General features: G+C 59.1%; 54 protein-coding genes and 2 tRNA genes (1 of these 56 only partly in view). 46 read left to right on the top strand and 10 right to left on the bottom strand.

The genetic code is table 11. From position 1 onward, the window contains the following. The 3 genes in view from AO068_RS17090 to AO068_RS17080 are tightly spaced (each overlapping or abutting the next) and all read right to left on the bottom strand, a layout consistent with a single transcriptional unit that may run on beyond the window. A protein-coding gene (locus tag AO068_RS17090; RefSeq protein ID WP_058408946.1) for a dihydrodipicolinate synthase family protein crosses the window boundary here: on the bottom strand, window positions 1-770 show its 5' portion. 28 nt of this gene lie to the left of the window's left edge; the window shows 770 of its 798 coding nt (coding positions 1-770); it begins with the start codon at window positions 768-770; the stop codon falls past the left edge of the window. Next, window positions 760-1,278 (bottom strand): DUF6190 family protein, encoded by a 519-nt coding sequence (locus tag AO068_RS17085; RefSeq protein ID WP_058401660.1) that lies wholly within the window; start codon window positions 1,276-1,278, stop codon window positions 760-762. The genes AO068_RS17090 and AO068_RS17085 overlap by 11 nt, the downstream gene beginning before the upstream one ends. Next, window positions 1,271-2,467, bottom strand: coding sequence for an aminotransferase class I/II-fold pyridoxal phosphate-dependent enzyme (locus AO068_RS17080; protein WP_058408945.1), 1,197 nt, complete (start codon window positions 2,465-2,467; stop codon window positions 1,271-1,273). Before AO068_RS17080 ends, AO068_RS17085 begins: the two co-directional genes overlap by 8 nt. Before the next feature lie 217 nt (window positions 2,468-2,684). Here AO068_RS17080 and AO068_RS17075 point away from each other — a divergent pair, with 217 nt between their 5' ends. Continuing rightward, window positions 2,685-3,365, top strand: coding sequence for an acyl-homoserine-lactone synthase (locus AO068_RS17075; protein ID WP_058408944.1), 681 nt, complete (start codon window positions 2,685-2,687; stop codon window positions 3,363-3,365). A gap of 1 nt (window position 3,366) precedes the next feature. Here the strand turns inward: AO068_RS17075 and AO068_RS17070 are convergent, their stop codons facing one another. Then, window positions 3,367-4,110, bottom strand: coding sequence for a helix-turn-helix transcriptional regulator (locus tag AO068_RS17070; RefSeq protein WP_057422269.1), 744 nt, complete (start codon window positions 4,108-4,110; stop codon window positions 3,367-3,369). 289 nt (window positions 4,111-4,399) lie between these two features. On the opposite strand from AO068_RS17070, the gene AO068_RS17065 reads away from it, so the two are divergent. Then, window positions 4,400-5,503 (top strand): transketolase-like TK C-terminal-containing protein, encoded by a 1,104-nt coding sequence (locus AO068_RS17065; RefSeq protein WP_058408943.1) that lies wholly within the window; start codon window positions 4,400-4,402, stop codon window positions 5,501-5,503. 2 nt (window positions 5,504-5,505) lie between these two features. Here the strand turns inward: AO068_RS17065 and AO068_RS17060 are convergent, their stop codons facing one another. Then, the gene (locus tag AO068_RS17060) at window positions 5,506-5,958 is read right to left on the bottom strand and encodes a MarR family winged helix-turn-helix transcriptional regulator (RefSeq protein ID WP_058401664.1); all 453 of its coding nucleotides are present in this window, start codon (window positions 5,956-5,958) and stop codon (window positions 5,506-5,508) included. A gap of 144 nt (window positions 5,959-6,102) precedes the next feature. Here AO068_RS17060 and aceE point away from each other — a divergent pair, with 144 nt between their 5' ends. Further along, the gene (aceE, locus tag AO068_RS17055) at window positions 6,103-8,772 is read left to right on the top strand and encodes a pyruvate dehydrogenase (acetyl-transferring), homodimeric type (protein ID WP_058408942.1); all 2,670 of its coding nucleotides are present in this window, start codon (window positions 6,103-6,105) and stop codon (window positions 8,770-8,772) included. A 107-nt stretch (window positions 8,773-8,879) separates the two neighbouring features. Here aceE and AO068_RS17050 read toward each other — a convergent pair whose 3' ends face one another. The 3 genes from AO068_RS17050 to AO068_RS17040 form a co-directional block, all read right to left on the bottom strand. Then, window positions 8,880-9,734: a pirin family protein gene (locus AO068_RS17050; protein WP_058408941.1), complete on the bottom strand. Its 855-nt coding sequence runs from the start codon at window positions 9,732-9,734 to the stop codon at window positions 8,880-8,882. A 201-nt stretch (window positions 9,735-9,935) separates the two neighbouring features. Continuing rightward, window positions 9,936-10,346, bottom strand: coding sequence for a PA2817 family protein (locus tag AO068_RS17045; protein ID WP_004657828.1), 411 nt, complete (start codon window positions 10,344-10,346; stop codon window positions 9,936-9,938). A gap of 76 nt (window positions 10,347-10,422) precedes the next feature. After that, window positions 10,423-12,870 (bottom strand): acyl-CoA dehydrogenase, encoded by a 2,448-nt coding sequence (locus AO068_RS17040; RefSeq protein WP_058408940.1) that lies wholly within the window; start codon window positions 12,868-12,870, stop codon window positions 10,423-10,425. 162 nt (window positions 12,871-13,032) lie between these two features. On the opposite strand from AO068_RS17040, the gene AO068_RS17035 reads away from it, so the two are divergent. From AO068_RS17035 to murB, 10 genes are all read left to right on the top strand, one after another. Next, entirely contained in the window at window positions 13,033-13,656 is a 624-nt protein-coding gene (locus AO068_RS17035) for a glutathione S-transferase (protein WP_004657835.1), read from the top strand. A 183-nt stretch (window positions 13,657-13,839) separates the two neighbouring features. Continuing rightward, window positions 13,840-14,772 (top strand): ABC transporter ATP-binding protein, encoded by a 933-nt coding sequence (locus AO068_RS17030; RefSeq protein ID WP_058408939.1) that lies wholly within the window; start codon window positions 13,840-13,842, stop codon window positions 14,770-14,772. Further along, the gene (locus AO068_RS17025; protein ID WP_058401669.1) at window positions 14,769-15,557 is read left to right on the top strand and encodes an ABC transporter permease; all 789 of its coding nucleotides are present in this window, start codon (window positions 14,769-14,771) and stop codon (window positions 15,555-15,557) included. Before AO068_RS17030 ends, AO068_RS17025 begins: the two co-directional genes overlap by 4 nt. Window positions 15,558-15,693: 136 nt before the next feature. Continuing rightward, window positions 15,694-17,910 carry a DNA internalization-related competence protein ComEC/Rec2 gene (locus tag AO068_RS17020; RefSeq protein WP_058408938.1) on the top strand — a complete coding sequence of 739 codons (2,217 nt, stop codon included), beginning with the start codon at window positions 15,694-15,696 and terminating at the stop codon, window positions 17,908-17,910. Between the two features lie 81 nt (window positions 17,911-17,991). Further along, window positions 17,992-18,669, top strand: a complete 678-nt coding sequence (locus tag AO068_RS17015) for a MotA/TolQ/ExbB proton channel family protein (protein WP_002552676.1) — start codon at window positions 17,992-17,994, stop codon at window positions 18,667-18,669. Next, entirely contained in the window at window positions 18,666-19,097 is a 432-nt protein-coding gene (locus AO068_RS17010) for an ExbD/TolR family protein (RefSeq protein ID WP_002552677.1), read from the top strand. The genes AO068_RS17015 and AO068_RS17010 overlap by 4 nt, the downstream gene beginning before the upstream one ends. After that, window positions 19,097-20,092, top strand: coding sequence for a tetraacyldisaccharide 4'-kinase (lpxK, locus tag AO068_RS17005; RefSeq protein ID WP_058408937.1), 996 nt, complete (start codon window positions 19,097-19,099; stop codon window positions 20,090-20,092). The genes AO068_RS17010 and lpxK overlap by 1 nt, the downstream gene beginning before the upstream one ends. Before the next feature lie 17 nt (window positions 20,093-20,109). Next, window positions 20,110-20,295 carry a Trm112 family protein gene (locus AO068_RS17000; protein ID WP_002552679.1) on the top strand — a complete coding sequence of 62 codons (186 nt, stop codon included), beginning with the start codon at window positions 20,110-20,112 and terminating at the stop codon, window positions 20,293-20,295. Then, the gene (gene kdsB / locus AO068_RS16995; protein WP_004657844.1) at window positions 20,292-21,056 is read left to right on the top strand and encodes a 3-deoxy-manno-octulosonate cytidylyltransferase; all 765 of its coding nucleotides are present in this window, start codon (window positions 20,292-20,294) and stop codon (window positions 21,054-21,056) included. The genes AO068_RS17000 and kdsB overlap by 4 nt, the downstream gene beginning before the upstream one ends. 34 nt (window positions 21,057-21,090) lie before the next feature. Next, window positions 21,091-22,110, top strand: a complete 1,020-nt coding sequence (gene murB / locus AO068_RS16990; RefSeq protein WP_058401673.1) for a UDP-N-acetylmuramate dehydrogenase — start codon at window positions 21,091-21,093, stop codon at window positions 22,108-22,110. A gap of 153 nt (window positions 22,111-22,263) precedes the next feature. Here the strand turns inward: murB and rne are convergent, their stop codons facing one another. Continuing rightward, on the bottom strand, window positions 22,264-25,593 hold the full coding sequence (gene rne, locus AO068_RS16985) for a ribonuclease E (RefSeq protein ID WP_058401674.1): 3,330 nt from the start codon (window positions 25,591-25,593) through the stop codon (window positions 22,264-22,266). Window positions 25,594-26,319: 726 nt separating this feature from the next. Here rne and rluC point away from each other — a divergent pair. The 3 genes from rluC to sppA are packed head-to-tail and all read left to right on the top strand — an operon-like array spanning window position 26,320 to window position 28,951. Further along, entirely contained in the window at window positions 26,320-27,276 is a 957-nt protein-coding gene (gene rluC / locus AO068_RS16980; RefSeq protein WP_002552683.1) for a 23S rRNA pseudouridine(955/2504/2580) synthase RluC, read from the top strand. After that, window positions 27,266-27,928 (top strand): HAD-IA family hydrolase, encoded by a 663-nt coding sequence (locus AO068_RS16975; RefSeq protein ID WP_057405089.1) that lies wholly within the window; start codon window positions 27,266-27,268, stop codon window positions 27,926-27,928. The genes rluC and AO068_RS16975 overlap by 11 nt, the downstream gene beginning before the upstream one ends. A gap of 24 nt (window positions 27,929-27,952) precedes the next feature. After that, on the top strand, window positions 27,953-28,951 hold the full coding sequence (gene sppA / locus AO068_RS16970) for a signal peptide peptidase SppA (RefSeq protein ID WP_002552685.1): 999 nt from the start codon (window positions 27,953-27,955) through the stop codon (window positions 28,949-28,951). A gap of 55 nt (window positions 28,952-29,006) precedes the next feature. Here the strand turns inward: sppA and AO068_RS16965 are convergent, their stop codons facing one another. Then, on the bottom strand, window positions 29,007-29,585 hold the full coding sequence (locus AO068_RS16965) for a Maf family protein (RefSeq protein ID WP_058401676.1): 579 nt from the start codon (window positions 29,583-29,585) through the stop codon (window positions 29,007-29,009). Window positions 29,586-29,691: 106 nt separating this feature from the next. Here AO068_RS16965 and AO068_RS16960 point away from each other — a divergent pair, with 106 nt between their 5' ends. From AO068_RS16960 to AO068_RS16815, 30 genes are all read left to right on the top strand, one after another. Continuing rightward, window positions 29,692-30,219, top strand: coding sequence for a YceD family protein (locus tag AO068_RS16960; RefSeq protein ID WP_002552687.1), 528 nt, complete (start codon window positions 29,692-29,694; stop codon window positions 30,217-30,219). Between the two features lie 13 nt (window positions 30,220-30,232). Then, window positions 30,233-30,415 carry a 50S ribosomal protein L32 gene (gene rpmF / locus AO068_RS16955; protein ID WP_002552688.1) on the top strand — a complete coding sequence of 61 codons (183 nt, stop codon included), beginning with the start codon at window positions 30,233-30,235 and terminating at the stop codon, window positions 30,413-30,415. A gap of 4 nt (window positions 30,416-30,419) precedes the next feature. Beyond that, window positions 30,420-31,442 carry a phosphate acyltransferase PlsX gene (plsX, locus tag AO068_RS16950; RefSeq protein ID WP_058408936.1) on the top strand — a complete coding sequence of 341 codons (1,023 nt, stop codon included), beginning with the start codon at window positions 30,420-30,422 and terminating at the stop codon, window positions 31,440-31,442. A 116-nt stretch (window positions 31,443-31,558) separates the two neighbouring features. After that, on the top strand, window positions 31,559-32,497 hold the full coding sequence (gene fabD, locus AO068_RS16945) for an ACP S-malonyltransferase (RefSeq protein ID WP_058401678.1): 939 nt from the start codon (window positions 31,559-31,561) through the stop codon (window positions 32,495-32,497). A gap of 15 nt (window positions 32,498-32,512) precedes the next feature. Further along, window positions 32,513-33,256, top strand: a complete 744-nt coding sequence (gene fabG, locus AO068_RS16940; RefSeq protein WP_003318510.1) for a 3-oxoacyl-ACP reductase FabG — start codon at window positions 32,513-32,515, stop codon at window positions 33,254-33,256. Between the two features lie 191 nt (window positions 33,257-33,447). Then, complete coding sequence (acpP, locus tag AO068_RS16935; RefSeq protein WP_002552692.1) at window positions 33,448-33,684, top strand: acyl carrier protein; 237 nt, start codon at window positions 33,448-33,450, stop codon at window positions 33,682-33,684. 128 nt (window positions 33,685-33,812) lie between these two features. After that, on the top strand, window positions 33,813-35,057 hold the full coding sequence (gene fabF / locus AO068_RS16930; protein WP_002552693.1) for a beta-ketoacyl-ACP synthase II: 1,245 nt from the start codon (window positions 33,813-33,815) through the stop codon (window positions 35,055-35,057). After that, window positions 35,057-35,872, top strand: coding sequence for an aminodeoxychorismate lyase (gene pabC, locus AO068_RS16925; protein WP_058401679.1), 816 nt, complete (start codon window positions 35,057-35,059; stop codon window positions 35,870-35,872). Before fabF ends, pabC begins: the two co-directional genes overlap by 1 nt. 3 nt (window positions 35,873-35,875) lie before the next feature. Then, on the top strand, window positions 35,876-37,000 hold the full coding sequence (mltG, locus tag AO068_RS16920; protein ID WP_058401680.1) for an endolytic transglycosylase MltG: 1,125 nt from the start codon (window positions 35,876-35,878) through the stop codon (window positions 36,998-37,000). A gap of 22 nt (window positions 37,001-37,022) precedes the next feature. After that, window positions 37,023-37,655, top strand: a complete 633-nt coding sequence (gene tmk / locus AO068_RS16915) for a dTMP kinase (RefSeq protein WP_058408935.1) — start codon at window positions 37,023-37,025, stop codon at window positions 37,653-37,655. Beyond that, entirely contained in the window at window positions 37,648-38,634 is a 987-nt protein-coding gene (locus AO068_RS16910) for a DNA polymerase III subunit delta' (RefSeq protein ID WP_058401682.1), read from the top strand. Before tmk ends, AO068_RS16910 begins: the two co-directional genes overlap by 8 nt. Window positions 38,635-38,668: 34 nt before the next feature. Further along, window positions 38,669-39,025 carry a PilZ domain-containing protein gene (locus AO068_RS16905; protein ID WP_002552698.1) on the top strand — a complete coding sequence of 119 codons (357 nt, stop codon included), beginning with the start codon at window positions 38,669-38,671 and terminating at the stop codon, window positions 39,023-39,025. A 14-nt stretch (window positions 39,026-39,039) separates the two neighbouring features. Further along, the gene (locus AO068_RS16900) at window positions 39,040-39,825 is read left to right on the top strand and encodes a TatD family hydrolase (protein ID WP_058408934.1); all 786 of its coding nucleotides are present in this window, start codon (window positions 39,040-39,042) and stop codon (window positions 39,823-39,825) included. A gap of 358 nt (window positions 39,826-40,183) precedes the next feature. Beyond that, on the top strand, window positions 40,184-40,837 hold the full coding sequence (locus AO068_RS16895) for a LysE family translocator (protein WP_058408933.1): 654 nt from the start codon (window positions 40,184-40,186) through the stop codon (window positions 40,835-40,837). Between the two features lie 155 nt (window positions 40,838-40,992). Beyond that, the gene (locus tag AO068_RS16890) at window positions 40,993-41,655 is read left to right on the top strand and encodes a TetR/AcrR family transcriptional regulator (protein ID WP_004657874.1); all 663 of its coding nucleotides are present in this window, start codon (window positions 40,993-40,995) and stop codon (window positions 41,653-41,655) included. Window positions 41,656-41,778: 123 nt separating this feature from the next. Next, window positions 41,779-42,381, top strand: coding sequence for a DUF4823 domain-containing protein (locus AO068_RS16885; RefSeq protein ID WP_002552702.1), 603 nt, complete (start codon window positions 41,779-41,781; stop codon window positions 42,379-42,381). Between the two features lie 20 nt (window positions 42,382-42,401). Continuing rightward, on the top strand, window positions 42,402-42,962 hold the full coding sequence (locus AO068_RS16880; RefSeq protein WP_004664331.1) for a DUF1285 domain-containing protein: 561 nt from the start codon (window positions 42,402-42,404) through the stop codon (window positions 42,960-42,962). A gap of 85 nt (window positions 42,963-43,047) precedes the next feature. Then, a complete protein-coding gene (locus tag AO068_RS16875; RefSeq protein ID WP_058408932.1) occupies window positions 43,048-44,058 on the top strand; it encodes an aspartate-semialdehyde dehydrogenase in 1,011 nt (336 codons plus the stop codon). 109 nt (window positions 44,059-44,167) lie between these two features. Continuing rightward, entirely contained in the window at window positions 44,168-47,002 is a 2,835-nt protein-coding gene (locus tag AO068_RS16870) for a FimV/HubP family polar landmark protein (protein ID WP_058408931.1), read from the top strand. A 158-nt stretch (window positions 47,003-47,160) separates the two neighbouring features. After that, a complete protein-coding gene (gene truA, locus AO068_RS16865) occupies window positions 47,161-47,985 on the top strand; it encodes a tRNA pseudouridine(38-40) synthase TruA (protein WP_011168144.1) in 825 nt (274 codons plus the stop codon). 61 nt (window positions 47,986-48,046) lie between these two features. Further along, window positions 48,047-48,667, top strand: coding sequence for a phosphoribosylanthranilate isomerase (locus AO068_RS16860; protein WP_058401685.1), 621 nt, complete (start codon window positions 48,047-48,049; stop codon window positions 48,665-48,667). Between the two features lie 252 nt (window positions 48,668-48,919). After that, window positions 48,920-49,840, top strand: coding sequence for an acetyl-CoA carboxylase, carboxyltransferase subunit beta (gene accD / locus AO068_RS16855; RefSeq protein WP_002552709.1), 921 nt, complete (start codon window positions 48,920-48,922; stop codon window positions 49,838-49,840). Then, window positions 49,837-51,141 carry a bifunctional tetrahydrofolate synthase/dihydrofolate synthase gene (gene folC, locus AO068_RS16850; protein ID WP_058401686.1) on the top strand — a complete coding sequence of 435 codons (1,305 nt, stop codon included), beginning with the start codon at window positions 49,837-49,839 and terminating at the stop codon, window positions 51,139-51,141. Before accD ends, folC begins: the two co-directional genes overlap by 4 nt. Further along, window positions 51,125-51,781, top strand: coding sequence for an SPOR domain-containing protein (locus AO068_RS16845; RefSeq protein WP_058408930.1), 657 nt, complete (start codon window positions 51,125-51,127; stop codon window positions 51,779-51,781). The genes folC and AO068_RS16845 overlap by 17 nt, the downstream gene beginning before the upstream one ends. 118 nt (window positions 51,782-51,899) lie before the next feature. After that, a complete protein-coding gene (locus AO068_RS16840; protein WP_002552712.1) occupies window positions 51,900-52,487 on the top strand; it encodes a CvpA family protein in 588 nt (195 codons plus the stop codon). Window positions 52,488-52,499: 12 nt separating this feature from the next. After that, a complete protein-coding gene (purF, locus tag AO068_RS16835; RefSeq protein ID WP_004657889.1) occupies window positions 52,500-54,008 on the top strand; it encodes an amidophosphoribosyltransferase in 1,509 nt (502 codons plus the stop codon). 21 nt (window positions 54,009-54,029) lie between these two features. Further along, window positions 54,030-55,241, top strand: a complete 1,212-nt coding sequence (locus tag AO068_RS16830) for an O-succinylhomoserine sulfhydrylase (RefSeq protein WP_005743867.1) — start codon at window positions 54,030-54,032, stop codon at window positions 55,239-55,241. Between the two features lie 50 nt (window positions 55,242-55,291). Further along, entirely contained in the window at window positions 55,292-56,056 is a 765-nt protein-coding gene (locus AO068_RS16825; RefSeq protein WP_161798104.1) for an SDR family oxidoreductase, read from the top strand. A 149-nt stretch (window positions 56,057-56,205) separates the two neighbouring features. Beyond that, window positions 56,206-56,281: transfer RNA gene (locus AO068_RS16820), tRNA-Val, on the top strand. Between the two features lie 66 nt (window positions 56,282-56,347). After that, window positions 56,348-56,424: transfer RNA gene (locus AO068_RS16815), tRNA-Asp, on the top strand. Window positions 56,425-56,664 lie beyond the last annotated feature (240 nt).

Genomic DNA, 56,664 nt, shown 5'->3' with positions numbered 1-56,664 from the left:
TCGCTGTCGATCACGCCGCGGGCTTTAAGCTCGCGCTTGACCTGGGCGTACCAGTCGGACGCACTCAGCAGATACCGTTCATTGAGCGTCGCGATTTCCTGACTGAGCGCTGGCTGTTGGCGGGCAGCCGCCTGCCGACAGAGCAGCGGTTCCAGGTTGGCGAGGGACACCACGTTGCCGTCGGACTCCAGTTCGCCAGCCAGCTGCATTTCCCAGCCGATAAAGTAGTCGACGCCTTGTTGCCGAATGGCATCCACCTGATCCTGCGAGCGAGGCATGGATGGCGAGTCCTTGAGGCCAATCACCCTGGGTAACTGCGCGATGGCCTCGAGGGTGGCGAAGGTCTTCTCGTTGCCTGACAGGGCGGCCTCGTTGTACATGAAGATATCCAGACGGGTCGCGTCATGAATGGTCTGGTAATGGTCGATGATCACCTGCTGACTGATACCGGGTGTAAACGGCGAGGTGAACATCACCGCTTGCGCGCCGGCATCCTGAGCCATCAGGGCAAAGTCCAGTACCTCCTGCGTCGAACTGCGCTCAATCCCGGCGATGACCAGCTTGTCGCCTGCGTGGCGTAGGGTCAGCTCCAGCATCTGTAGCCACTGCTGGCGCGACAGCCGCCAGCCTTCTCCGGAGGTCAGGCATGGAATGTAGCCGTCGACGTGGGCTGCGAGGCTGCTCAAAAGACGTTCAAGACTGGTTTCGCAGACCTGCGCCTGTTCGTTCAGAGGCGTTACCAGCGGCACCAGAATGGTTTTACCAGACATGTTCAAAGTCCTCGTTGCGGATCACCATGGCACTCGACTGGTCATAGAGACGTTGCAACATCTCCGGGAACGCAGGCTGTCTGACGGGGCTTTCGAACGGCTGCAGGAAAGGCTGCAGGACGTGCAGGCGCAGCAGCTCCGGATCGTGGGTATAAAACGGGATTTCCTGCTCCAGTACCTGCGCCGCCAGCAGTTTCTTTTCGACGGGCAGGCCTTTGAGCAGTGTGTCCGTCGCGGCGCGCTGGAGTATGTATTCGCTGCAGCCCTGGCGCTGGATGGCCATGTCAGTGTGCAGTACATCCATGAACGGGTAGTACACGTCCTGCAAGGCACGGCTTTTCTTCCAGATAATGGCGTCGCAAATGCCTATCTGGGCGAAATTCATCTGCACGCTGCTTTCGTAGAACCGGGAAAAGAAGCCCAGGGATTTGTCACGCACACCGGGATCGGCGTGGTGCATGCCCATGAACACTGTTGCGTCGATCATTGGCAGGTCGAAGTCAGACATGGAAGTTCTCCAGTGCCTTGGCGATGACCTGAACCGCAGCCGCGAATTCGTCCGGTTTGCGTGCCAGTGCCAGACGTATGTAACGCTGGCCTTTTTCGGGCTGGCTCCAGTAGAAATATTTGCCCGGCAGCACGTACACGTCCCATTGCAGCAGATAAGCCTGCAACTCATCGGCGTTAATGCCAGTGGGCAGAATCTCGAACCACGCCACGCTGGTGTCGATCATCGGTTCCACATACTGCAAAACCCTGCCCTCAAGACCCGCCCGGGCCATGCGGCGGTTGACGTCCAGCACCGAACGCACGGAGTTGAAGTCATCGTCGTTGCTGTCCTCGATGTAGCGGGTCACTACATTGAGGATGAACGGCGAGACGTTCAAAAGGACGCTGGTGACGATGCTGTAGATATCGGCGTTGATGTCCTGGCTGGCCATGAGGGTGGCGCATTTGGTGTCTTGCAGCGGCCAGGTCTTGCCAGTGTCTTCCATGACCAGGTATTGCGTGCCGATATCGTCGAGAATCGCGTAGGCGTCCACGCGTTCCCGACCGGCCGCCTTGAAGAACGACGCGAAACAGAAATCGAGTATCAGCAGTTTGTTGTAATCGCGGCAGTATCTGGCCACTTCGACGAACGTATCCGGTCCGTCGGCAAACAGGCTGGAACCGGTCGGGTTATTGGGATCGACCAGAAAGATCGCATCCAGCCCGATGGCCGCTTTCTGCAAGTTTGCGTACACCTCGGTCGATGAGGTGAACAGACTTTCATCGAGTGCCGACATGGGCACTTCCATGTGTTTCAAGAGATCGTGCAGGTTGTCGAAGCAAGGCTCGATCAGCCCGACACTCATGTTCTGTTTGCGCAGGTAGGTCGCGGTAATATGCATGGCGATGGACGCTGCGTAGACGAGATAGATTTCGTCGTGGCGTTTCAGCGCATGGTGCTGGCCATGGAAGGTGAAAAAGGCATGAATGAAGGCCTGCTCACTCTGGTATTGGGTCTGGTTCTGCGCCTGATACCACAGCTCAGGCAGGCTGGCGACGATCATGCGCTGAGTGTCGCTCTGATCCTGATGAGTGTGCGCATCGGCCAGGTTGAAACGGGTTTTGAGGGCAGAGATTTCGTGTTGGGTAATATCGTCCAGAACAGGAACCGCGTTCAAGGTGTCGATACCGGCATATAGACTGTTCATACCATTATCCCTATCGAGTCATTATTGTTTGGGGTGCAGCCGTCCTGGATATCCAGAACGCCGAAGCAGATTTCCTTATTTTTGGCTGAAATAACACTGTACCTAAGTGCAAATAACAGAATGTTATATTTCAAGGTATTGACCTGTTCTTAGGTACAGTAGATTTACCGTTTGAAATACGCGATGCTTCACGCTGGTTGTGCAAGGTGGAGTTTATATGTCGAGCGGGTTTGAGTTTCAGCTAGCCAGTTACACGACGATGCCCGTTACGTTGCTGGAAACGCTATATTCCATGCGCAAGAAGATTTTTTCAGATCGGCTTGAGTGGAAAGTTCGTGTGAGTCATGCATTTGAATTTGATGAATACGACAATGCCAATACCACTTACCTTGTCGGAAGCTGGAACGGGGTTCCGCTGGCCGGACTAAGGCTGATCAACACCTGTGATCCCTACATGCTGGAAGGCCCATTCCGCAGTTTTTTTGACTGCCCTGCGCCCAAAAATGCTGCCATGGCGGAGTCGAGCCGGTTCTTTGTCGACACGGCCCGGGCACGCTCGCTGGGTATTCTGCACGCACCACTGACCGAAATGCTGCTGTTCTCCATGCACAACCATGCTGCGTTGTCCGGTTTGCAATCGATCATCACGGTGGTCAGCAAGGCAATGGCGCGGATCGTGCGCAAGTCCGGATGGGAGCACCATGTGCTGTCGACCGGTGAAGCATCGCCAGGCGAGACAGTGCTGCTGCTGGAGATGCCGGTGACGGCCGACAACCATCAGCGGCTGCTCGGGAATATTGCCCTCAGACAGCCTGTTACGGATGACCTGCTGCGTTGGCCGATAGCGCTTGGCGTGTCAGACCCCGCACCGCCAGCCTGCATGCACAGCGCTGCCTGAGTCAGACCATGCCCATGTTGATGGCTTTGTAGACTGCCTGCTTGGCAGTGCGCACTTCGAGCTTGCTGGAGACGTTGGACATGTGAAACTTCACGGTGCGTTCCGAGATGGAAAATATTTCAGCGATTTCGCTGTACGACTTGCCCATGGCCACCCATTTCAACACACCTGTTTCGCGGGTGGACAACTTGCACTGGGTGGGCTGCGGAAAGAGTTCATGGGGCGCTCGGGTCTTGATCAAACGGTCATGGAAGCGGATGAGACTCATCTGGATATCGGCGGCCTTTTCGCGGATTCGCTGATCGAAATCATTCTGCTGCCGGGCATTGCAAAGACTCAGTGCGGCAAAAAGCCCGCTGGCATCGTGCAGGGTGAAAGTGGCCCCCGAGGACAGTTGATATTTGGCCGATCGTTTCAGGAAATCGTCGGTCTCGACGCCTTGAGCGGCATTGCGGGCCTCTCTCCAGAAGAATGGCGTAATGCTATGCCAGGCATGTTTGATGATGGGGTCAATGAGGTGATAGTTTGAGGCTACATAAGATTTCAGCCAGGAGTCGGGGTAATTGGACAAAATGACGGGTTTGACATTACGCGTCTTGGGCGTGGAAAAGTAGGCATAAGTGAAATCGCCAATGTGGTGCAGATCGTTTTCAAAGTCTTCGATCAGTTGACGGAGCGGGGCGGGGGCCCCGTTTATCTTCAACGGTGGGCAGTCAAGTTGGGCTTTCACGGTACGAACCTCCATGTAATACCTTGTTTATTGTTTTGTTCTCGGCCTGGCTGTACTCATTATCCTCATTTGTAATTTAAGTAGTACATGAAAACATGGACTACCTGTGTCTTTTGATTTTGAACACAGGTTTAGGCTGTAAAAAAGTGCTCTCGTCGAAGCATTCGCATGCGAGTGCACGCGTGTTCGGGCGTTGGGCCCTGCACTGTGATCACGCACACCAATTATGATTTTGTTGCGATTGCAATCATATTCTTCGTTCCATTATGGTGCAAGGACGCTTGTCCGACAGCAAGGAGTAGAGATGAACAGCGCAAATGGCCACCAGTTGGCGCCGCAAACCCGGGTCGCAGCGCTGGCTTGCATGGAAAAGATTCAAGCGGCTGCGGGGCTTGCACTGCGCGGCTGCTGTTCACCCCTGTTTGCGATGGCCGACATCGTCGAGCGTCTGACCCGAGACCCGTCTACCTCGCGGCGTATATCCGTGGTGCGAGCCAGCAAGCACATGGCCTGCGAACAGGAGGGCGTGCTCGCCAGCGCCTGGCCTTTGCGATTTGCTGCACAGGCCGGCAAGGTCGAATTGCCTCTGATCTACATGATCAGCAGCGAAACCTCGGCCGAACTGAGCGCGCTGGCATCGGAGTCATCCCAACGTGGAATTTTCTGCAACGACATCGAGACGTTGCCATCTCGCTGGCCCAAGGGCGCTCATCCGTGGCTGCCGTTGTGGCTCCTTTCAAACAGCAAGTGTCAGCCTTACGACCCTGCGGATGCTGCGGAGGCGCGGGCGATCACGCTGCACGCCTTGCACAGTCTGTATGTTGAAGGCCGGGCCGGTTTCTATTACATGGCGTTGCATGACGAATCCAATGATCAGGTCAGTGCGTTGAGCGAGACGCAGGCTGCGGCGGCTGTGCAAGGTATGTATCGGGTTGGCGATGCCGTTTCCGGCAATGACGGCCGTCGCGTACGCCTGCTGGGCGCGGGCCTGGCCCTGCGTTCGGTGCATCAGGCGGCAAGCCTGCTCAAGGAGCACTGGAATGTCGATTGCGAAATCTGGAGCTGCCCCAGCTATACCCGACTGGCGCGCGATGCCGGCTCTGGCCGACGCTGGAATCGTTTCCATCCCTTGAAGACCCCTCGGTCCTGGCACCTGCGTGATTGCCTCGGCGAAGGGCACGACGCCGTGGTGGCGGTCACCGGTTATCCGCAGGCCGTGGCCGAGCAACTGCGTGAACATGTCCCCGGACGGTTTGTTGCCTTGGGAGCCGATTCCGCTGCGCCGCAAGGTAAGCCTGCAATCAGCCCCGAGTGGATTGTCGTTCAGGCCCTGACCGCGCTTGCGGAGGGCGGGCAACTGAGTTACGAGCCGCTGAAACTCGCCCTGCAACGCTATCGGCTGGTCTGATGTCAGCTTGTACTGCCACTTTGTCGGGCTGCCAGTGCGGCACGCTCCAGCGCATCAGCAAACACGCGGCGCTGCGGGGCGTCGAATTGCGCCAGAAACAGCTCGTCAACCGCCGTTTCGTAGATCTGCCACATCTGTTTGCGCAGTGCCCGGCCCTTGTCGGTGATCGCTGCCACAGCGCCCCGGCCGTCGCTGTCGGACCTGTGGCGCTCCACCAGCCCTTCGCTTTCAAGGCGGTCGATGAGGCGGGTCAGGTTGTAGCGTTCGATGGCCATGACATCGGCCAGTTCATGCATGCGGCGCATGCCCTGAGGCCCGCTTTCCACACCCCAGAGCGCGTCATACCAAGCGTATGGGGGCAGCTCGGCCGCCGCCAGACGTCGTTCGATTTCGCGAATAAGACAGCGGTGCGCCCTGACGAATCTGAACCACGTATCCGGTTCGGCTGACGACATGAATCACCTTTGTCTGAAATTCTTGAGGGTTGCAATAGTAACCGAGCACGGGATAAATTCCGGCATGTGATTGCAATTGCAATCAGATTTTTCAAGGCAGACGCCTGTCCGGCGTCCACTGCCGCATCACAGTAGGAGACGACGATGGCACAGCAACCCCGGTTTCTTGACGAGGATCCGCAAGAAACCCGCGAATGGCTCGAATCGATTGAGTCGGTACTCAACAGTGAAGGGCGCCCGCGCGCGCACTACCTGATCGATCAGTTGCTGGACTTCGATGTCGCTCAACACGGCGATTTCTATGGTCGGGTCACGACGCCCTACGTCAACACTATTCCCAGCGACCGTCAGCAGCCTTATCCGGGTGACCTTCAGGTTGAAAAGCGTATCAACGCGTTCATCCGCTGGAACGCCCTGGCGATGGTACTGCGTGCCGGCAAGCATTCCGGTGTGGGCGGCCATATCGCCTCCTACGCGTCTGCCGCCGTGCTCTATGACGTGGGGTTTGATCACTTCTTCCGTGGCCGTACCGAGCAGTTCGCTGGCGATCTGGTTTACATTCAGGGCCATTCTTCGCCGGGCATTTACGGCAGGGCGTATCTGGAAGGTCGCCTGAGCGAAGAGCAACTGGACAACTTCCGTCGCGAAACGGATCGCGATGGCATTTCGTCCTATCCACATCCGCGTCTGATGCCGGACTTCTGGCAGTTCCCTACGGTCTCCATGGGGCTTGGGCCAATTACGGCGGCGTATCAGGCGCGCTTCATGCGTTACCTGGAAAATCGCGGGCTCAAGGAGCATCAGGGCCGCAAGGTCTGGGCATTTCTCGGCGATGGCGAAATGGACCAGCCCGAGTCTCAGGCGGCCATTGCGCTGGCCGGGCGCGAAAAGCTCGACAACATCATCTTCGTGGTCAACTGCAACCTGCAGCGTCTCGACGGCCCGGTGCGTGGCAACAGCAAGGTCATTCAGGAATTCGAAAGCCTGTATCGCGCCGCTGGCTGGAACGTAATCAAGGTCATCTGGGGCAGTGGCTGGGATGCGCTGCTGGAGAAGGACAAGAGCGGGCTGCTGCGTCAGCGCATGATGGAATGCGTGGACGGCGAGTACCAGAACTACAAATCCCAGAACGGCGCCTACGTGCGTGAGCATTTCTTCGGCAAGTACCCGGAGTTGCTGGAGCTGGTCAGCGACATGAGCGACGACGATATCTGGAAGCTCTCGCGGGGCGGGCACGATCCGGAAAAAGTCTACAACGCCTACGCTGCCGCAATGCGTCACAAGGGCGGGCCGACCGTGATTCTGGCCAAGACGGTCAAAGGTTTCGGCATGGGCGAGGCGGGCGAGGGGCAGAACATCAATCACCAGTTGAAGAAACTCGGGGCAGAGGCAATCAGGGCCTTCCGCGACCGTTTCTCTCTGGACATCACCGATGATCAACTGGGCGACATGCCTTATCTGAAACCCGCCGAGGGCAGTACCGAAGCGCTGTACCTCAAGGCCCGCCGGGCTCAGTTGGGCGGTTACATTCCGGCGCGTTTCAGTGACGCGGCCACCTTGCAGGTTCCGCCGCTTTCGGTGCTGGATACCCAGCTGAAAAGCACCGGTGATCGCGGTATATCGACGACCATGGCCTTTGTGCGCATCCTTTCGACGCTGCTCAAGGACCCGAACATCGGCAAGTTGATTGTGCCGATTGTGCCGGACGAGTCGCGAACCTTTGGTATGGAGAACCTGTTCCGCCAGATCGGCATCCATTCCCATGTCGGTCAGTTGTACACGCCACAGGATGCAGGGCAACTGAGCTACTACAAGGAAAGCACCGACGGGCAGATCATGCAGGAAGGGCTGAACGAGTCCGGCGCCATTTCCTCATGGATTGCAGCCAGTACGTCCTACGCCAACCATGGCGTGATGACCGTGCCGTTCTATATCTTCTATTCGATGTTCGGTTTCCAGCGTGTGGGCGATCTGGCCTGGGCGGCGGGTGATGCCAGGGCCAGGGGCTTTCTGCTGGGGGCCACCTCAGGCCGGACCACGCTGATGGGCGAAGGCCTGCAGCATGATGACGGGCACAGCCACGTGATGTCGTCGACGATACCGTGCTGTGTGTCTTACGACCCGACGTTTGCCTTCGAACTGGCGGTGATCATTCAGGACGGCATGCGCCGCATGTTTGCCGAAAATGAGGACATCTATTACTACATCACCTTGCTCAACGAGAACTACCCGCACCCTGATCTGCCCGAGGGCGCCGAAGCCGGCATTATCAAAGGGATGTACCCATTGCAGGCCAGTGCGTCGGTCAACTCCGGCAAACACGTGCAATTGATGGGCTGCGGGTCGATCCTTCTCGAAGTCATTGCAGCCGCCAGATTGCTGGAGGACGACTTTGGTGTGAGCAGTGAAGTCTGGAGTGTTACCAGCCTCACCGAGCTGCGCCGTGAAGGCCAGGACGTCGAGCGCTGGAACCTGCTGCACCCTGAGCAGGAGCCGCGCCTGAGCTACGTTGAAAGCTGTCTCGCCGACAGGGAAGGGCCGGTCGTAGTAGCAACGGATTACATGAAGATTTTCGCTGACCAAATCCGTCCATTCGTACCCCTGCGTCGTTTCGTGGCGCTGGGTACGGATGGTTTTGGTCAGTCCGATACCCGTGAATCGCTGCGTCATTTCTTCGAGGTGGACCGTTACTTCGTGGCTGTGGCTGCGCTCAAGGCGCTGGCCGATGACGGCAAGGTCGAGCGTAAGGTCGTGGCCCAGGCCATCGAACGCTACAAGATCGACCCAGGCAAGCAGAACCCTGTGCTGGTCTGAGTCGCGCTCGTCTCTGTCACGAGACAGTAGTTGCGAAACCGTGCACTTCAAGCGAGGTGCACGGTTTCCTGATTACCTGCGTGAGAGTATCTGCTCACTTTAGCCTGTCACGCCGTCAGACGATCTTCCCGGAAATCACGCAACGCCTGGTCAATCTCTTCGCGGGTGTTCATCACGAACGGCCCGTACTGCACGATCGGCTCGCGCAAGGGCTTGCCGGCAATCAACAAGACGCGTGCACCCTTGGTGCTGCTGATCTGCAAATCACCGGTGTCAGACAGGCGCGCAAGATGGCGCTTGCTCACTGACTGTGCGCTGCCTTCTATTTCGATACTGCCTTCGTAAACGTACAGCAATGCAAGATGCCCTTCGGGCATGCGCGGGCTGATACGACTGCCGGCAGGCATGTCGAAGTCAAAGTACAGGGGCTCGGTATCCGGGCGCTGTACCGCACCGGCCTGTTGAACCTGGCCATCGTCGAAATGCCCGGCCAATACCACCACCTGCACACCGGCTGCAGTGGTCAGGCGAGGAACGTTTTCCGGCTGGATGTCCTTATAACTGGCGTCGTTCAGCTTGTTCTTGCCCGGCAGGTTCAGCCATAGCTGAAAACCTCGCATGGTGCCTTCTTCCTGTTCAGGCATTTCGCTGTGAATGATCCCGCGTGCGGCGGTCATCCACTGTACGCCGCCGCCCTGCAGCAGGCCCACATTGCCCATATGGTCTTCGTGACGCATGCGGCCTTCAAGCATGTAGGTCACGGTTTCGAAGCCACGGTGCGGATGAGGTGGAAAGCCCGCGATATAGTCATCAGGCACGTCCGACCCGAACTCGTCCAGCATCAGGAATGGATCGAATTGTTCCACGCCCCGTCCGCCGAAAACGCGTGTCAGTTTGACTCCCGCGCCGTCAGAGGCAGGTTGGCCTGCCTGAATCGACAGGACTTTACGAAATTGAGTCATGGAAAGAGAGCACTCCTTATCAGGTGGCCTTTTCAGGCGCCAGGGAGTGTCATGGTATGCCTGTCTATTCGATAAACTGATTCGAATCCCGGAACGGAATGATCGTATTTGTCGATGTGTTGCCTGCTGATACGTATTGGCGTGAGTAACAGGCAACCTGCCCGGAATAGCCTCCGGGCCAGGCTTGAGAGCACTGGGTGATCAGTGTTTGCTGCCCTGTGTCGACATGGCCAGCAGTTGCTTTTCCTGGTTCCAGTCAAATGGTTCATCGTTCTGCTCGGCTTCGTAACGGCGCTCTTCCAGCGCCTGATACAGCTCGATTTCATCATCCGGCATGAAATGCAGGCAGTCACCGGCAAAAAACCACAGCAGGTCGCGAGGCACCAGGTGGGCGATTTGCGGGTAGCGCTGGATGACCTGACACAGGATGTCCTGGCCCAGGTACTGGCTTTCTATCGGGTCCTGCGGCAGTTGCTCGACCAGTTCGTCGAAGCGCTCCATGAACAGCGCGTGGCTTTCTTCCGGAACCTGCTCGGCCTCGCCCAGCGCGACCAGAATGCTGCGCAGGTGTGCCAGCAGGCCAAGTTGGTGATCGAGAGTGGCGTCGGCCATCGGGTAATCCTCAAATGCAAAAACAGGCGCGAGAGTATAAAGCTCTACGCGCCTGCTGTGTGGTGTGACCTGACTATCAGCGAATCTTGCCCGCTGCCTGGGTCAGTTCTTCCTTGTCGAAATCATCCACGTCGATCACCTTGCGACGGGCGGCTTCGGCTGTACGCAGTGTCTGTGCCTCTTCTGCCTGCAAGGCACCGATGCGCAACGCAGCGTCGATGGCGTGCTCGCCTGCGGCCGGTTTGATCTGACCACTCTTGAGCGCCACTTGCAGCTTCTTGTGCAGCGGATAGGCGGCGCTCAGCAAGTCGATGGCGTGTTGCAGCGCGCCGACCGGATCTTCTGCCGATTGCGGGCGATAGCAGCCTGCCAGCAACTCCTCCAGTGTCGGATCGCCCTTGGCGCGGCCCAGTACCTGTGCAACTTCGGCGTCCAGCTTGTCCGAAGGGCCCTTGTGACGACGACCGAACGGGAACACCACTGCACGCAACAGCCCACCCAGCACACGGTTAGGGAAGTTGCCGAGAATTTCGTCCATGGCACGTTCTGAATGGCCCAGACTTTCTTCCATGGCCCAGCGAAACAGCGGGCTCATGTGATCCGGCGAGCCAAGATCGTGGTAGCGCTTGAGTGCCGCCGAAGCCAGATACATATGACTGAGCACATCACCGAGACGCGCCGACAGGCGCTCACGGCGTTTCAACTCGCCGCCCAGCAGCATCATGCTCAAGTCCGCCAACATCGCGAACGCTGCTGCCTGACGGTTCAACGCGCGGAAGTAGCCTTGGCTCAGGCTGTTGCCCGGTGCTCTTTCGAAATGGCCAAAGCCCAGATTAAGAATCAGTGTGCTGGCAGCGTTGCTCACCGCAAAGCCGATATGCTTGAGCAGAAGCGCGTCAAACTCGAGCAGCGCCTGCTGCTTGTCTTCGCGCCCGGCCAAGGCCATTTCCTTGAGTACGAATGGATGGCAGCGAATGGCACCCTGGCCAAAGATCATCAGGTTACGTGAAAGGATATTCGCCCCTTCGACGGTGATGAAGATCGGCGCGCCTTGCCAGTTGCGGCCCAGGTAGTTGTTCGGGCCCATGATGATGCCCTTGCCACCATGCACATCCATGGCGTGACCGATACATTCGCGGCCACGCTCGGTCAGGTGGTATTTGAGGATCGCGGAGAGCACCGAGGGCTTTTCGCCCAGATCGACCGCATTGGCGGTCAGCATGCGCGCGCTGTCCATCAGCCAGGCGTTGCCGCCGATACGCGCCAGTGCTTCCTGAATACCTTCGAACGCCGACAGCGGTACATTGAATTGCTCGCGCACCTTGGCGTACTGGCCTGTGACCAGGCTGGTGTACTTGGCAGCGCCGGTGCCGACCGCGGGCAGCGAAATCGAACGGCCTACCGACAGGCAGTTCATCAGCATCATCCAGCCTTTGCCAAGCATTGGCTGGCCACCGATCAGGTAGCTCAGTGGGACAAAGACGTCCTTGCCCGAATTCGGGCCGTTCATGAACGCCGCGCCCAGCGGCAAGTGGCGACGGCCGATTTCAACGCCTGGCGTGTCGGTTGGAATCAATGCCAGGCTTATGCCCAGATCTTCTTCTTCGCCTAGCAGATGCTCAGGGTCGTAAGCCTTGAAGGCCAGGCCAAGCAGGGTGGCGACCGGGCCAAGGGTGATGTAGCGCTTTTCCCAGGTCAGGCGCAGGCCGATGACTTCTTCGCCTTGCCACTGGCCTTTGCAGATGATTCCGGTGTCGGGCATCGCGCCCGCATCGGAACCTGCCAATGGACCCGTCAGCGCGAAGCAGGGGATATCTTCGCCACGTGCCAGACGTGGCAGGTAATGGTTGCGCTGTTCGTCGGTGCCGTAATGCAGCAGCAATTCAGCAGGGCCGAGGGAGTTAGGCACCATCACGGTGGAGGCCAGGTCGCCGCTGCGGGTGGCCAGCTTCATGGCCACCTGAGAGTGGGCGTAGGCCGAGAAGCCCTTGCCACCGAATTCTTTCGGAATGATCAGGGCAAAGAAACCGTGTTCTTTCATGTGCGCCCAGGCTTCGGGCGGCAGGTCCATTGCCTGGCCGATTTCCCAGTCGCTGACCATCGCGCAGAGTTCTTCGGTCGGGCCGTCGATAAAGGCCTGTTCTTCTTCGGTGAGCTGGACTTTTGGGTAGGCCAGCAGCTTGTCCCAGTCCGGGCGACCGCTGAACAGCTCGCCATCCCACCAGACGGTACCGGCGTCAATCGCATCGCGCTCGGTTTCCGACATGGGCGGCAGGACTTTCTGAAACCAGCTGAACATGGGCGCAGTGAAGTGCTTACGGCGCAGGTCGGGCAGCACAACAGGTACGAACACTGCCAGCCAAAGCACCCAGAAAACAGTCAGCAGCCATCCTGGCGCGTGGCTGAAAATGCCCATGGCCAGCAGGTAGACGGCTACCACGCCAAGCGCCGGGAGCGGGGCGGTACGCCGATGGGCCAGCCAGGCAATGCCGACGACCAGCACTACAATCCACAACAACAGCATAGGTATTCCTCCGTGATGACCGCCGCCGTGGCAGCGATCAAGAACTGGTCGCCGGGCAGTGGTGAGGCGACATCGATAGTGACCCCTGGTTGACGAGGAAGTTGCCGCCGCTTCGGGGTAGACTGTGAGCCTTTATTTATCAGCGACTGCGAGGGGAACGCAATGCTCAAGATCTGGGGACGGAAGAATTCCAGCAATGTGCGCAAGGCACTCTGGATTGCCGAAGAAGTGGGCGTGCCCTATGAGACGCAGGACGCCGGTGGGGCATTCGGGCTGGTCAATGAAGCGGCTTACCGCGCGAAAAACCCCAATGGCCGGATTCCCATGATTGAAGACGGCGACTTCGTGCTTTGGGAGTCGAACGCGATCGTACGCTACCTGGCCGCCCGCCATGCCCCGGACTCGGACCTGTACCCCGCTGACCTTCAGGCCCGCGCCAACGCCGACAAGTGGATGGACTGGACCTCCTCGACCATCGCGGCCCCGTTCAGCCCGGTGTTCTGGGGCGTGGTACGCACGCCGCCCGAGAAACAGGACTGGCCGGCCATCGAGCAAGGCATCAAGACCCTGCACAGCCTGCTGCTGGTCGCCGATGAGGCACTGTCTCGCCAGCCTTACCTGTCCGGCGAGGCTTTCGGCATGGGCGACATTCCCCTGGGGTGCTTCGCCTACGGCTGGTTCGAAATGCCGATTGAACGTCCGCCGCTGCCCCACCTCCAAGCCTGGTATGAACGCCTCAAGACGCGTCCGGCGTATCGCAAGGCCGTCATGAGTCCGCTGACCTGAGCATGCAGTCTGAGCCTTTAAAATAGTTGACCGGGCTCATGTCCGGCTCTTGATATTTACTATTAACAGATGTGTCTGTACTTGAATGACCCAGCCAAGCACCATTGCATGCCTGGGTCGTCATGACAGGCGTGTGTTCCCGGTCTGCTTCATTCCTTTTTCCTGATGAGTACTCTTTCCGATATGTCTTCCGCTCTGTCCATTCGGCAGCTAACCAAAACCTACGGCAACGGTTTCCAGGCCTTGAGTGGCATTGATCTGGACGTCGCCGAGGGTGATTTCTTCGCCTTGCTGGGCCCCAACGGCGCTGGCAAATCCACCACCATCGGTATCATTTCGACGCTGGTTAACAAGACCAGCGGTACGGTGAACATCTTTGGCCACGACCTGGATCGCGAGCCCGCCGCGCTCAAGCGTTGCATCGGTGTCGTGCCGCAGGAGTTCAACTTCAACCAGTTCGAGAAGACCCTGGACATCGTCGTCACTCAGGCGGGCTACTACGGCATCCCGGCGAAAATCGCCAAGGAGCGCGCCGAGCAGTACCTGACGCAGCTGGGGCTTTGGGAAAAGCGCGATGTGCCTTCTCGTTCGCTGTCCGGCGGCATGAAGCGGCGTCTGATGATCGCCCGTGCGCTGATTCACGAGCCGCGCCTGTTGATCCTCGATGAGCCCACTGCTGGTGTGGACATCGAGTTGCGCCGTTCGATGTGGACGTTCCTGACCGAACTGAATCAAAAAGGCATCACCATCATCCTCACCACGCACTACCTGGAAGAGGCCGAGCAGCTGTGCCGCAACATCGGCATTATCGACCACGGGGTGATCGTGCAGAACACCGGCATGAAGCAATTGCTCAGCACCCTGACTGTCGAAACCTTCGTGCTGGATCTGAAGGCGTCCTGGCAGACCGCGCCGCAGCTGCCCGGTTTCCCTTGCCGTTTGCTCGACAGCCACACCCTGGAAGTTCAGGTCGACAAGAATGTCGGCATCACCGCGCTGTTTAGCCAGCTCGCTTTCCAGAACATCGAAGTCTTGAGCCTGCGCAATAAATCCAATCGCCTTGAGGAGTTGTTTGTGTCCCTGGTGGAAAAAAACCTTGCGAAGGTGGCGCTATGACTGTGCAGAGCGGCGAGTTGCGCCCCAACCTGATTGCCCTGAAGACCATCGTTTACCGCGAGGTCCATCGCTTCATGCGGATCTGGCCGCAGACCCTGCTGCCGCCTGCGATCACCATGGTTCTGTACTTCGTGATCTTCGGTAACCTGATCGGCCGCCAGATTGGCGACATGGGCGGCTTTACCTACATGCAGTACATCGTGCCGGGGCTGATCATGATGTCGGTGATCACCAACTCCTACGGCAACGTGGTATCCAGCTTCTTTGGTGCCAAGTTTCAGCACTCCATCGAAGAACTGATGGTCTCGCCGGTTTCCCCGCACACCATTCTGGTCGGTTACACCCTGGGCGGTGTGTTGCGTGGTCTGATGGTCGGTTTCATCGTCACCATGCTGTCGATGTTTTTCACCGACCTGCAAGTGCACCACTTGGGCGTGACCATTCTGGTGGTGGTGTTGACCGCCACCATCTTCTCGCTGCTGGGCTTCATCAACGCAGTGTTCGCGCGCAACTTCGACGATATCTCGATCATCCCGACCTTCGTCCTGACCCCGCTGACTTACCTGGGCGGCGTGTTCTATTCGATCAACCTGTTGCCGCCGTTCTGGCAGACCGTGTCGCTGGCCAACCCGGTCCTGCACATGGTCAACGCCTTCCGCTACGGCATTCTGGGCGTCTCCGACATCAAGATCAGCATCGCCCTGGCGTTCATGATCGTGGCAACGTTTGTGCTGTACTTCGGCTGCGCACGGTTGCTGGTGAGCGGGCGCGGTATGCGTCAGTAACACATGCTTTGCGACCCGCCAGCCTGGCGGGTCGCCTGTCTGCCGAGAACGGCTGTTCAGGTTTTGCAACACACCATCACTTCCGACATTTCGATATTGCGCTGATCCTTGAAGCTTTCCGCTTCAAGGAATCACCATGCGCACAGGGATGATCGCGCTCGCGTCGGGGCTTGTGGCCTTACGCTTTCTGCCTGCTTTGCCGCCGACCTGGCTGTTGCTGCTGATGCCGATACTGGCGTTGATGCTGCTACCGCTTCGTACCTATCCACTGGCGCTGTTCCTGCTCGGTTTTACTTGGGCGTGTGTTTCTGCGCAGTGGGCGTTGAATGACCGTCTGGTTCATCGTCTGGACGGTCAGACGCTTTGGCTGCAAGGCAAGGTAGTCGGTTTGCCCAGTGTCGCCGAGGGCGTGGTGCGTTTCGAACTGGAAGGGGCAAGGTCGCGCAGGGCCATATTGCCTGCACGCATCCGGGTGGCGTGGTACGGCGGTCCGCAGGTCAACAGCGGTGAGCGCTGGCGCATGGCGGTCAAACTCAAGCGGCCGGCCGGGCTGGTCAATCCTGATGCTTTTGATTACGAAGCCTGGCTGTTGGCGCAGCGCATCGGTGCCACCGGTACGGTGGTGGATGGTCAACTGCTGACACCTGCGCACGGGGCGTGGCGCGACCTTATTCGTCAGCGCTTGCTGGCGGTCGATGCGCAGGGCAGAGAGGGCGGCTTGGCGGCGCTGGTGCTGGGCGATGGCTCCGGGTTGTCGAGCACCGATTGGCAGGTGCTGCAGGACACCGGCACGGTGCATCTGCTGGTGATTTCCGGCCAGCATATCGGTTTGCTGGCCGGGGTGATTTACGCGCTGGTCGCAGGCCTTGCACGCTGGGGGCTGTGGCCACGGGCTTTACCCTGGCTGCCTTGTGCCTGTGCGCTGGCGTTCATCGCTGCGCTGGGTTACGGGCTGCTGGCCGGTTTCGAGGTGCCGGTACGGCGTGCCTGTGTGATGGTCGCGATGGTGCTGCTGTGGCGTTTGCGCTTTCGGCACCTGGGCGTTGTCTGGCCGTTGTTACTGTCATTCAACGCGGTGCTGATTTTCGAGCCGCTGGTGACACTGCAGCCGGGGTTCTGGCTGTCTTTCGCGGCGGTTGGCATTCTGGTGCTGATTTTCAGTGGACGTCTCGGTGCCTGGAATTGGTGGCAAAGCTGGACGCGTGCGCAGTGGCTGATCGCAATTGGCTTGCTGCCTGTTCTGCTGGCGCTGAACCTGCCGATCAGCCTCAGCGGGCCGTTTGCCAATTTGCTGGCTGTGCCTTGGGTCAGCTTGATCGTCCTGCCGCCTGCGTTGCTTGGAACACTGCTGCTGCCGGTCCCTGTTGTGGGCGAAGGCTTGCTCTGGCTGGCCGGAGGAGCGCTGGAGTGGCTGTTTATGTTTCTCGGCTGGGTTGCCGCGGTCTTGCCCGCCTGGTTGCCCAGTGCAATGCCGGGCTGGGCGTGGCTGCTTAGTCTGCTCGGGGCCTTCATTTTATTACTGCCCAAAGGCGTGCCGATGCGTCCGCTGGGTTGGCCATTGCTGTTGTTGTGCGTTTTTCCGCCGCTCGACTCAGTGCCTGCAGGCCAGGTAGAAGTATTGCAGTTGGACGTGGGGCAGGGCCTGGCCATTCTCCTGCGCACTCGAAATCACACGCTCTTGTACGACGCAGGTCCACGTTTCGGCGAGTTCGATATCGGTCAGCGCGTGGTCGTGCCCGCCATGCGCAAGGCCGGTGTGCGTCATCTGGACCTGATGTTGATCAGTCACGCCGACTCCGATCATGCCGGGGGCGCAGCGGCGGTTCATCAGGCATTTCCGGTTGACCGTGTACTGGGCGGTGAGCTGGCCAGGCTCGCGCCGCAACTCGACGCGCGCTTGTGTGAGAGCGATGCGCGCTGGGAGTGGGATGGGGTGGTGTTCTCCACCTGGCGCTGGGAGCAGGGGCCTGATGGCAATCCCGCATCCTGCATGTTGAGTGTCGACGCCGGGGGCGAGCGTCTGCTGCTGACGGGTGATATCGACGTCGACGCGGAACGTGCGGCAATCGCCAGCGGTTTCGACCTTCGTGCCCATTGGTTGCAGTCCCCGCATCACGGCAGCCGGACCTCGTCATCCAAAGTATTTCTTCAGGCCGTCGGAGCGGTTGGCGTGCTGATCTCCCGTGGCCGTAACAACGCCTTCGGCCACCCGCATCCGTTGGTCATGGCGCGTTATCGATGGCTGGGTATGGCCAGTTATGACAGCGCTGAGCTGGGCGCTGTCAGTCTGCGTCTGGGTACGTTCGGCACGCCGCAGGCAGAGCGCGCGCAACGGCGTTTCTGGCGTGACTGAGTGAAGGGATATCGATCTCGGCGTTCGGCACTTGGCGACCCTATGATAGAGTGGCGCCAATTTTTCGAGGGAGTGATCACTGTGTGGGAACTGGTCAAATCTGGCGGCTGGATGATGCTGCCGATTATTTTGAGCTCCATCGCCGCTGCCGGCATTATCATCGAGCGTCTGTGGACGCTGCGTGCCAGCCGTATCACGCCGCCGCATCTGCTCGGACAGGTCTGGCAGTGGATTCAGGAAAAGAAGCTCGACGGCGAAAAGCTCAAGCAACTGCGCGCCGACTCGCCTCTGGGTGAAATTCTCGCCGCAGGTCTGGCCAATTCCAGGCACGGTCGCGAGATCATGAAGGAATGCATCGAAGAAGCCGCCGCCCGGGTTATCCATGAACTGGAGCGCTACCTGAGCGCGCTGGGTTCGATTGCGGCCATGGCACCGCTGCTTGGCTTGCTGGGTACGGTGCTGGGCATGATCGATATTTTCGGCTCGTTCAACAGTTCGGGGGCCACGGCCAATGCCGGTGTGCTCGCCGGTGGTATCTCCAAGGCGCTGATCTGTACCGCGTCGGGCCTTATCGTGGCTATTCCGGCAATCTTCTTTCATCGCTTTCTGCAAAGTCGCGTCGATGAGCTGGTGGTCGGCATGGAGCAGCAGGCCATTCGTCTGGTTGAAGTGGTGCAGGGCGACCGCGATGTCGATCTGATCGACGCCAAAATCGATCTCAAGTCGCTGGCCAGAGCGGGCGGGGGCAAGAAGAAGTGAAATTTCGCCGTCGCAGACCCCGGGAAAACATCGACATCAATCTGGTCTCTCTGATTGATGTGGTGTTCATCCTGCTGCTGTTTTTCATCGTGACGACCACGTTCACCCGTGAAACCCAGCTGCGGGTGGATCTGCCACAGGCGGTCACCGGTACGCCGGAGGTGGACGCCAGCGCTAAGCATCTGGACATCGCCATCAACGCCGACGGGATCTTCTCGCTGAACAACCAACTGTTGCCCAAGAACGATCTGGCAACCCTGATCGAAGCGCTGCAACGCGAGTCGGCGGGCGATACCAGCCTGCCGTTGTCGATCAGTGCCGACGGCAAGACCCCGCACCAATCGGTGATTACGGCCATGGATGCGGCGGGTAAACTGGGTTTCAGCCATTTGCGCATGACCACTGTCGAGGCCACGCCGGCTAACTGATGGCATTTACCGACCGTTTGCTTGATGCCTGGTACAAGGGCCACCCTGCGCTGGCGCTTTTGCGTCCGCTCGAATGCCTTTATCGGCGTGTCGTCGATGGCAAACGCGCGCGCTTTCTGGCGGGTGAGGGCAGCATCTACCGCGCTCCGGTGCCGGTTATTGTGGTGGGTAATATTACCATCGGCGGCACTGGCAAGACGCCACTGATTCTATGGATGATCGAGCACTGCCGTCGTCGTGGCCTGCGTGTCGGTGTGGTCAGTCGCGGTTATGGTGCCAAGCCTCCCAGCCTGCCGTGGCGCGTCAAGGCCGACCAAAGTGCCAGCGAGGCGGGCGATGAGCCTTTGCTCATCGTCAAACGCAGTGGCGTGCCGCTGATGATCGATCCGGATCGCAGTCGCGCCGTGCAGGCCCTGCTCGCTGCCGAGCCTCTGGATCTGATTCTTTCCGACGATGGCCTGCAACATTATCGTCTGGCCCGCGATCTGGAGCTGGTGCTGATCGATGCCGCCCGCGGGCTGGGCAACCTTCGTTGTCTGCCTGCCGGGCCATTGCGCGAGCCGGTTGAGCGCCTAGGCAGTGTCGACGCTTTGCTTTACAACGGCGCGATGGCTGATCGTGATGATGGCTACGCATTTATGCTCAAACCGTCAGCCCTTATCAATCTTCGCAGTGGCGAACGCCAGCCGGTGGATTATTTCCCGGCCGGGCAGGCGCTGCATGCGGTCGCCGGAATCGGCAATCCTCAACGTTTCTTCAATACCCTCGAAGGATTACACTGGCGGCCGGTGGCTCACGCGTTCGCCGACCATGCGGTCTACAGTGCCCAGGCGCTGACATTCACGCCTTCATTACCCTTGGTCATGACCGAGAAGGATGCGGTGAAATGTCGTGCCTTTGCAGCCGATGACTGGTGGTATCTGGCAGTGGATGCAGTACCGTCCAATGCTTTTGTCGACTGGTTCGATGAGCAACTGCTACGTCTCTCTCCATGATTGCTTCAGGATCTCCTATGGACACCAAACTACTCGATATCCTCGCTTGCCCTGTCTGCAAGGGACCATTGAAGCTCAGCGCCGACAAGACCGAGCTGATCAGCAAAGGGGCAGGCCTTGCCTACCCGGTTCGCGACGGCATCCCGGTGATGCTCGAAAGCGAAGCGCGCACCTTGAGTACCGATGAGCGGCTGGAAAAATGACAGCAGCGTTCACCGTGGTCATTCCTGCGCGTTATGGCTCCAGCCGCTTTCCCGGCAAGCCACTGAAAACCATTGCCGGCAAGCCCATGGTCCAGCTTGTCTGGGAGCAGGCGTGCAAAAGCAGCGCCGAGCGTGTGGTAATTGCTACCGACGATGCGCGCATTGTTGAGGCCTGTCAGGCTTTTGGTGCCGAAGTGCTGCTGACCCGCGAGGATCACAATTCCGGCACCGATCGTCTGGCCGAGGTGGCGGCGCAATTGGGGCTGGCTGCTGATGCGATTGTGGTCAATGTGCAAGGCGACGAGCCGATGATCCCGCCTGCGGTGATCGATCAGGTGGCGTCCAATCTGGCGGCTCACCCCGAAGCCGGCATGTCTACGCTGGCCGAGCCTATCGACGACGTAGCGGCGTTGTTCAACCCCAACATCGTCAAGGTCGCAACAGACATCAACGGCCTGGCGCTGACGTTCAGCCGGGCGCCCTTGCCGTGGGCGCGCGATGCATTGGCCGCAAACAGGGACGAGTTGCCTGCTGGCGTGCCTTATCGTCGTCATATCGGTATCTACGCCTATCGTGCGGGCTTTCTTCATGACTTCGTCAGTTGGGGGCCGTGCTGGCTGGAAAACACCGAAAGCCTGGAGCAGCTGCGTGCGTTGTGGAATGGCGTGCGAATTCACGTTGCCGACGCGCTTGAAGCACCACCCGGTGGTGTCGATACACCTGAAGACCTTGAGCGCGTAAGGCGCTTGCTGGAGGGTTGATGCGGTTTATCCAGTGGCTCGGGAAGGCAGGGGCATGACCTTTCAGGTGCAATCCGCGATTTCCCTCAAACCTTTCAACACCTTTGGCGTGGATGTTCAGGCCCGGTTGTTTGCCGAAGCGCACAGCGATGACGATGTTCGCGAAGCCCTGGCGTATTCGGCCGAGCACGATGTACCGCTGCTGGTCATCGGTGGTGGCAGTAACCTGCTGCTTAGCGGTGATGTGCAGTCATTGGTGCTGCGCATGGCCAGCCGCGGCATTCGCATCGTACATGAGGACTGTCTCGAGTCGATTGTCGAGGCAGAGGCTGGCGAGCCTTGGCATCCGTTCGTGCAGTCCTGTCTGGAGCTGGGGCTGGCGGGGCTGGAAAACCTCAGTCTGATTCCAGGCACCGTTGGTGCGGCACCCATGCAGAACATCGGTGCCTATGGCGTCGAGATCAAGGATGTCTTCCATAGCCTGACTGCGCTGGATCGTGAAACGGGCGAATTGCGCGAGTTTTCTCTGGAGGACTGTGCGTTCGGCTACCGCGACAGCGTGTTCAAGCATCAGGTCGCGCGCTGGTTGATCCTGCGTGTGCGTTTCAAGCTCAGCCGCGTAGCTCGCCTGCACCTCGAATATGGCCCGGTTCGTCAGCGTCTCGACGAGCTGGGTATTGATCGGCCGACGCCGTTCGATGTCAGCCGTGCGATCTGCGCCATTCGCAGTGAAAAGCTGCCTGACCCCGCGGTGCTGGGCAATGCCGGCAGTTTCTTCAAAAACCCGATTATCCCTGCCGAACTGTACACAACGATCAAACAGCAGCACCCAGGTGTCGTCGGCTATCCGCAGGTCGATGGCCGGGTGAAGCTGGCAGCGGGGTGGTTGATCGAACAGGCTGGCTGGAAGGGCTATCGTGACGGCGACGCTGGCGTGCATAAGCTCCAGTCACTGGTACTGGTCAATTACGGGCAGGCCAGTGGCTTGCAGCTATTGAGCCTGGCGCGCCGCATCCAGAGTGACATCGTCGAGCGTTTTGGCGTTGAGCTGGAGATGGAGCCGAACCTCTACTGACAGCCTGGGGATGGTCTCTTGTGGGAGCGAGCCGGGCGACGCTTCGCTTGCTCGCGAAGGGATTAGATCAAGCGCTGTGTATTGAAGATGAACGCAGTGCAGTCCTCAATCAGCGGACATGAAAAAGCCCCGCCTGTCTGCACAGGCGGGNAGTTAAACGAGTGGTTTAGGCTCGTTTTCTTTCTCGGCTTCATGTTGCGGTTTGACTGCTGGTTGCTCAGTCGCCGCTTCTTCAGTCTTTTCCTCGATAGCCTGAGAAGGCTGGACCGATTCTGCTTCAGCGGCAACAGGTGCTGCTTCGGCGATGACTGGAGTGCTGGCAGCAGCGGCTTCCTGCTGACGGCGTGCTTCTTCTTCACGCTTGCGACGACGAACTTCACGAGGATCGTTCGGTGCACGGCCGGTGCTGCTGACCGGTGCTGCCGGTGTTTCCACGATCACAGGTTGTTGCTCTGCAGGTGCAGGCGCTGCTTCTTCGACGGCCTTGGGCGCGACGTAAGGAGCAGGCTCCTCCTTCACGACGACAGGCTCGGCCGCAGGAGTAGCAGGCGTTGGCAGTTCGGACGATTCAGTGGCTGGCACTTCTTCATGAGCCGCTGCTTCGACCGGCGCTTGTGGCGCTGGCTCTGGCGTTGGTGTGAACGGTACGACGCGCTCGGCATGCGGCGCTTCGAACAGTTCGGTCTGCGCGGCAATGGCAGGTGCTTCGACCGCAGCAGGTTGAACCTCTACTTCCGGAGCCGGTTTGGCGACTGGCGCATTATCCGCAACCGGCGCTTCAACGGCAGGCGCTTCAACGACCGGTTCTGCTGCTGCCGGAGTTTCTGGAGTGGATGCTTCAATTGCCGGTGCGTCAGCTTCCGGTGCCTTGGCAGTATTGGCTTCGGCAACAGGCGCTTGCTGTGCAGGCTCTACGGCTGGAGCGTCTACAGTGCTGTTGGCTCGCTCGGCCTGCTGGTGTGCATCGGCTTCTGCTGTGGCGCTGATCACGCCGCCAGTCGCAGCTGCTGCGGTGAATCCCAGACCAGCCGACAGGTCGGTGGCGCTGCTGCCTTGTTCAGCATTTTCTGCCGAGCCGTTTTCTTCGGAACCGTTTTCTTCAGAGCCTTCGATCACGTTGCCATTGGCATCACGTTGACGCTCACGACGGTTGCTGCGACGACGCTGACCGCGGGAGCGGCGGCGAGGGCGGTCGCCTTCGCTACCGTCGTTGCCTTCCTGGTTCTCGTCATTGATCTGCTCTTCGTTGAGCAGCACTTCCTCTTCGCTCACGGCAGCCGCGGCCTGTTCGGCGCGTGGTTGACGTTCTTCGCGAGGTGCGCGCGGCTGGCGTTCTTCGCGTGGTGCGCGTTCAGGACGCTCTTCACGAGCAAGGTTTACGGCAGGGGCTGCATCCAGAGGCTCGCGCAGTTCGCGGACCGGACGATCTTCGCGTGCTTCACGTGGCTTGCGCTCGCGGGAAGTACGGGCTGGACGCTCTTCACGTGGTGTTGAATCCTCGCGGGCTTCACGCGGTTCGCGAACCGTACGCTCTTCACGAGGTGCGCGTTCTTCACGAGGCGCACGTTCCTCACGTGGGGCGCGCTCTTCGCGCGGCGCGCGTTCGGCACGTTCTTCGCGGGGTGCGCGTTCTTCACGAGGCTTGCGCTCTTCGTCACGACGGTTGTTGCGGCCACGGCTCTGTTGGCGACCGTTGCGGCGCTCCTCGTTACGGGCCGGACGCTGTTCGGCAGCAGGTTTTTCAACCACTACCGGAGCGGCAGGCTCTTCCTTGGTCGCAAACAGGCTGACCAGGGATTTCACCAGGCCCTTGAACAGGCTTGGCTCATGAGCGACCGGTGCAGGCGTCGGAGCAGGCGTAACGGCTTCTACCGGAACCGGCGCATTGGCACGAGCAGGTGCAGTCTTGACGGCTGCTTCCTGGCGAACAAGAGTGCGGGTTGCGGCAGCCAGCGGGGCGATTTCTTCCACTTCGGCTGCAGCCGCGGCGATTTCGTAGCTGGTCTGGCTGTTGTGTGCTTCCGGGCTGTCATCACGCAGACGCTGAACTTCGAAGTGCGGGGTTTCCAGCTGGTCGTTCGGCAGGATGATGATGCGCGCACGGGTGCGCAGCTCGATCTTGGTGATCGAATTGCGTTTTTCGTTGAGCAGGAAAGCCGCGACCGGAATCGGCACCTGAGCGCGCACTTCGGCAGTGCGGTCTTTCAGGGCTTCTTCTTCGATCAGGCGCAGGATGGCCAGCGAAAGCGATTCAACATCACGGATGATGCCGGTGCCGTTGCAGCGAGGGCAGACAATGCCGCTGCTTTCGCCCAGCGATGGACGCAGGCGCTGACGGGACATTTCCAGCAGACCGAAGCGCGAAATGCGACCGATCTGCACGCGGGCGCGGTCGGCTTCCAGGCTTTCGCGGACTTTTTCTTCCACGGCGCGCTGGTTCTTGGCCGGTGTCATGTCGATGAAGTCGATGACGATCAGGCCGCCGATGTCACGCAGACGCAATTGACGGGCGATTTCCTCAGCCGCTTCAAGGTTGGTCTGCAGGGCGGTTTCTTCGATGTCGCTGCCTTTGGTAGCACGTGCCGAGTTGATGTCGATGGACACCAGGGCTTCGGTCGGATCGATGACGATGGAGCCACCGGAAGGCAGTTCGACCACGCGCTGGAACGCGGTTTCGATCTGGCTTTCGATCTGGAAGCGGTTGAACAGTGGAACGCTGTCTTCGTACAGTTTGATCTTGCTGGCGTACTGCGGCATCACCTGACGGATGAACGTCAGGGCTTCTTCCTGGGCTTCGACGCTGTCAATCAGGACTTCACCGATGTCCTGACGCAGGTAGTCACGGATGGCGCGGATGATGACGTTGCTTTCCTGATAGATCAGGAAAGGGGCCGAACGGTCCAGGGACGCTTCCTTGATGGCGGTCCACAGTTGCAGCAGGTAATCGAGGTCCCACTGCATTTCTTCGCTGCTGCGGCCCAGGCCGGCAGTACGAACGATCAGACCCATGTCGGCTGGAGCGATCAGGCCGTTGAGGGCTTCACGCAGTTCGTTGCGCTCTTCGCCTTCGATACGGCGCGAGATGCCACCGGCGCGAGGGTTGTTCGGCATCAGGACCAGATAACGGCCTGCAAGGCTGATGAAGGTGGTCAGGGCTGCGCCCTTGTTGCCACGCTCTTCTTTCTCGACCTGAACGATGACTTCCTGGCCTTCGCTCAGGACGTCCTTGATGTTGACGCGGCCTTCAGGGGCTTTCTTGAAGTACTCGCGGGAGATTTCCTTGAGGGGCAGAAAGCCGTGGCGCTCAGAGCCGAAATCGACAAAGGCAGCCTCAAGGCTGGGTTCGATGCGAGTGATTCGGCCTTTATAGATGTTGGCCTTCTTCTGCTCGCGTGCACCTGACTCGATGTCCAGGTCGTAGAGGCGCTGGCCGTCTACCAGTGCAACACGCAACTCTTCGGGTTGAGTTGCGTTAATCAGCATTCTTTTCATGTAGTACCGTCGGTTTCCGGGCTGCCGGAAACGGCGTTCGGCACACACGACTTCTCACGGTCGGTGTCAGGGCACGTCAGGAGTGGTTGGACACTCCAGTGTCTAGCGAGGTCCTCGCCCAGAGGGGGCGGAGGGTCGCGACGACGTTTCCTGCTTGCTGTGGTGGCATAAGACACCCTTTTCAGCAAAAGCTTTGTCAGGAGGAGGAATCGACCATCGGTAGCGGACGAGATGAAGCGTCTAGAACAAGCCTTGTGCTACACAGTCCGATGGTTGTGCGTCTCCACCCTACACGTATCCCTGATAATTCGGGTGCTGCCGCGCGCAGAATCCGCAGCGGGTTGGCATTTACCGCGATCTTCGATAGGGAAGGTCGCGCATCATGGCTTGAGGCGTTGTTCCCGAAGCATTCGCTCGTAGCGTCTGAAAGCGACTGCACTTTGTGAACTGGCCATGAACTGTCCGCACTGGCCGCGAGCTGTCTGCTCTGCTGTCAGGCGTGTTTCCGGCCTCATGTCACCTGCGCTCGTTACGTTTTCAGCGTGCTCCGTTGTCACCGAACACTGCGTAGGACGGCCTCCCGTCCTTGTGAATTGCGTTGGTCAGGGCCGGTTGTCAACCGTTGGTCCGCTGTCCGGCCGCTTTTGGCGGCGTTCGCGACTATAGCAGCAATCATTAAGTGCTTCAAATCCATAAAAAATTGTTATCATTTGCGACATGACGAATATTGCCCCTCCAACCCCCGGCGTCCAGCTGGTTGAGGTTGCCCCGGAACTTGCCGGTCAACGCATCGATAATTTTCTGATCACTTATCTCAAGGGTGTGCCCAAAACCTTGATTTACCGCATTTTGCGCAAAGGCGAAGTGCGTGTGAACAAGGGGCGGATCAAGCCGGAGTATAAGTTGCAGGCAGGCGATATCGTGCGCATTCCTCCTGTACGCGTGCCTGAGCGCGACGAGCCGGTGCCGGTTGCGCAGGCTCTGCTGCAGCGCCTCGAGGCTGCGATTGTCTACGAAGACAAGGCGCTGATCGTGCTCAACAAGCCTGCGGGTATCGCTGTGCATGGCGGCAGCGGCCTGAGCTTCGGGGTAATCGAAGCATTCCGTCAGTTGCGTCCGGATGCCAAGGAGCTTGAACTTGTGCACCGCCTGGACCGCGATACATCGGGCCTGCTGATGATTGCCAAGAAACGCAGCATGCTGCGCCACCTGCACGAAGCCTTGCGCGGTGACGGTGTCGACAAGCGCTACATGGCGCTGGTCCGCGGTAACTGGGCAACGGCTCAAAAGCAGGTGCGTGCGCCACTGATGAAAAGCAATCTGCGTTCCGGCGAGCGCATGGTCGAGGTCAATGAAGAGGGTAAGGAGGCCCTGACGATTTTCAAGGTGCTGCGTCGTTTCGGTGACTTTGCCACCATGGTCGAAGCCAAGCCGGTGACCGGGCGCACGCACCAGATCCGCGTGCACACGCTGCATGCGGGGCACGCCATTGCAGGTGATACCAAATACGGTGACGAGAATTTCAGTCGCGAAATTCGCGATCTGGGCGGCAAGCGTCTGTTTCTGCACGCCTACATGCTGACGGTGCCGATGCCCGATGGCAGCAAACTGAATGTGCAGGCGCCTGTGGATGAAATGTGGGCCAAGACAGTGGAGCGTTTGAGTGCGCCGTGATTACGATCTGTTGATTTTTGACTGGGACGGCACGCTGGCCGACTCTGTGGGGCGAATTGTTCTGGCCATGCGTACCGCGGCTATCGAGACTGATCTTGAGGTTCGTGACGATCCGGCGATCAAGGGCATTATCGGTCTGGGTCTGCCCGAGGCGATTCGAACCCTTTATCCGCAGATCAGTGACAATCAGGTGATCGACTTTCGGCAGCGCTATGCTGACAGCTATATGGCAATGGATAACGTGCCTTCGCCGCTGTTCGAGGGCGTTTTGGAGTCGATGCAGGCGTTTCGCGAGGACGGCTATCGTCTGGCGGTCGCTACCGGCAAGGCGCGCCGTGGGCTGGATCGGGTGCTACAAGCCAATGGCTGGGGCGATTACTTCGATGCCACCCGGGCTGCCGACGAAACCGCCAGCAAGCCGGACCCGCTGATGTTGAACGAGATCATGGCGCATTGTGATGTTGCGCCGCAGCGTTCGTTGATGATTGGCGATGCGTCATTCGATCTGCTGATGGCCCGCAACGCAGGTATGGATTCGGTTGCGGTGGGTTATGGCGCTCAGTCGCTGGAGTCGTTGCGCCAGTTTCAGCCACGATTGGCTATTGAGCATTTTTCCGAGCTGCGCACCTGGTTGAATGGGCGCGGCGTCTAGTTTTAGGGTTGGAGTGATTGGAACATGTCTGACGAATGGAAGGCACCCGTCTCGCAAAGTGCGGACGAGGGCGTCAATGGCAAGGAAGAAGCAAAAAGCTGGAAACTTCTTGAAAAGACGCTGCTGGCCAGCGTTCAGGAGCAGCGTCGTGCGCGTCGCTGGGGGATCTTCTTCAAGCTGCTGACGTTCGCGTTTCTGTTCGTTGCAGTGGTTGTTCCGATGCTGGATTTCGAAGGTGGTACATCGCGCCGCTCCAGCCACACTGCGCTGATTGATGTGCAGGGGGTGATTGCCGACAAGGAGTCGGCCAGTGCCGAGAATATCGTCACGGCGCTGCAGAAGGCGTTCGAGGATGAGAAAACCAAGGGCGTGATTCTGCGTATCAACAGCCCGGGCGGCAGTCCTGTGCAGTCGGGCTATGTCTATGACGAAATCCGTCGTCTGCGTGCTGCAAAGCCGGACATCAAGGTTTATGCGGTCATTACCGACCTGGGTGCTTCGGGTGCTTATTACATCGCCAGCGCTGCCGACCAGATCTACGCCGACAAGGCCAGTCTGGTGGGTTCGATCGGTGTGACGGCGGCCGGGTTCGGGTTTGTCGGTGCCATGGACAAGCTCGGCGTTGATCGTCGTACCTACACGTCGGGCGAGCACAAGGCATTTCTTGACCCGTTCCAGCCGCAGAAGGCCGATGAGACGCAGTTCTGGCAAGGTGTGCTGGACACAACGCATCGTCAGTTCATTGCCAGCGTCAAGCAGGGTCGTGGCGATCGTCTGAAGGACAAGGATCATCCCGAGCTGTTTTCGGGGCTGATCTGGACCGGTGAGCAGGCCGTTGCGCTCGGTCTGGTGGACGGTCTGGGCAGCGCTAGTTATGTCGCGCGGGATGTGATCAAGGAAAAGGATATCGTTGAATACACCGTCGAAGAGTCGCCTTTTGATCGCTTTTCGAAAAAGCTGGGCACCAGTATCGCTGAGCGCATTGCCATGCTGGTCGGCTTCAACGGTCCAAGCCTGCGCTGACGGCTTGATGTAGAAACAAAGAACCCGGCCAATGGCCGGGTTCTTTGTCTGAGCGTCAGGGTACGCTGATCCCTTCCTTTATTAGCATGTCCACAAGGCGTATCAGTGGCAGGCCGATCAGGCTGGTCGCGTCGCTGCCTTCGGTGCTGCGAAACAGGCTGACCCCCAACCCTTCAGCCTTGAAGCTGCCGGCGCAGTCATAAGGTTGCTCTGCATGCAGATAGCGTTCGATGCTGGCTTGATCGAGTTCGCGCATGTGCACGGTAAAGGGTACGCAATCGACCTGGTACTTGCCTGTCGAGCTATTAAGCAGGGCCAGTCCGGTCAGAAAGGTCACGCTGGTGCCACTGGCAGCCGTCAGTTGCTCAAGTGCACGCTCGAAGGTGTGGGGCTTGCCGAGTATCTGTCCGTTCAGGACGGCGACCTGGTCGGAGCCAATGATCAGGTGGGCCGGATATTCGCCCGCCAGCGCCTCGGCTTTCTCTAAGGCAAGGCGCCGAACGAGGTCGTGTGCGGTCTCGTCCGGTCGGTGACTTTCATCAATGTCCGGGGACTTGCAGGTGAATGGCAGGCGCAGACGAGTGAGCAGTTCGCGCCGGTATGAAGAGCTGGAGGCAAGGAGCAGGGATGGCATGCGGATCTCCGTAGGCTGAGCGTCGATTCTAAAGAGTGGCCGGAGTGACGAACAGGCCTGAATTTCCTTTGACATGCCAAGGGGGCATCCCTAGAATGCTGCGCCTATGTTGAATGACCCGATTCCATCTCACGTTGACCCGCGCAAATTGTCTGATCGCGGCACTACCCTTCAGGGTGAAGTGCTGCTGGGCGATTTGAAGAGACTCTGCGACCCGCTTGCCGATACTGTCGGTACGGTGCAGGCGAAATTCGTTTTTGAGCGTGACGAACGCCGTTCTGTGGTTATACACAGTTCGATAGACGTCCCGGTCAAGATGGTTTGCCAGCGTTGTCTTGAGCTGGTGACCCTGCCGATCCACAGCGAATGCAGTTACGCCGTGGTGAAGGAGGGTGCGAATACCCAGTCGTTACCGAAAGGTTATGACGTGCTGGAACTGGGCGAAGATCCTTTGGATCTGCTGGCATTGATCGAGGAGGAGCTATTGCTCGCCTTGCCCATTGTGCCTGCTCATCATCCTGAAGAATGCCAGCAACCGGCGGGTCTCGATGAGCCCGAACCGAGCGTGGACGAGGTAACGCGGTCCAACCCGTTCAGTGTATTGGCGCAGTTAAAGCGTGACCCAAACGTTTAGGAGTTAATCAATTATGGCTGTTCAGCAGAACAAAAAATCCCGCTCTGCCCGTGACATGCGTCGTTCGCACGACGCTCTTGAGGCAAGCACTCTGTCGGTAGAAAAGACCACTGGTGAAATTCACCTGCGTCACCACGTATCGCCAGAAGGCGTATACCGTGGTCGTAAAGTGATCGACAAGGGCGCTGACGAGTAATTTCTTGTCCGCTCCGATCATCGCGATCGACGCAATGGGCGGGGACTTCGGTCCCCGCAACATTGTTCAGGCAAGCCTCGCGTGCCTGACAGCTACGCCCTCGCTTCATCTGGTCCTCGTCGGCCAAGCCTCCCTGATTGAAGAACTCATTGCCCGTCATGGTGCTGTGGATCGCTCGCGCCTGCGTGTCGTAAACGCCAATGAAGCCATTGCAATGGACGAGCGCCCGTCCCAGGCCCTGCGTGGCAAGCCTGACTCGTCCATGCGCGTTGCGCTTGAGCTTGTTGCGAGCGGGCAGGCCCAGGCATGTGTCAGCGCTGGTAATACCGGTGCGTTGATGGCGCTTTCGCGGTTTGTGCTCAAGACCTTGCCCGGTATCGACCGTCCCGCGATGATCGCAGCCATTCCCACCCGGTCTGGCCATTGCCAGTTGCTCGACCTGGGTGCGAACGTCGATTGCAGCGCCGAGGCGCTTTATCAGTTTGCGGTAATGGGCTCTGTTCTTGCCGAGACCCTGGGCGTCACAAAACCCAGGGTTGCCTTGCTTAACGTGGGCACGGAAGACATCAAGGGCAATCAGCAGGTCAAGCTTGCCGCCGGTCTTTTGCAGGCAGCTCAGGGGCTCAACTACATTGGCTACATCGAAGGCGATGGCTTGTACCGGGGTGAGGCTGACGTCGTGGTGTGTGATGGCTTTGTCGGCAATGTATTGCTCAAGTCGAGCGAGGGGCTGGCGACCATGATTGCCGCCAGAATCGATACGCTGTTCAACCGCAACCTGCTGAGCAGGGCGGTCGGAGCGCTGGCGTTGCCGTTGCTCAGGCGACTGCAGACTGATCTGGCACCTGCCCGTCATAATGGCGCGAGCCTGCTCGGGTTGCAGGGGGTTGTGGTTAAAAGCCACGGTTCGGCCAGTGTTTCAGGGTTCCAGAGTGCGATTCAGCGAGCGATCGTTGAATCCCGTGAAAACCTGCCGCAGCGCCTGAAGGGGCGGCTTGAATTGCTGCTTGAGAACGGCCGAGCCTGAAAATGTGACGCATCAGACTGGTCAGTCATCCAACCGATCAGTCATGTAAATTTGAATACCCGCGTTCGGCCTGTCCGGACGCCCATTTTGGCGACAACAATTCAGAGGCTTGTCAAATGTCTGCATCCCTCGCATTCGTCTTTCCGGGTCAAGGATCGCAATCTCTCGGCATGCTCGCCGAGCAAGGCGCGCAACATCCGTTGATTCTCGACACTTTCGAGCAGGCTTCCGAAGCCCTTGGCTATGACCTGTGGGCGTTGACCCAGAACGGTCCTGCCGAGCTGCTCAATCAGACCGACAAGACCCAGCCTGCCATTCTGACCGCTTCCGTAGCCTTGTGGCATGTGTGGCTGGCCGAGGGCGGCGCCGTTCCCGCGTTCGTCGCAGGTCACAGTCTGGGTGAATACAGTGCGCTGGTAGCTGCGCAAAGCCTGAGTCTGGCTGATGCGGTGAAGCTCGTTGAGCGTCGCGGTCAGTTGATGCAGGAAGCGGTGCCGGCCGGTCAAGGCGGCATGGCCGCCATTCTGGGTCTTGATGATGCCGACGTTATCGCTGCCTGTGCCGAAGCAGCACAGGGCGAAGTTGTCAGTGCGGTTAATTTCAACTCGCCGGGCCAGGTGGTGATCGCCGGTTCCGCCGAGGCCGTCAAGCGCGCCATGGAGCTGTGCAAGGCGCGGGGTGCCAAGCGCGCATTGCCGTTGCCGGTCAGCGTGCCGTCGCACTGCGAACTGATGCGTCCGGCCGCCGAGCGTTTCGCCGAGGCTGTTGAAGCCATTGAATGGCAGGCGCCTGAAATCGCATTGGTACAGAACGTCAGTGCCAGCGCAGTCAGTGACCTGGTGACGCTCAAGCGTGACTTGCTGGAACAGCTGTACAAGCCGGTTCGCTGGGTTGAATCCATTCAATGCCTGGCGAGCCGTGGTGCGACCCAGCTTGTGGAGTGTGGGCCGGGTAAAGTCCTGGCCGGTCTGAACAAGCGTTGCGCCGAAGGCGTGATTACTTACAACCTTGATACCCCGGACGCCTTTGCCGCCGCGCGCGCGGCACTGGCCTGATTAGGAGAAGCCTGTATGAGCCTTCAAGGTAAAGTTGCACTGGTAACCGGTGCGAGTCGCGGTATTGGTCAAGCCATCGCCCTGGAATTGGGTCGCAATGGTGCTGTCGTTGTGGGCACCGCGACCTCTGAGTCCGGCGCCGAGCGCATCAGTGCGACGTTCAAGGAAAACGGCATCGAAGGCTTTGGCCTGATGCTCGATGTCTGCGATGCCGAGTCTGTGAATTCGGTCCTGTCGACCATTCAGGAGCGCGTCGGTGCACCGTTGATTCTGGTCAATAATGCCGGCATCACCCGTGATAATCTGATGATGCGCATGAAAGATGACGAATGGTATGACGTCGTCAACACCAATCTGAATAGCCTTTTCCGCCTTTCCAAGGGTGTTTTGCGCGGCATGACCAAAGCGCGTTGGGGCCGTATTATCAGCATTGGTTCGGTTGTGGGTGCCATGGGCAACGCCGGTCAAGTAAACTATGCTTCCGCGAAGGCCGGGCTGGAAGGTTTCAGCAGGGCTCTGGCCCGTGAAGTGGGCTCGCGGGCAGTAACCGTGAACTCGGTTGCGCCTGGTTTCATCGACACCGATATGACGCGTGAGCTGCCTGAGGCTCAGCGTGAGTCACTGATTACCCAGATACCCCTGGGCCGCCTGGGGCAGGCCGAAGAGATTGCGCATGTAGTCGCTTTTCTTGCCTCCGAAGGCGCAGGGTACGTTACCGGGGCCACAATCCCTGTTAACGGCGGCATGTACATGAGCTAATGTGACCACCTGTTTCAAAAAAATGTCATACGAGCTGTCTAAAATCCGTTATAAAGCTGCAATCTATGCGTGGGCAAAGGTACGGTTGGGCATAAGGGGAGAGCGTTAAGCTTGAAATTCGCAAAACCTCTTCTATACACTTACCCACTGGCCAGATGCCTGAACATTTCCACTAGGAGTTAAAACTAGGTATGAGCACCATCGAAGAGCGCGTCAAGAAAATCGTTGCAGAGCAACTTGGCGTCAAATCAGAAGAGGTTGTCAACACTGCTTCTTTCGTTGAAGACCTGGGCGCTGACTCCCTGGACACTGTCGAGCTGGTAATGGCTCTGGAAGAGGAATTCGAGACCGAAATCCCTGACGAAGAAGCGGAAAAGATCACTACCGTTCAAGCAGCAATCGACTACGTCACTAGCCACCAGGCTTAAGATTTGTAATCGCTGACTGCTGTCACGGGAAAACCGCACTGCTTTAACCGGCGTGCGGTTTTTTCTTTAGAAAACGCTGTGATTGTTCGTAAATGATTGTTCCGTAAACAAGAGAGAAGGAGAGTCCTGTGTCGCGTAGACGCGTCGTGGTCACCGGGATGGGCATGCTTTCGCCACTGGGCAATGACGTGCCCAGCAGTTGGCAGGGCATTCTGGCGGGCCGCAGTGGCATTGGCCTTATCGAGCACACGGACTTGTCAGCCTTCACCACCCGTTTCGGCGGTTCGGTCAAGGGTTTCAACGTCGAAGAATACCTCGCGCCCAAAGAAGCGCGCCGGCTCGATCTCTTCATTCAGTATGGCCTCGCGGCCAGCTTTCAGGCGGTGCGTAATGCAGGCCTCGAAGTCACTGATGCAAACCGTGAGCGCATCGGCGTCGCTATGGGTTCGGGTATCGGTGGTCTGACCAACATCGAAAACAGCAGTCGTCTGCTGCACGAGCAAGGCCCAGGACGGATTTCACCGTTTTTCGTGCCGGGCTCGATCATCAACATGATTTCCGGTTTCCTGTCTATCCATCTGGGTGCACAGGGGCCTAACTATTCCATTGCGACGGCTTGCACCACGGCAACCCACTGCATCGGCATGGCGGCGCGTAACATCGCCTATGACGAAGCGGACGTGATGATTGCCGGTGGTGCTGAAATGGCTGCCTGTGGCCTGGGGCTGGGTGGTTTCGGTGCCGCACGTGCGCTGTCGACTCGCAACGACGACCCGACGCGTGCCAGCCGTCCCTGGGACAAAGGCCGTGATGGTTTCGTCCTGTCTGACGGTGCCGGTGCGATGGTGCTTGAAGAGCTTGAACACGCCAAAGCACGCGGCGCGACCATCTACGCTGAACTGGTCGGGTTTGGCATGAGCGGCGATGCTTATCACATGACCTCGCCACCTGATGACGGTGCCGGTGCTGCACGCTGCATCGTCAATGCGTTGCGTGATGCGAAGGTCAATGCCGATCAGGTGCAGTACATCAACGCACACGGTACGTCGACGCCTGCGGGCGATCTGGCCGAGGCCTCTGCGATCAAGTCGGTGTTTGGTGATCACGCCTACAAGCTGGCTGTCAGTTCGACCAAGTCGATGACCGGCCACCTGCTGGGCGCCGCCGGTGCTGTCGAGGCGATCTTCAGCGTGCTGGCAATGGTTGATCAGGTGGCTCCGCCGACCATCAACCTGGATGAGCCAAGCGAAGGCTGCGATCTGGACTTCGTGCCTCACGAAGCGCGCCGCATGCCGATCGATGTTGTTCTGTCGAACTCCTTCGGTTTCGGTGGCACCAATGGCTCGCTGGTATTCCGTCGGTTCGCCGAGTAATGCCAAGCTGGGTCGATGGCTGCCCCGCAGACGCCTTGCCCCTCAAGGATCGCGGGCTGGCCTACGGCGATGGGTTGTTTGAAACCATCGCGGTGAGGGCCGGGCAGCCATTGCTACTGGAGCGCCACCTGCAGCGTGTTGAAAGCGGGTGTCAGCGCCTGTCGATTGCAGTCGATCATGCACTGGTTCGCGCAGAAATGACCCGCTTCGCCGCTGAGCTCGGCGACGGGGTCATGAAGCTGATACTCACCCGTGGCGATAGCCAGCGCGGCTATGCGCCGGCCCCCGATACCCAACCTCGCCGAATCCTGCAAGGCAGTCCTGCACCGGCCTACCCCGGTGCACATGCCGAGCAGGGCGTGCGCCTGTTTGCCTGCCAGACGCGTCTGGCGGAACAGCCGCTTCTGGCTGGACTCAAGCACCTCAATCGTCTGGAGCAGGTACTGGCTCGCTCGGAATGGAGCGATAGCGAGCATGCCGAAGGCTTGATGCGCGATACCTCTGGGCGATTGATCGAGGGTGTTTACAGCAATCTGTTTCTGGTCAGTCAGGGACGCCTGCTGACTGCCGATCTGAGCCGCTGCGGGGTTGCTGGAGTGATGCGTGCCGAGTTGCTGGATCAGGCACGAAACCTGGGTCTGGTTGTCGATATCCGTGATTTGCACCTGTCCGACCTTGAATCGGCGGACGAAGTGTTTCTATGCAATAGCGTCTACGGCGTCTGGCCGGTTCGCGGCTTTACTGTCTTGAGCTGGCCGGTCGGGCCGCTCACCCGTAAACTGCAAGGTATTGCTCGCACCCTTCTGGATATCTGATTTGTGATCCGAAAAATATTGGTGTTGCTGGAAACAGCTGTCGTTCTGGCAGGCCTTCTGCTCGGCTTTGCGTTCTGGCAGCAATATCAGGCGCTGAACCAGCCGCTCGAAGTGGCTCAGGAGCAACTGCTGGATGTTCCGGCCGGTTCAACGCCGACTGGCGTACTTAATCGACTGCAGGCCGATGGCGTGATCAAGGACGCTTTCTGGTTGCGCCTTTACTGGCGTTTCAATCTCTCCGGACAGGCTCTGCACAGCGGCGAATACCGCATGGTGCCGGGCATGAACGTCAAGGGGCTGTTCGACGTCTGGAAGCGCAAGGAGGTCGTGCAATACAGCCTGACCCTGGTCGAGGGCTGGAATTTCCGTCAGGTGCGGGCTGCGCTGGCCAAACAGGCCAAGCTCGATCAGACGCTGGCTGGCTTGTCCGACGGCGAGCTGATGGCAAAAATCGGCCATCCCGATGTATTCCCTGAAGGGCGTTTCTTTCCTGACACCTATCGCTATGTGCGCGGCATGACCGATGCTGAATTGCTCAGGCAGGCTTACAGTCGTCTGGAAGAAGTGCTGGATGAAGAATGGAACGCCAGGTCGTCTGAGGCTCCGTATTCCAATCCTTATCAGGCCCTGATCATGGCGTCGCTGGTCGAGAAGGAAACCGGCGTACCTCAGGAGCGCGGCCAGATTGCGGGTGTGTTCGTGCGTCGCTTGAAGCTGGGCATGCAGTTGCAGACTGATCCGACCGTGATCTATGGCATGGGCGAGCGCTACAACGGCAAGTTGACCCGGGCCAATCTCAAGGAGCCCACGCCTTACAATACCTACGTGATAGCCGGTATGCCGCCGACACCGATTTCGCTGGTGGGGCGCGAGGCGATTCATGCCGCGCTCAATCCGGTAGCGGGCAGCAGCCTGTATTTCGTAGCCAAGGGGGACGGCAGCCATGTGTTCTCGGACGATCTGGATGCCCATAACGCAGCGGTGCGTGACTATCAGCTCAAGCGCCGCGCAGATTATCGCTCTAGCCCGGCACCTGCTGCACCGGCACCATCAACTGATTCTCCCTCTTCAGAGCCCGAGCCCGCGACTGCACCGGATGCCCCGCAGCCCGAGCTGAATGCGCAATGATGGAAACAATTAAGGATTACCTGTGACTGGCTTGTTTATCACCCTTGAAGGCCCGGAAGGTGCTGGCAAAAGTACCAATCGCGAATACCTGGCGGCGCAGCTTCGCGCGCAGGGCGTTCAGGTATTGCTGACCCGCGAGCCGGGCGGCACTCCGCTGGCCGAGCGCATTCGCGAGCTGCTGCTGGCGCCCAGCGACGAGGCCATGAGCGCCGACACCGAACTGCTGCTGGTGTTTGCTGCGCGTGCACAGCATTTGGCCGAGGTCATTCGCCCGGCTCTGGCGCGTGGCGAGGTGGTGCTCTGTGATCGCTTTACCGACGCAACCTACGCGTATCAAGGTGGGGGCCGCGGCCTGTCTCAGCAGCGTATTGCCGTGCTGGAAGAATTTGTTCAAGGCGATCTGCGGCCTGATCTGACGCTGGTGTTTGACCTGCCGGTGGAAATCGGTCTGTCACGCGCCGCAGCACGTGGCCGACTGGATCGCTTCGAGCAGGAAGGTCGGGCTTTCTTCGACGCGGTGCGCTCGACTTATCTGCAGCGGGCGAAGGCTGATCCTGCTCGGTATCTTCTGGTGGACGCGGCCCAGCCGCTGGCCGACGTTCAGGCTTCCCTTGATGCATTGCTGCCCCAGTTGCTGGAGCTGCGACGTGGCTGAAGCCTACCCCTGGCAGGCATCACTCTGGCAGCAGATGGCCGGTCGTGCTCAGCACGCTCATGCCTATCTGCTGCACGGTCCGGCCGGTATCGGCAAGCGGGCACTGGCCGAGCGCCTGATGGCCAGCCTGCTGTGCAAGGCTCCCGAAGCGCTTGAGGCCTGCGGGCATTGCAAATCCTGCCTGCTGCTGGCGGCAGGCAGTCATCCGGACAACTATGTGCTGGAGCCGGAAGAAGCAGATAAGCCGATCAAGGTTGATCAGGTCCGTGACCTGGTGAGCTTTGTGGTGCAGACCGCCCAGATGGGCGGTCGCAAGGTGGTGCTTGTCGAGCCGGTGGAAGCGATGAACATCAACGCTGCCAATGCCTTGTTGAAGAGTCTGGAGGAGCCTTCGGGCAATACCGTTCTGTTGCTGGTCAGCCATCAACCCAGCCGCTTGCTGCCAACGGTCAAGAGTCGCTGTGTGCAGCAAGCCTGCCCATTGCCCAGCGAACAGATGAGCCTGGACTGGCTGGGCGATGCCCTGCCTGATTGCACGCAGGAAGAACGGTTCGAATTACTGACGCTGGCAGCGGGGTCGCCGCTGGCTGCTGTGGCACTCCAAACGCAAGGCGTTCGCGAACAACGCGCGCTGGTGGTGGATGGTGTCAAGAAGCTACTCAAGCAACAGCAATCGGCTACCCAACTGGCCGAAGGCTGGAAGGATATCCCGTTGTTATTGTTGTTCGACTGGTTCTGTGACTGGTCGCACCTGATCCTGCGCTATCAGATGACGCAGGACGAGGAAGGCCTTGGTCTGGGCGACATGCGCAAGGTCGTTCAATACCTGGCGCAGAAGTCTTCTCGCGCAAAAGTGCTGGAGATCCAGGACTGGATTCTGGCACAGAGGCAAAAAGTCATGTCCAAGGCCAATCTAAACCGGGTCTTGCTGCTTGAAGCATTGCTGGTGCAGTGGGCAGGCCTGCCGGGACAGGCGTAGACTCTGCGTTATCCGGAACCGTTGAGGTGTTGTCATGAGTCTGCCGCTGAACACAGGTCCACGTAATGGCATTCTGTCCCTGACCATCAAGGACAAATCCGTGCTTTACGCTGCCTACATGCCATTCATCAGAAACGGCGGGCTGTTCATCCCCACCAGCAAAAGCTACAAGCTGGGTGATGAAGTGTTCATGCTGCTCAATCTGATGGACGAACCGGAGAAGGTTCCGGTGGCTGGCCGCGTCGCCTGGATTACGCCAAAAGGTGCGCAGGGCAACCGGACTGCCGGTGTCGGCGTGCAATTCAATGATGGCGACAATACCGCGCGCAATCTGATCGAAACTCATCTGGTCGGTGCTCTGAAGTCCGATCGTCCAACCCATACGATGTAGTTGTGTTTTAACCCATGCTTGTAGATTCCCATTGTCACCTTGATCGCCTTGACCTTGCCCAGCACGACGGCTCGCTGGATGCAGCCCTTGAAGCCGCCCGTGGCAGGGGAGTCGGGCATTTTCTCTGCATCGGTGTCAGCGCCGACAACGCGGGCGCGGTTAAGGCGCTGGCCGAGCGCTACGCCGATGTCGACTGCTCGGTAGGCATTCATCCGCTGGACGTGAAGCCCGGTGAGATGCCGCCTCTGGACTGGTTGCTCAAGGAGCTGGATCACCCGCGAGTGGTGGCGATAGGTGAAACCGGTCTGGACTATTACTACGAACCCGAAGCTGCCGAGCTGCAGCAGGCTTCTTTTCGGTTGCACCTGGAGGCAGCCAGTGTCACTGGCAAGCCGGTGATCATCCATACCCGTGGCGCGCGCGCCGATACATTGAGCCTTCTGCGTGATGCGGCGCTGCCTCAGGCGGGCGTTCTGCATTGCTTCACCGAAGACTGGGAGATGGCCAGGGCGGCGCTGGATATGGGGTACTACATCTCGCTGTCCGGCATCGTGACCTTTCGCAACGCCGACGCCCTGCGGGATGTCGCAAGGCAAGTCCCCGCTGACCGGCTGCTGGTCGAGACCGATTCCCCGTACCTTGCGCCTATCCCTTATCGGGGCAAACCGAATCTGCCGCAGTACGTACGTGAAGTTGCCGAGTTTCTGGCAATGCTGCGGGGCGAGTCCTACGAGCATTTCGCCGAGCAGACCACCGCTAACTTCGCTCGCCTGTTCCCGCTGGCGCATGTTCAACGCTGAGTGGCGTGCACGTTGACCGGCGGCAAATCGCAGGCAAAAAAAACCCGGATTCTGGGGGGGTGAAGCCGGGTTAAGACCATTAGGAGTAAAACAAAGGCACGCTAGTCCTTAGGCACCTTTACTGGCGAGTCATTTGGGGAATGATGACCTGTCAGCGGCTTAAGTATTGCCCAGCATGGCGTACCGTCCAGTGTCTTTTGATCGTTTTTTAAACAGTTTTGGAATACTAAAGCGATTCTTGAGTCCTTGATGAGCACTTTTTGCCGGACGGGATGCAAGGCCATCGCATCAAATTAGCCCGTGTACGCCAGCAGATCAGGCATGCCGAGGTTTTTCAGTGCCTGGTCGGAGTGTTCGAGTGGAGTTTTCCAACGGTTTTCTACTGAGTCTGTCGCTATGCCTGGATATTGGCCTGGCAAACATAGCCATGATCACGCTGTCCATGCAGCGCGGCTTTTCCAAGGGCCTATGGCTTGGGTTGGGAACCTGTGTCGGCGATCTGGTCTATGCGGTGCTGGCCATGCTCGGCATGGCGGTGTTGCTGCAATATGAAGTCGTACGCTACGTGCTCTGGCTCGGCGGTACGGCGGTGTTGGCCTGGTTCTGCTTCAGGATGGTCATGAGCGCCACCGCGGTCAGCACCGGTCTCGATAATCAGGATGTTCAATCGGAAAAATCCAGCGTGGCGTTGTTCCTGCACGGAATTTTTCTGGCGATGTCATCACCCAGCGCCATTCTCTGGTTTGCTGCAGTCGGCGGTGCGCTGATTGCTCGACAGGGCTCTGATCTTGCCAGTGCCTCGACCTTTCTTGTCGGGTTCGTCGCGGCGGGCGTGGTCTGGTCTATCTCGCTGTGCGCGCTGGCACATCAGGGAGGGCGCTTCATGGGGGAGCGGATGTTGCGCTGGTCGTACATTGCCTCGGCGCTGATTTTTGCCTATTTCACGTTGTATGTAGTGATCACGGGTTACCTGGAGTTTGTCGCTGCATCTCCGGTACTGCCTGCGTCGTAGCATGCCGTCGTGTATCCGGTTTGCGAAGCGGACGCCAGACTTCGAATTTTTCGCCGGTTTCGTTCATAAAGGTCGACAAGTAAGGATGATCCGTGCAATTTAGCGCCGATTGGGCATAATACCCGGCTTCGATTTCGATCCTGACAGACCTCTCTATGCAGAAAGAACCTCGTAAGGTCCGTGAATTTCGCCGCCGTGAGCAGGAAATTCTCGACACCGCGCTAAAGCTGTTCCTGGAGCAGGGCGAAGACAGCGTCACCGTCGAGATGATCGCGGACGCCGTCGGCATTGGCAAAGGCACCATCTACAAGCACTTCAAGTCCAAGGCAGAAATCTACCTGCGCTTGATGCTCGACTATGAGCGGGACCTGAACGAGCTGCTGCACTCCGCTGATGTCGACAAGGACAAGGAGGCGCTCTCACGTGCCTACTTCGAATTCCGTATGCGTGATCCTCAGCGCTATCGTCTGTTCGACCGCCTGGAGGAAAAAGTGGTCAAGGGCAATCAGGTGCCCGAGCTGGTCGAAGAGCTGCACAAGATCCGCGCCTCCAACTTCGAACACCTGACGCTGCTGATCAAAGGCCGCATCACCGAAGGCAAGCTTGAAGATGTCCCGCCTTACTACCACTACTGTGCCGCCTGGGCACTGGTGCATGGCGCCGTTGCGCTGTACCACTCGCCGTTCTGGAGCAATGTGCTGGAAGATCAGGAAGGCTTCTTTCACTTCCTCATGGACATCGGCGTGCGTATGGGCAACAAGCGCAAGCGCGATGCCGACGTCATCGCCGAGCCCAAGCCTGACCCTGCTACGGAATAACGCTCCGGCCAGGTCTTGAGCATCTGCTTCAAGGCTTTGGTGCCTGCTGTGCCAGAGATGGCGCGGAAGCTGCATCCGACGACCATTCGCCGGTTTTCCGTCACCGGCATTTGGGAGGGGATAATGCGTAGCCTGGTTATGCTGCTCGCGCTTCTGGCGTTGAGTGGCTGCATGAAAGTCAGTGACATGGGCGAGGGGGTTCGCGAGCAATTCAGCGATGCGGGTCTGCTCGATCACAGTGACACTCGCCGTACTGCCAACTGGCGTGTGCAGCCCGACTCGTTCATTTACATCGCGCAAGGTGCCTTCGTGCCGCCAGGCAATGCCTACCCACGGCCCAATGTGGTGGCTGAAGAGGCCTTCAAGGGGTTCATCGAGTACTTCCCGATGGTCCGCCGTGCCCGTGGGCCAATGGGCCTGGATGAGGCCATGATCGAGGCGCGCAGTGCAGGTGCACACTATTTGCTCTACACCCGTTTCGCCAAGGCCGATGATCGCATCGGTACCGGCGATCAGTGGGCCGATCAGGAAGCCGTGGACCGTCTGGGTGTCGACAGCGGTGTCATTCAACTGATGCTGATCGAAACCAGCACCCGTTATCTTATCGACAGCGCGCGTATTCGCAGCCGTGGCGGATTGCTGACGCTTTACGACAAAAGCCCCGAAGATTTGCTGGGTCCGCCTCTTGAGGACTACGCTCGTACCTTATTGGGCGTCGAACGTTAGGCCAGCGTCAGGAGAGTGGAGTGACCGATTCAAACAAGGCGGGTGATCTGTTTGCGCAGATCCCCAAAACCAAGGGGTTGCCGCCTGTTCATTTGTGGAATCCGGATTTCTGTGGCGATATCGACATGCGTATCGCCCGAGACGGGACATGGTATTACCTGGGCACGCCGATCGGCCGCAAACCAATGGTCAGGTTGTTCTCGACGATCATGCGTCGCGACGGCGATGACTATTTTCTGATTACCCCTGTCGAGAAAGTCGGCATCAAGGTCGATGACGCGCCTTTTGTCGCCGTAACCCTTGAGGTGCTGGGAGAGGGTGAGGGTCAGGTGCTGCGCTTCCTGACCAATGTCGAGGATCAGACTGAAGCGGGGCCGGAGCACCCTTTGCGGGTTGTTACAAACCCTGATACTCAGGAGCCAGCGCCGTATATCCATGTGCGGAGCAATCTTGAGGCGCTGATTCACCGCAATGTCTTTTATCAACTGGTCGAGCTGGCGGTCTCCCGCGAGATCAACGGGCAGCGCTGGCTGGGTGTCTGGAGTCATGGCGTGTTTTTTCCGGTGGGTCTTGAACCTTGAAAAACACGGCTATTTGCCGGCTTGAATTGCCTGTCGCCAGTGCGACAGTTAAAGTGCCGCTCCCTGATTTCCCTGAGGTTTTTGCATGAGCCAGTCCTTTGATATCGCCGTAATCGGCGCAACCGGTACTGTCGGCGAAACCGTTGTCCAGGTGCTGGAGGAGCGCAACTTCCCGGTCGGCAATCTGCACCTGCTGGCAAGTATCGAGTCTGCGGGTCACTCGGTGCCGTTTCGGGGCAAGAATGTACGCGTACGGGAAGTCGATGAGTTCGACTTCAGCAAGGTGCGCCTGGCGTTCTTCGCCGCTGGCCCGGCGGTAAGCCGCAGTTACGCCGAAAAGGCCGTGGCGGCGGGGTGCTCGGTCGTCGACTTGTCCGGTGCATTTCCCTCCTCGCAGGCACCTAATATCGTGCCGGAAATAAATGCTACGCTTTTGCACAGCGGCGCGGCCGCCTCGCTGGTGGCCAGCCCGAGCGCCTCTGCCACTGCGGTCGCACTGGCTCTGGCGCCGTTGCGCGGGTTGATCGATATCCAGTCCGTGACAGTCACGGCCTGTCTCGCGGTCTCAGCACTCGGGCGCGAAGGTGTCAGCGAGCTGGCGCGTCAGACTACCGAGCTGTTGAATGTCCGTCCGCTGGAAACCCGCTTTTTTGATCGTCAGATGGCGTTCAACGTACTGGCCCAGGTGGGTACGCCTGACGAGTCGGGGCATTTGCCGCTGGAACGGCGTCTGGTTGATGAATTACGCGAACTGCTGACGCTGCCATCGCTCAAAGTCTCTGCCACCTGCATTCAAGTGCCGGTGTTCTTTGGCGACAGCTTTACCGTAACGCTGCGCACCGCAGGTTCGGTCGATGTTGCGGCAATCAGTGCGGCACTCGAGTCTGCCGCCGGAATCGAACTGGTCGATGCGGGTGATTACCCTACGCCGGTGGGTGATGCTGTGGGGCAGGACGTGGTTTATGTGGGACGCGTTCGGGCGGGAACCGACGATCCCGAGCAGCTCAATCTGTGGCTGACATCAGATAATGTGCGAAAAGGTGCTGCGCTGAATGCTGTGCAGGTTGGCGAATTGTTGATAAAAGACTATGTGTAAAAGATACTTGGCAACAATTTGAATAATTGTTTTAGCGGCGATACGCCTTACACCCAAATGCAGGACTACCTCCCCGGATCTCGGGGAATCTTTAAACAAGGGATGGGCTATGGTTCAGGTTCGTAAACTGGTATTAGCAATCGCTGCGGCTTCAGCGCTGTCATCGGGTATGGCGCAGGCGCTGGGGCTCGGGGAATTGTCGGTCAAGTCGACCCTGAATCAGCCCTTGGTAGCGGAAATCGAGTTGACCGAGGCGCAGGGGCTTAACGCAACGCAAGTTGTGCCGAGCCTGGCGACCACTGCCGACTTCGCTCAGGCGGGTGTTACCCGTCAGGCATTTCTCAACGATCTCACTTTTACCCCGGTTATCAACGCCAGCGGTAAAAGTGTCCTGCGCATTACTTCCAGCAAGCCGGTGCGCGAGCCTTATGTGAAGTTCCTGGTTCAGGTGCTCTGGCCAAATGGCCGGTTGCTGCGTGAATACAGCCTTCTGCTCGATCCTCCGAAGTTTTCTCCAGAGGCCGCCGCTGCGGCCGCTGCCCCGGCACCAGCTGCTGCTCCTGCCGCACCCGCGCAACTGGCGACGGTAGCGCCGTCGGCAGAGTCTGCGGCACCCGAGGCTCCAGCACCTGCCGCCAGTGCGCCAGCATTGCCGCCGCCTGCCGCGGATAAACAGGCACAATATGTCACCGCCAATAACGACACCTTGTGGGAAATTGCCGCGAAGGTACGTACTGGCGGCACTGTCCAGCAAACCATGCTGGCCATTCAGGCGTTGAATCCGGAAGCGTTCATCGGTGGCAACATCAACCGCTTGAAGAAAGGACAGGTGCTGCGCCTTCCGACTCCGCAGCAAACCACCGCGTTGCCACAACCGCAGGCAGTTGCAGAAGTTTCCCGGCAGTACAGCGCTTGGCGTGAAGGCCGTCGCCTGCCTGCCGGCACGCGCCAGGTCGATGCCACCCGCCGTGATCGCGCTGGCGCTGCTCCTTCAAAGGTCGATACCTCCGACAACCTGAGCCTGGTTTCGGCAAGCGGCAAGCCTGCGGCAAAAGGTGCAGCGGGCGACAGTGATCTTGGCAACAAGCTGGCGGTGGCTCAGGAAGCGCTGGACACCACGCGTCGTGATAATGCCGAGCTGAAAAGCCGCATGAACGACCTGCAAAGCCAGCTCGACAAACTACAGCGCCTGATTGAGCTGAAAAACGGTCAGTTGGCCAAAATGCAGGCCGCCGGTGCAACTGTGCCTCCGGCTGCTGCCACCCCGCAAGCAACCACACCTGCCAATGCGGCAGTGCCTGCTTCGCTGGTCGATGCCAATGGTGCTCCGGTCAAACCGGCTGGCGAGATTGCTCCTGAAGATGCATTGCCGGCAGGTGCCGCCGAGGTTGCGACTCCTGCAGCTGATCAGCCGCTGGCTGTGGAGCCGGTGGCTGCAGCCGAAGATGAAGACGCGCTGCAGAAGATCCTCAACAACCCGGTACTGCTTGGCCTGATCGGCGGTGCCGTATTGTTGATTCTGGCCTTGTTGCTGTTGTTCCTGGCGCGTCGTCGCGCTGCGAAGGCCGAAGCCGAGAAGCACAAGCGCATGGCGCGTGCTCTGGCTGAGGAGTCGGATTTTGTTTCAGACATGGACATGAATGCACCGCCAGCCAGCTTCGACGGCCTGGATGTGCCACCACCGAATGTTCGCATGGGGGCCGCTGGTGCCGCCGCCGCTGCCACCGCGGCTCGCGAGCGTCCTGCCGATCCGTTGCTTCAGGCCGAGATTCATATTGCTTACGGGCGCATGAATCAGGCTGTCGAATTGCTTGAGGAAGCGGTGAAGGAAGATCCGAAGCGCGATGATATTCGCCTCAAGCTGATGGAAATCTACGCCGAGCAGGGTAATAACAAAGCCTACGCAGCCCACGAACGCAAACTGGTGGCAGCGGGAAAGCGTGAAGCTGAGGTCGAGCAGCAGGAAGAACTTAACTCGACCCTGAAACCGGTAGCGCCTGTTGCTGCGCCAGCGGTTTCTGAATCTGCCACTGCGTCGGCTGCTCCGGCAGTGGCCGCGGCGGCAGCAGCTGCCAGTGCTGCTGCGCTGGTTGCAGAGCTTGACGCCAAGTATGTTGAAGAGCTGTTGGCCGATGATTCGGCAGAGCAAGAGGTTGAGCCTGAGCCTGAAATCGCTGTAACAGCAGATCCCGAGTCCGAACCTGAAGTGGTTACGCCGCTGGCCGCTGAACCTGCCGAAGAGGCGGACCCGTTCGATCACGATTTTGACTTGAGCCTGGACGAGTTCGAAGAAGCGCCCACGCCTGAAGTCACCACTGTGAACGAGCTTGACGACCTGATGCTGGATGAGCCGAAGGTGTCGGCAGCAGCGGATGACGAGGAGCTGAGCTTCGAGTCGATCATGCAGCAACAGGAAGAGGCCCGTGCAGCGACAACGCCGGAAGACCTTGCCGACTTCGATCTGGACCTGTCGGAGGAAGATCCGGCGCTCAAGAACGAAGATGACTTCCTGCTCGGCCTTGGCAGTGACCCGCTTGATCTGGGTGAAACGCCGTCTGTGCCGCCTGTCAGTGATGATCTCGAGCTTCCGGAAGACTTTGATCTGTCGCTGGCGGACGAGATTGAAACCGATCAGGCCAGTCAGGCATTCGCGACCGAAATCGACGACGTCAATGCCGAGCTGGACCGGCTTTCGCAGAATCTCGAGCATCCGCCGCTCGATGAACCAAGGTTCACGGCCGAAGATGCCGCGGCACTGGATGACGAACCGGACTTCGACTTCATGGCCGGCACTGACGAAGCCGCGACCAAGCTTGATCTGGCGCGCGCCTATATCGACATGGGCGATGCAGACGGTGCCCGGGATATTCTTGACGAAGTGGTCACCGAGGGCGATGACGGACAGAAAAGCGAAGCGCGGGAGATGCTTTCGCGGCTGGCCTGATCCCACTAAGGCAACCTGCAAACGGCCGCTTATGCGGCCGTTTGCATTTCAATTGTCCGGCTTGGTAGCGTGTTTTTCTTGCGACCGTATAATGACCGACTTTTCGCGAACCGACAGGCTGTACCACTTTGGCGAACATAGACAACCCGGCAGCCGAAATGGCTGCCGAGGGCTTTTCCCGAATCGCGCTGGGCGTTGAATACAAGGGCTCGCGCTATTGCGGCTGGCAACGTCAGGCATCCGGTGTGCTGACCGTGCAGGAAACTCTTGAAGACGCTTTGTCAAAAGTGGCTGCATCACCGGTATCACTGATGTGTGCCGGCCGCACAGATGCCGGCGTGCATGCCTGCGGGCAAGTGGTGCATTTCGATACGCAGGCCGAGCGCACCATGAAGGCCTGGGTCATGGGCGCAAATATCAATCTGCCCCATGACGTCAGCGTAACCTGGGCCAGGGTCATGCCCGCGACGTTTCATGCCCGCTTCAAGGCCATTGCCCGTCGTTATCGCTACGTGATCTACAACGATCAGATTCGTCCGGCGCACCTGAATCAGGAAATCACCTGGAATCACCGCCCGCTGGATGTGGAGCGCATGGCACTGGCAGCCGAGTATCTGGTCGGTACTCATGACTTCAGCGCTTTTCGCGCCGGCCAGTGTCAGGCCAAGTCGCCAGTCAAACAGTTGCACCACCTGCGCGTGACGCGTCACGGCAAGATGATCGTGATCGACGTGCGCGCCAATGCCTTCCTGCATCATATGGTGCGCAACATCGCCGGTGTTCTGATGACCATCGGCACTGGCGAACGTCCGGTCGAGTGGGCGCGGGATGTGCTGGAAAGCCGGGTTCGGCGTACCGGTGGTGTGACGGCCCATCCTTATGGTCTGTACCTCGTGCAGGTCGAGTACCGTGATGAATTTCCGCTGCCCGAGCGTTTTGTAGGTCCGCATTTTCTTACGGGCTTTGCAGAACTGGACGGCTGACGACCCGAGCAGCATTTGCTAACATCCGGGACTTTCCGAAAGGTCTGAGGTTACTCACTACATGTCAGCCGTTCGCAGCAAGATCTGCGGGATTACCCGCATAGAGGATGCTCTGGCTGCAGCCGAGGCAGGAGCCGATGCAATTGGCCTGGTGTTCTACCCGAAAAGCCCGCGTGCGGTAACGGTGTTGCAGGCTCGCGCCATCATCGCCGCGTTGCCGCCGTTCATCACCACTGTCGGCCTGTTCGTCAACGCCAGCCGCTGCGAACTCAACGAGACGCTGGATGCGGTTGCGCTGGACATGCTGCAGTTTCATGGCGATGAAACGCCGGAGGAGTGCGACGGTTATCATCGTCCCTACATCAAGGCTTTGCGGGTCAAGGCGGGGGATGACATCGCTCAGGTTTGCCGTACCTATCGCAATGCGCGAGGCGTGCTGCTCGATACCTATGTAGAGGGTGTTCCTGGCGGTACCGGGGAAACCTTTGATTGGGCGCTGATTCCGGACGATCTGGATAAACCGGTCATTCTGGCGGGCGGGCTGACGTCGGCGAATGTGGCACAGGCCATTGCCCAGGTCCGGCCCTACGCCGTGGATGTCAGCGGCGGTGTCGAAAAGAGCAAGGGCATCAAGGATCGGGAAAAGATCCTTGCGTTCATGAGTGCAGTGCATGGCACCTGATGTGACGGTTGCCGGTCGGCCGCCGTCCATAAGCCTGTCCCTGCCACAAGGCATGCGGGTCGAATCAAGTAAGCGGTGGTGCCAGGGTGCAACGCCGTCGTTGTGAAAAATCGGGGTGAGGGGTGTGCAGGTCCGGCCTTGGGTCGATCGCTATCCTTTCATCGTCGTCCATATACGAATTTATCTGAGGGCATGCGACTGGCGTTTGATTTGTCAGTCGTTCGAGCCACACCGGTACTGGAGATATAAAGCATGAGCAACTGGTTGGTAGACAAACTGATCCCATCGATCATGCGTTCCGAGGTCAAGAAGAGCTCGGTTCCCGAAGGCCTCTGGCACAAATGCCCGTCCTGTGAGGCGGTGCTGTATCGCCCTGAGCTGGAAAAGACCCTGGACGTCTGCCCCAAGTGCAACCACCACATGCGTATCGGCGCGCGTGCCCGCCTGAACATTTTTCTGGATGTCGAAGGCCGCGAAGAGCTGGGTGCCGATCTTGAGCCGGTCGACCGTCTGAAATTCCGTGACGGCAAGAAATACAAGGACCGCCTGACCGCTGCGCAGAAACAGACCGGTGAAATGGATGCGCTGATTTCCATGAGCGGCACGTTGCTGGGCATGCCGGTGGTGGCTTCAGCGTTCGAGTTCTCGTTCATGGGCGGTTCCATGGGTGCCATTGTCGGCGAGCGTTTCGTGCGCGCCGCCAACTACGCCCTGGAAAATCGTTGCCCGATGATCTGCTTCGCCGCTTCCGGCGGTGCACGCATGCAGGAAGCACTGATCTCGCTGATGCAGATGGCCAAGACCTCGGCCGTTCTGGCACGTCTTCGTGAAGAAGGCCTGCCCTTTATCTCGGTGTTGACCGACCCGGTCTACGGCGGCGTTTCCGCCAGTCTGGCCATGCTGGGCGATGTCATCGTTGCCGAGCCCAAGGCGCTGATCGGTTTCGCCGGTCCTCGCGTGATCGAGCAAACCGTTCGCGAGAAGCTGCCAGAGGGCTTCCAGCGTAGCGAGTTCCTGCTGGATCACGGTGCTATCGACATGATCATCTCGCGTAGCGAGCTTCGTCCGCGTCTGGGTAACCTGCTGGCGCAGATGATGAACCTGCCGACGCCTCGTTTTGTAGCGCCGGTCATCGAGCCTATCGTCGTTCCACCGGCACCGGCCACGATATGACCTCTACATCCCTGAGCGACTGGCTCGCTTACCTGGAGCAACTGCATCCATCCGCCATCGACATGGGGCTGGATCGTTCTCGGCAGGTAGCGCAGCAGTTGGGGCTGACGCGTCCGGCTCCCAGGGTGATTACGGTGACGGGCACCAACGGCAAGGGGTCAACCTGTGCCTTTGTCGCTGCCTTGTTGCAGGCTCAGGGCTTGAAAGTCGGTGTCTACAGCTCCCCACATCTGATTCGCTACAACGAGCGGGTGAAAGTGCAGGGTGTCGAGGCAACCGACCTGGAATTATGCGATGCCTTCGCGGCGGTTGAAGCGGCGCGTGGCGATGTAACCCTGACTTATTTCGAAATGGGCACGCTGGCGGCATTCTGGCTGTTCGAACAGGCCCGGCTGGATGCGGTGGTTCTGGAGGTCGGTCTGGGTGGTCGCCTGGATGCGGTAAATCTTGTTGATGCGGATTTCGCGCTGGTCACCAGTATCGGTGTTGATCACGCCGAATATCTGGGTAACACCCGTGAGTCGGTCGCCTTCGAAAAGGCCGGAATCTTTCGTGCCGGTTGCCCAGCGTTGTGCGGCGATCCGGAACCACCCGAGCCGCTGCTGGCCAAGGCTCGTGAGTTGGGTTGCCCGCTGCTGATGCGTGGTCGTGATTTCGACCTCTCGATAGGCAAGGACAGTTGGGACTGGCGTGGTGTTGCTCACGGCGAACAGGTCGAACTGCGCGGTCTGCCACTGCTGGACCTGCCTATGCAGAACGCAGCGTTGGCACTTCAGGCGTTTGCCTTGCTGGGGTACCCGCTGCAAACGGATGCAGTAGGGCAGGTTCTGGCGCAGACCCGGCTCGCCGGTCGTCTTGATCGCAGAACTGTCAGCTGGCAAGGCAAGCGGCTCAATCTGCTCCTCGATGTGGGGCACAACCCCCATGCGGCGCAATTTCTGGAGCAATGCCTCGCGCGCCAACCGGTTGCCGGCAAGCGTCGCGCCGTATTCGGCCTGTTGAGTGACAAGGACCTTGAAGGTGTAGTCGCGCATCTGGTCCCGGTCATCGATGAGTGGGCCGTTGCACCGCTTCCTACCTCGCGCAGCCGACCCGCAGAAGAGTTGCATTCGGCCTTGCAGAACCTTGGCGCCTGCGTGACGTCCTATCAGAGTGTTGCGTTGGCGCTGGAAGCTCAGTGCGCGCACGCCACGCCCGATGACGAGATTCTGCTGTTCGGATCATTTTACTGTGTTGCCGAGGCCCTGGAATGGTTGGCCCGGTACACCGATGAGGACGCTGCAAATGGCTTTGCTGGATAACGTATTCAAGCAGCGAATGGTTGGCGCACTGGTACTGATTGCTGTGGCGGTGATCTTCTTGCCCATGCTCTTCACACGTGAAGATGAAACGCGTCAGGTGCGGGTCGATGCACCGTCCGCACCCCAGGCACCTGCTGCTTCGCAGATCCGTGTCGACCCGGTGCCTGTTCCGGAGCCTCAGGCCCTGCCTCAGGAGCCTGTGCCCAACGACGATGACATGAGCAGCAGCCAGCCGCCGTCCATGCCGATCGCGCCTGCCCCAAGCACTCCGGCTGCACCCCCGGTTGCCAGCGCCCCGGCGCCGAAGCCTGCTGCCAAGCCGGCACCTGCACCTGCGCCTGCGGCAGCCCCGGCGGCACCCGCCAAGCCAGCAGCACCTGCTGGCGTCGATGCCAACGGGCTGTCGATCAGTTGGTCGGTTCAACTGGCAAGCATGTCCAACCGTGCCAACGCCGACAACCTGCAAAAGACCCTGCGAACTCAGGGTTACAATGCCTACATTCGCACTGCCGATGGCGTTAATCGGGTATTTGTCGGCCCGCTTATCGAGCGTGCCGAAGCTGATCGTCTGCGTGATCAGCTCGACAAACAGCAAAAGCTCAAAGGCATTGTGGTGCGCTTTCAGCCTGAGCGGGGCTGACCGTTCGGCACCTTGTGCCCTTGCATCAAAGGAAAATGCCTCGCGCCGGTAATCGCTGCTTACCGGCAGGCGGGCGCTCTGCTAAAATGCGCCGCCTTATCCGTCTGCAGGCTGCAACGTGCCATTTACTCCGGTTGACTGGGCAATTCTGGGAATTGTCGCCATCTCCGCCCTGATCAGTCTGAAGCGCGGCTTCGTAAAAGAAGCACTGTCGTTGACGACGTGGATCATTGCAGGCGTTGTGGCCTGGATGTTCGGCGCAGGGCTGTCGCAGTATCTGGTCAATTACATAGAAACACCCTCGGCCCGCGTGATTGCGAGCTGCACCATTCTTTTTGTCGCCACCTTGCTGGTAGGCGCCATGGTCAACTTTCTGATAGGCGAGCTGATTCGCGTCACCGGGCTTTCCGGGACCGATCGTTTTCTCGGCATGGTCTTCGGCGCAGCGCGCGGAGGCCTGCTTGTCGTTGTGGCGGTAGGGCTGTTGAGCCTGGGGCCGGTGCAACAGGATCAATGGTGGCAGCAGTCCAGGCTGGTGCCGCAATTTCTCATGGTCGCTGACTGGTCGAAAAACCTGATTCTAGGGATGTCCAGCAAGTGGCTCGCCAGCGGCATCAGCGTACCCGCTGATCTGCCGTTCAAGGAACAGATCCTGCCGTCTACAATGCCGCAGGATGTGCTCGGTAAATCCAGTTCCACTAAGTAGGGGTTGTGTCGCATGTGTGGCATCGTCGGTATCGTCGGCAAGTCGAACGTCAATCAGGCGCTGTATGACGCGCTTACCGTCCTCCAGCACCGCGGCCAGGACGCTGCCGGTATCGTAACCAGCCACGATGGCCGGTTATTCCTGCGCAAGGACAACGGATTGGTGCGTGATGTGTTTCATCAACGTCATATGCAGCGCCTGGTCGGGCATATGGGCATCGGTCATGTGCGCTATCCAACGGCGGGCAGCTCGACGTCAGCAGAGGCCCAGCCGTTCTACGTCAACTCGCCTTATGGCATCACGTTGGCGCACAACGGCAACCTCACCAACGTCGAACAACTGGCCAAGGAGATTTACGAATCCGACCTGCGCCATGTGAACACCAATTCCGATTCGGAAGTGCTGCTCAACGTCTTCGCTCATGAGCTGGCCGTGCGTGGCAAGTTGCAGCCCACCGAAGAGGATATCTTCGCGGCAGTGACCGACGTGCATAATCGCTGCCGTGGCGGCTATGCGGTCGTGGCAATGATCACCGGCTACGGCATTGTCGGCTTCCGTGACCCGGACGCCATTCGTCCTATCGTGTTCGGCCAGCGTCATACCGACGAAGGCGTCGAATACATGATCGCGTCGGAGAGCGTGTCGCTGGACGTGCTCGGCTTTACCCTGATTCGCGACCTGGCACCGGGCGAAGCGGTCTACATCACTGAAGACGGCAAGCTGCATACCCGCCAGTGTGCGGCCAACCCCAAGTATGCACCGTGCATCTTCGAACACGTTTATCTGGCACGTCCAGACTCGATCATCGACGGCATTTCGGTCTACAAGGCGCGCTTGCGCATGGGCGAGAAGCTGGCCGACAAGATCCTGCGCGAGCGTCCGGATCACGACATCGATGTGGTCATCCCGATTCCGGACACCAGCCGTACCGCTGCGCTGGAACTGGCCAACCATCTGGGCGTCAAGTTCCGCGAAGGTTTCGTCAAGAACCGTTACATCGGTCGGACCTTCATCATGCCGGGCCAGGCAGCACGCAAGAAATCCGTGCGTCAGAAGCTCAACGCAATCGAGCTGGAATTCCGCGGCAAGAACGTGATGCTGGTGGATGACTCCATCGTGCGCGGCACGACCTGCAAGCAGATCATCCAGATGGCCCGCGAAGCCGGTGCCAAGAATGTCTACTTCTGCTCGGCGGCCCCTGCCGTGCGCTACCCCAACGTCTACGGCATCGACATGCCGAGTGCTCACGAGCTGATCGCCCACAACCGCTCCACTCAGGACGTTGCCGACCTTATCGGTGCCGACTGGCTGGTTTATCAGGATCTGAATGATCTGATCGAAGCGGTCAGTGGCAGCAAGAAGATCAAGATCGATAACTTCGACTGCTCGGTTTTCGATGGCAAGTACGTGACCGGTGACATCGACGAGCATTATCTGAACAGGATCGAGAGCGCGCGTAACGACGCCTCCAAGATCAAGACTCAGGCCGTGAGCGCGATCATCGATCTGTACAACAACTAAATTGGACAAGGAGTGGGCGGCATGACTCAGGAATGGGATGCAGGTCGGCTGGACAGCGACCTTGAAGGTGTGGGGTTCGATACCCTTGCCGTACGTGCCGGGCAACACCGCACCCCGGAAGGTGAACATGGCGACCCCATGTTCTTTACTTCCAGCTATGTCTTTCGCACGGCTGCCGATGCGGCCGCGCGTTTCGCTGGCGAGGTGCCCGGCAACGTCTACTCGCGTTATACCAACCCGACCGTGCGCTCTTTTGAAGAGCGCATTGCCGCGCTGGAAGGCGCCGAACAGGCCGTCGCTACGGCCACCGGCATGGCGGCGACCCTGGCGGTCGTGATGAGCCTGTGCAGTGCCGGTGACCATGTGCTGGTGTCGCGCAGCGTCTTCGGCTCGACCATCAGCCTGTTCGACAAGTACTTCAAACGCTTTGGCATCGAGGTGGATTACGTTCCGCTCGCAGAGCTGAGCGGCTGGGACGCGGCGATCAAGCCCAACACCAAAATGCTGTTTGTCGAGTCGCCGTCCAATCCATTGGCCGAGCTGGTGGACATCGCTGCATTGGCTGAAATCGCTCACGCCAAAGGTACGATGCTGATCGTCGACAACTGTTTCTGTACGCCGGCCTTGCAGCAGCCGCTGTTGCTGGGTGCTGATATCGTCGTGCATTCGGCTACCAAGTTTATCGACGGCCAGGGTCGCTGCATGGGCGGCGTGGTTGCCGGCCGCAGCGAGCAGATGAAGGAAGTGGTCGGTTTCCTGCGTACCGCCGGGCCGACGCTCAGCCCGTTCAACGCGTGGATCTTCCTCAAGGGGCTGGAAACCCTGAACCTGCGCATGCGCGCTCACTGTGCCAATGCCCAGGCACTGGCACAGTGGCTCGAGCAGCAGGATGGCATCGAAAAAGTCCATTACGCGGGGCTGAAGAGCCACCCGCAGCACGAGTTGGCCCAGCGTCAGCAAAAGGGTTTCGGTGCGGTGGTGAGCTTCGAGGTCAAGGGTGGCAAGGACGGCGCATGGCGCTTCATCGATGCCACGCGACTGATTTCGATCACCGCCAACCTGGGCGACAGCAAAACCACGATCACTCACCCGAGCACCACCTCTCACGGCCGTCTGGCACCTCAGGAACGTGAGGCCGCAGGTATTCGCGACAGCCTGATTCGGGTTGCAGTGGGGCTGGAAGACGTGGCTGATCTGCAGGCTGACCTGGCCCGTGGTCTGGCGGCGTTGTGAGTAGCGAGACCAGCAAACCGGCCAGTGGCAAGCCGGGTGAGGCGTGGGCGTTGAAATTTTCCAGCGTCCACAATGGTCGTGTCGCCCTGGTGACCGGTGCCGCTCGCGGGATCGGGCTCGGCATTGCAGCGTGGCTGATTGCCGAAGGCTGGCAAGTCGTGTTGACCGATCTGGATCGTGCGCGTGGTTCGAAAGTGGCCGGTGCGCTGGGTGAAAATGCCCTGTTCATTGCCATGGATGTTGCCAGTGAAGAGCAGGTTGCGGCAGGTGTGGCCGAGGTGCTCAGGCAGTTTGGCCGTCTCGATGCGCTGGTGTGCAACGCAGCGATCGCCGACCCTCACAACACTACGCTGGAAAGCCTTGAGCTGTCGCACTGGAATCGGGTACTGGCTGTCAATCTTGGTGGCCCGATGCTGCTCGCCAAGCATTGCGCGCCTTACCTGCGTGCGCACTGTGGCAGCATCGTCAACCTTACCTCTACTCGCTCCCGCCAGTCCGAGGCCGATACCGAAGCTTATGCGGCCAGCAAGGGCGGCCTGATGGCGCTGACGCACGCGCTGGCAATCAGTCTGGGGCCGGAGATACGTGTCAACGCCGTCAGTCCCGGCTGGATTGATGCGCGCGACCCCTCGTTGCGCAAGGCCGAGCCGTTGTCCGAGACCGATCACGCCCAGCATCCTGCCGGCAGGGTAGGGACGGTAGAAGATGTGGCCGCGATGGTTGCGTGGTTGTTGTCCAGAAACGCCGGTTTTGTGACCGGGCAGGAATTTGTGGTCGACGGCGGCATGACGCGCAAGATGGTCTACGCCGAATAGTTTCGTGCAGTCTGCCAACATTGACTCTTTGTTGTGCTTTTGATGTGTGGTAGCGGTTTTGCGATTGAGCCTGTTTTTTAAAAAACTTCAATCAGGCTATTGACTTAGGTTCGTTAGGTGCGTAAATTTCGCGGCCTCAACGAAGCAAAGGGTGATTAGCTCAGCTGGGAGAGCAGCTGCCTTACAAGCAGCGGGTCGGCGGTTCGATCCCGTCATCACCCACCATCGTTGAGTTTGAAAGCTGAAGTACGAGGGCTTTCAAAGTATCAAAAGGACGCAAGTCCACAATGCGCAGCGGTAGTTCAGTCGGTTAGAATACCGGCCTGTCACGCCGGGGGTCGCGGGTTCGAGTCCCGTCCGCTGCGCCATATTTGTACAGATCGGGTTCGCCGGGTAGGGGTCGCGGGTTCGAGTCCCGTCCGCTGCGCCATATTTGTACAGATCGGGTTCGCCGGGTCTGCGATTGAAAAACCCAAGGGTCTTTCAGTCACGAGTACAGGAAGCAAACTACCTAAGGTTTGTTTCAAACAGGTTTACAGCGATACGCAGCGGTAGTTCAGTCGGTTAGAATACCGGCCTGTCACGCCGGGGGTCGCGGGTTCGAGTCC

The organism is Pseudomonas sp. ICMP 3272, assembly GCF_001466905.1.
In the GTDB taxonomy this organism is placed as follows: domain Bacteria; phylum Pseudomonadota; class Gammaproteobacteria; order Pseudomonadales; family Pseudomonadaceae; genus Aquipseudomonas; species Aquipseudomonas amygdali.
The sequence above is the reverse complement of the archived record's forward strand: the minus strand, read 5'-3'. Positions and strand labels throughout refer to the sequence as shown.

Excerpts from the sequence above, each read along its gene's own strand:
- AO068_RS17065 (WP_058408943.1), top strand. The coding sequence starts at position 4,400 with ATGAACAGCGCAAATGGCCACCAGTTGGCGCCGCAAACCCGGGTCGCA.
- AO068_RS17070 (WP_057422269.1), bottom strand. The coding sequence starts at position 4,110 with ATGGAGGTTCGTACCGTGAAAGCCCAACTTGACTGCCCACCGTTGAAG.
- rpmF (WP_002552688.1), top strand. The coding sequence starts at position 30,233 with ATGGCTGTTCAGCAGAACAAAAAATCCCGCTCTGCCCGTGACATGCGT.
- AO068_RS16965 (WP_058401676.1), bottom strand. The coding sequence starts at position 29,585 with ATGCCATCCCTGCTCCTTGCCTCCAGCTCTTCATACCGGCGCGAACTG.
- AO068_RS17040 (WP_058408940.1), bottom strand. The coding sequence starts at position 12,870 with ATGCTGTTGTTGTGGATTGTAGTGCTGGTCGTCGGCATTGCCTGGCTG.
- AO068_RS16890 (WP_004657874.1), top strand. The coding sequence starts at position 40,993 with ATGCAGAAAGAACCTCGTAAGGTCCGTGAATTTCGCCGCCGTGAGCAG.
- fabD (WP_058401678.1), top strand. The coding sequence starts at position 31,559 with ATGTCTGCATCCCTCGCATTCGTCTTTCCGGGTCAAGGATCGCAATCT.
- kdsB (WP_004657844.1), top strand. The coding sequence starts at position 20,292 with ATGACAGCAGCGTTCACCGTGGTCATTCCTGCGCGTTATGGCTCCAGC.
- folC (WP_058401686.1), top strand. The coding sequence starts at position 49,837 with ATGACCTCTACATCCCTGAGCGACTGGCTCGCTTACCTGGAGCAACTG.
- AO068_RS16860 (WP_058401685.1), top strand. The coding sequence starts at position 48,047 with ATGTCAGCCGTTCGCAGCAAGATCTGCGGGATTACCCGCATAGAGGAT.
- aceE (WP_058408942.1), top strand. The coding sequence starts at position 6,103 with ATGGCACAGCAACCCCGGTTTCTTGACGAGGATCCGCAAGAAACCCGC.
- AO068_RS16830 (WP_005743867.1), top strand. The coding sequence starts at position 54,030 with ATGACTCAGGAATGGGATGCAGGTCGGCTGGACAGCGACCTTGAAGGT.
- AO068_RS17050 (WP_058408941.1), bottom strand. The coding sequence starts at position 9,734 with ATGACTCAATTTCGTAAAGTCCTGTCGATTCAGGCAGGCCAACCTGCC.
- AO068_RS17000 (WP_002552679.1), top strand. The coding sequence starts at position 20,110 with ATGGACACCAAACTACTCGATATCCTCGCTTGCCCTGTCTGCAAGGGA.
- AO068_RS17075 (WP_058408944.1), top strand. The coding sequence starts at position 2,685 with ATGTCGAGCGGGTTTGAGTTTCAGCTAGCCAGTTACACGACGATGCCC.
- AO068_RS17060 (WP_058401664.1), bottom strand. The coding sequence starts at position 5,958 with ATGTCGTCAGCCGAACCGGATACGTGGTTCAGATTCGTCAGGGCGCAC.
- AO068_RS16875 (WP_058408932.1), top strand. The coding sequence starts at position 43,048 with ATGAGCCAGTCCTTTGATATCGCCGTAATCGGCGCAACCGGTACTGTC.
- AO068_RS16845 (WP_058408930.1), top strand. The coding sequence starts at position 51,125 with ATGGCTTTGCTGGATAACGTATTCAAGCAGCGAATGGTTGGCGCACTG.
- pabC (WP_058401679.1), top strand. The coding sequence starts at position 35,057 with ATGCCAAGCTGGGTCGATGGCTGCCCCGCAGACGCCTTGCCCCTCAAG.
- rluC (WP_002552683.1), top strand. The coding sequence starts at position 26,320 with ATGACGAATATTGCCCCTCCAACCCCCGGCGTCCAGCTGGTTGAGGTT.
- accD (WP_002552709.1), top strand. The coding sequence starts at position 48,920 with ATGAGCAACTGGTTGGTAGACAAACTGATCCCATCGATCATGCGTTCC.
- murB (WP_058401673.1), top strand. The coding sequence starts at position 21,091 with ATGACCTTTCAGGTGCAATCCGCGATTTCCCTCAAACCTTTCAACACC.
- AO068_RS17085 (WP_058401660.1), bottom strand. The coding sequence starts at position 1,278 with ATGTCTGACTTCGACCTGCCAATGATCGACGCAACAGTGTTCATGGGC.
- AO068_RS16870 (WP_058408931.1), top strand. The coding sequence starts at position 44,168 with ATGGTTCAGGTTCGTAAACTGGTATTAGCAATCGCTGCGGCTTCAGCG.
- AO068_RS16960 (WP_002552687.1), top strand. The coding sequence starts at position 29,692 with ATGTTGAATGACCCGATTCCATCTCACGTTGACCCGCGCAAATTGTCT.
- AO068_RS17080 (WP_058408945.1), bottom strand. The coding sequence starts at position 2,467 with ATGAACAGTCTATATGCCGGTATCGACACCTTGAACGCGGTTCCTGTT.
- AO068_RS17045 (WP_004657828.1), bottom strand. The coding sequence starts at position 10,346 with ATGGCCGACGCCACTCTCGATCACCAACTTGGCCTGCTGGCACACCTG.
- AO068_RS16905 (WP_002552698.1), top strand. The coding sequence starts at position 38,669 with ATGAGTCTGCCGCTGAACACAGGTCCACGTAATGGCATTCTGTCCCTG.
- acpP (WP_002552692.1), top strand. The coding sequence starts at position 33,448 with ATGAGCACCATCGAAGAGCGCGTCAAGAAAATCGTTGCAGAGCAACTT.
- AO068_RS17025 (WP_058401669.1), top strand. The coding sequence starts at position 14,769 with ATGACTGTGCAGAGCGGCGAGTTGCGCCCCAACCTGATTGCCCTGAAG.
- fabG (WP_003318510.1), top strand. The coding sequence starts at position 32,513 with ATGAGCCTTCAAGGTAAAGTTGCACTGGTAACCGGTGCGAGTCGCGGT.
- AO068_RS16900 (WP_058408934.1), top strand. The coding sequence starts at position 39,040 with ATGCTTGTAGATTCCCATTGTCACCTTGATCGCCTTGACCTTGCCCAG.
- AO068_RS16885 (WP_002552702.1), top strand. The coding sequence starts at position 41,779 with ATGCGTAGCCTGGTTATGCTGCTCGCGCTTCTGGCGTTGAGTGGCTGC.
- sppA (WP_002552685.1), top strand. The coding sequence starts at position 27,953 with ATGTCTGACGAATGGAAGGCACCCGTCTCGCAAAGTGCGGACGAGGGC.
- AO068_RS17020 (WP_058408938.1), top strand. The coding sequence starts at position 15,694 with ATGCGCACAGGGATGATCGCGCTCGCGTCGGGGCTTGTGGCCTTACGC.
- AO068_RS17035 (WP_004657835.1), top strand. The coding sequence starts at position 13,033 with ATGCTCAAGATCTGGGGACGGAAGAATTCCAGCAATGTGCGCAAGGCA.
- rne (WP_058401674.1), bottom strand. The coding sequence starts at position 25,593 with ATGCTGATTAACGCAACTCAACCCGAAGAGTTGCGTGTTGCACTGGTA.
- truA (WP_011168144.1), top strand. The coding sequence starts at position 47,161 with ATGGCTGCCGAGGGCTTTTCCCGAATCGCGCTGGGCGTTGAATACAAG.
- purF (WP_004657889.1), top strand. The coding sequence starts at position 52,500 with ATGTGTGGCATCGTCGGTATCGTCGGCAAGTCGAACGTCAATCAGGCG.
- lpxK (WP_058408937.1), top strand. The coding sequence starts at position 19,097 with ATGGCATTTACCGACCGTTTGCTTGATGCCTGGTACAAGGGCCACCCT.
- AO068_RS17030 (WP_058408939.1), top strand. The coding sequence starts at position 13,840 with ATGTCTTCCGCTCTGTCCATTCGGCAGCTAACCAAAACCTACGGCAAC.